The following is a 57,671-nucleotide window of genomic DNA, read 5'->3' as shown; positions in this document are numbered from 1 at the left end:
CTCGGGGAGGGCCCTCGCCCGTAGCTCCCTCAGTACGGCGGAAAGCCTGGCGAGGTCGGATGGGTCATCCGTCGTGATGCCGCGTATGGTCGTCTCGAGATACGACACCTCGCTCCGGTCCTCCATGGTAGCCACCACAAATGCTCCGCCAGTGCCAGCAGGACGTCCAGTAATACGAACGATCTGGATCGTGACGTTAGGAAGTTCACTGAGAGCCAGCAGGTGCTTCAACTGCTCTCTCATCACCTCGGGCGAACCCACCTTGTAGTTGAGAACCGCCTCGCTCAACAGCGCGACCAGTTCCGTTGGGGGCGGGCTGTCCCTGGTAAGGATGCTCTGACGAGCCATGCGTGCCTCCACGGCATCGTCAGCGCCCAGGAACGCGCGCGCGTAAGCCTCGTTCTGGAGCAGGCCGGGAACGATCGTGTGCTCCCAGGAGGTCAGCTCTACTGCCTCTGCTTCGATCTGTGGCCAGTCGAACCAGATCGGCACCGGGTGGCCGTCCTTATTCAGGTCCTCCCACAGGCTGATGAGCGAGCCGCCTGCCTCCAGGTAGTCATCGGTGATCTCCACGTACGTGCGCGTGGCGCGCTTCTTCCCGGCCTCGATCCGGCTCGCCTGCGCAGGGCTGACCTTCGTCAGATGCGCGATCGTCTCCTGCTTGACCCCCTTGGCCTCCCTCATGCGGCGCATCTGCCGACCGAACGCTACGAGCGCGGGGGACTCGCGGGGGCGTTGACGACGTGCGGCCATGATCACTTTCTCCTCTCGGCAACTTGCTGCCTCAGCACCTGCCTTGCCACTCCGAGCCACCCTGCGGCAGCAAGCAAATCCTAGGCCGGAATGTAGCTCAATGTGTGCTGTAGACAACAGAACGTGAGAGGAGACACTCCCGTGGATGTTGCAGCACATGGGGAGATCGTGATCAAGCGGCAACTGGAGGCCGTGGCCGAGGTACGCAAGTTCATCCGGCTCACGCTCGGCGACTGGGGAGTGGACGACTACACGCCCTGCCTGGTGGCAAGCGAGCTGGTCAGCAACGCGATTCGGCACGCGTGCACCGCCGACGACGACGTGACCGTACGGCTCGGACGTCTCGATGATGGAGCGCTCTGGATAGAGGTACAGGACGCCACCACCGAGATGCCGCGCATCGTGGATGCGGCCCTGAGCAGCGAGTCCGGCCGTGGCCTGTTCGTGGTCGAGCAACTCACCCGCTACTGGGGCGTCCGACCCCTGGCCAACGCGGCCGGCAAGGTGCTCTTCGCCGTCCTCAGTCCGTGAGGCCGAGCACCAGGACAGACAAACCCAGCCCTCCGGGCCATCGCGTCCCACGGTGACTCGATCGTGCCGGGGCCCATGGCCCGGAGGCGGACTGAACTCCGAGACGCAATCCCCATCCACCGCTTTCTAAGGCTGCGTGTTGATTAGATCAACCAGTGCTATGGTGTTCTCGCGCGATGAAGAGTCCTCAGCATCGCGCGTACGGGGAGCCCGCGTGAACCCCAACGGGAAATCAGCGGCGGCCACCATCGGCCGCGTCTCGCCGCACATTCGGCTTGCCGATCAGTCGCTCGACGGCGTTCCGCTCCTTGTGAAGGCAGCTGCGCGCCTGCTAGATGGACGGTTGTTGCTTCCGGGTTTTTCACGGTTGACGGCCTGATCCATCTAGCGCAAGGTCCGCTCGGCTGGTCTAGTAGGAGCCTTCAGTCGGGACGTGACACGAACCTCAGGAGTTCAAGGCATGGCGACAGATGCCGTCGATGGATCGGTTCCGGCAGCAGGCGGGGGTGGGCAGCGCGTCCTCGACCTCCTGGACAAGGCGATCGACATCCAGACCCCGCTGGTGCGCAAGAACATCACCCGGGCCCGCCAGCGGAACCCGGACGCGACACCCGCACAGGTCATCCGCAACTTGGAGCGGATGTACGTCAGCGCCTTGGCCGGGACGGGTGCCGCAGTTGGAGGAACCGCGGCCGCGCCCGGCGTCGGCACGGGAGTCGCACTGGCACTGTCGGCGGGCGAGGCCTTCTCATCTCTTGAGCTGAGCGCCCTCTTCGCGCTCTCGATCGCCGAAGTCCACGGAGTCCCCATCGACGAGATCGAGCGCCGCCGAACGATCGTGATGGGAATCATGCTCGGCGGGAGCGGCTCCGCCACCATCACCAACGCCGCCGGGCGTACGGGGCAACACTGGGGACGCCAGGTGGTCGCCAAGGTGCCCATCCAGACGTTGCGTCAGATCAACAAGGTCTTGGGGAGGAACTTCATCACGAAGTACGGGACCAAGCAGGGGATCATCGTTCTCGGCCGTGTGGCACCGTTCGGTATCGGTGCCGTGATCGGTGGCGGCGCCAACGCCGCCGTCGCTTCCCTGACCGTGAGGGCCGGTCGTCGCGCATTCGGCCCACCCCCGACGTCGTGGCCTTCGATGACGCACAGCACACCGCAGGCGGCCGAGAACCTGGATGCCTGATGGTGCGCACGCGGTCAGGGTTTGCGGGCTACTCCGCCGAAGTCGTCGACTTCCGTGGGGCCGCCGACCTCTGTCGGGTCAGGACGCCAGGTGCTCACCGACACGACGCCGGGTTCCAGTAGTTCCATGCCCCTGAAGAAGCCTTCGAGCCGTTCCGGTGTGCGGTTGACGCGCGGGTTCTCACCGGTCTCGTTCCACTGCCGCACCATCTCGTTCATGGCCTCTGGATGGATGACATTGGTGTCGTCGTAGAGGATGAGATAGCTGCCTGAGGGGCACGCGTCGAGCAGTTGGCGGACGATGCCATACGCCTCGTCGTCATCGGTGATGTGGCCGAGGACCCCCATCAGCATGAGGGCGACGGGCTTGGTGAAGTCCAGCGTCCGTGCGGCCTCCGCGAGGATCTTCGCGGGGTCGCGCAGGTCGGCGTCGATGTAGTCGGTGGCGCCGGCGGGGGTGCTGGTGAGCAGGGCGCGGGCGTGTGCCAGAACGAGGGGGTCGTGGTCGACGTAGACGATCCGGGAGTCCGGGGCCACCGCCTGGGCGATCTCGTGGGTGTTGCCGGCCGTCGGCAGGCCGGTGCCGACGTCCAGGAACTGGCGGACCCCGGCCTCGCCCGCCACGTGAGTCACCGCGCGGACGAGGAAGGCGCGGGCTGCCCGGGCGATCTCCACGATATGGGGGTTCAGCGCGGCGATCTGGTCGCCGACCGCACGGTCGATCGCGTAGTTGTCCTTGCCGCCGAGCCAGTAGTTCCACACCCGGGCGGACTGCGGGACCGTCGAGTCGACACCGGGAGCGGGAACGTCATCGGTCACGGAAGCCCCTTGGATCGCGATGGACATCGATCCACAATTTAGCCCGAGTTGCGTTAGCCGAGTTGGGTTAGTCCGAGTTGCGGCCAAGGGGACGGGCCGTCGCCGGATCGCCGGCGACGGCCGATGCGCAGTCCGGTCGGGTGATCAGGTGCCGTTCGGCGCGGACAGCGTGGCGTTGATGCCGGTGATCCGGGCGTACTGGTCGAAGTCGATGGTGGCCTTGAAGCCGGGCCCGGTGAGGATGAGCTGCGTGTAGTCGGGGTTGAACTGCGAGCCGAGTCCCCGGCGCTGGGCGTAGCTGTGCACCGCGCGCCGATGATCGGACAGCCGGAGGCCGGCGAGCCCCTGCTGGATGACGCGCATGACGCGTGCCGGTTCGGGCGGGGGCAGCTGGAAGTCCGGGTGTTCGATGAGGAACGCGGCGCGGGTGCCGCCGCCGACCTCGCCGTTGTAGGAGGTCCAGCCGCCCGATATGACCTTGGCGGCATCGGTGAGGAACGCGGTGGCCATGGCCGCCTCGGTGGGTGCGCCGGGCAGCGCGTCGAACGGAACCTCCGCGGAGGCGAGTTCGGTGATGCCATACCGCTGCCCGAAATCACGCACCGTCGCCGACAGCGCGGTCACCGGCTCCGGATATCCGGACGGGTTGGCCCAGGCCCACAGCCACGATCGCGGACCGGGGGCCGCGCTGCCGAGCAGGTGGAAGCGGGTGCAGGTGAGGGGACGGCTACCGGTGAAGTCGAAGCGCTGCTGCTGCAGGTCGACGTTCCAGCTGTGGTCGCCGAGAACCTCTTCGAGGTGCAGCTGGTGCTCGAACGAAAGGAACGCCGCATCGTCGAGGACGTTCGCCAAGGTGAGTGATTCCGACATCTGGGGCAGCGTAGTGGATGTTCAGCGGCGTCGGCGGCCTCGTTCGTACGACGCGTGGACGGTGCCCGCTGCTCTCAGGACGCTGTTCCGGCGTCTCCCGTCCCAGCGCAGGTGAGGTAGCCCGTCAGCATGGCCACCACCTCGTTCTCGAAGCGGTCGATGTCGTCGGCGGCTCCGTGCGCGAAGAACCGGTGAACGAGCGACTCGATGGCGTTGACCACGAGCCGCGCCGCCATCGCGGTGTCGGCCACCCGTACGGCCGGGTCGGCGGACAGCATCCCGGCGACCGTGTCGATGGCCTGCTCCTCGGCCCTGCGCAGCATGTCGAGGAGTTCGGGCGGCCGCGGCGCCTCCTCGAAGAGCACCCGATGCAGCGCGGGGTCGTCGCGATGGTTGTCGATCGCGGCACGGACGAACAACCGCAGCCGCTCCTCCAGCCCGTCCGGCAGGCCGTCCCGCAGCTGCCGGACGATCGAGGCGATGCCGTCCCGGGCGTGCGCGGTCACCAGCTCGGCCAGGATGGCGTCCTTGTTGGGGAAGTACTGGTAGAGCGAGCCGATGGAGTGCCCGGCGGCCTCGGCGATGCGGTTCGTCGTCCCGGCCGCGTAGCCGTGCTCGGCGAAAACGCGAGCAGCGGCGTCCAGGATCCGCTCCCGCGTCTTGACGGCGCGCTGCTGCGTGGGGCTCTTCCTGGGCCGGAGCCGTTGCGACGCCACCCCTGCGACCTCCCTGCCGATCTGGGCGAAAGCGAGTAGTCAAAAGCTGAGCAATTACTCACAATTTAGGCCATGAGAACGATCCGCATCGAGACCACGCTGCCCACCGACGCCGAGAGGGTCTGGCGGGCGATGCAGCATCCCGCCTCGTTCACCTACGTCGTCCGCGGGCTCTTCGCCTTCCCGCCCCTGGCCGGCCGCACCGAGCCGGTCCGCGACGGCGAGACGGGCATCGGCCGGCTGCGCCTGTTCCACCTGATCCCGCTGTGGCGGCACAGCATGCGGATCGACGTCGATGCCGGCGACCGTTCGCTGCACTCCCAGGAGCACGGCGGCGTACTCAAGACCTGGAACCACACCCTCCACGTGGAACCACTGAGCGAACGGCAGTGCCGCTACAGCGACACGGTCGAGTTCGACGCCGGACGCTTCGACGCGATGACCGCCGCCTTCGCCACTTGGTTCTACCGTCACCGCCAGCGCCGCTGGCACAAACTCGTCCATACGCACCTGCTGCCGGAAGGCCCGCGCTACACGCACTCGCCCCCTTCGTGACCGGGACTGCGGCGGGCCCGTGCAAAGGCCGGTTCTGAGGGTGCTGCGGTCACCTCACAGCCCGGGTGGCAGGAGGGCGGCGTCGAAAATGGCGGCCACGTCTCCGTCCCGGCGCCCTACCGCCCCTATGGCGGCGCATCACCTGAGAAAGCCGGCCGCCGACGCTCAACTCGGCCCGCCATCGGTGGCAGGCTACGGCCATGGGACGACTTGAGGATCGGTGGAGCCGTCGGATGCGGGAACGGCCGCCGACTCCGGCGGAGGTGGCGGAGGCGGCCAGGCGGGAGCAGGAGCGTCTCGCGGAGGAGCTCGCTCCGATCACGGTGTCGACCCTGTCCACCGCGTCCAGGCCGTACGAGCAGCACGACGTCATCTACGGCGAACCCTGCGACGACGCGGGCGCGGCGATGGTCAGTCTGAAGCTGGCCGCGCGGACGGCCGGGTGCGACGCGGTGCTCGGTGTCGGATTCGGCTCGGCCGAGTTCCGGGTAGGACAGCCGGTCGTGCTGAACGGCGTACCGCACGGGCAGTCCAGGTACCGGCTCTTCGCGTACGGAACGGCCATCAGATGGCTCCCTGAGTAACACCCCGCCGACTCCCACCCCGCCGGACACCCAGGCCGCCTCCTGCTGAAGGCGATGGTCGTCCTCGCCGGTCCAACGTCCGCCCTTGCTCGTTCCATGCCAGGTTGCTTCGACCTGCTCGGACATCGAGGATGAGCCAGTGATCCCGATCTACACCACCGATGGCGTTCCGCTCGCGAACTCGGGCCCGATCGAAGAGGCCTGGCCGGTCTGGATCGACTCCGACTCGATCGGTCCTGGTCTTGACCAGCTGGCGCACCTCGCACGGCAACGGAACGCGCATGCCATCGTGGCATTGAAGATCACCACCTACTGGCTCAGCGGCGGGAATGTGCAGGACTACATCCCTCGTGCGCGCCACGTGCTGTTCGGCACGGCCGTTACCCTCGGCGAGCCGTAACCCCAGGGACGCAGCGTTGCGGGTACGCCGCGGAGACCGTCTTCCGCCCCCCGGGAACGGCCATCCGTATGGCCGCGCGGAGGGCGGCGGAACGGGTCTTCACGCCGGGCGACGCCATGGTGCACGGTCAACACAAGATCGCCCGCCGGGTTTGAAGTATGGGGTCAAGTGGCTTCGCTGGTGGCGTGGGCGTAGCGGGTGGAGAGGGTCTGGAGGAGGGCGACCAGTTCGGGTGGGTCGGTGACGGTGAAGTCCTCGTTGAGGAGGCCCAGGTGTACGGCGAGGGCTTCGAGGGTGTCGGCTCCGGTGTGGAGGATGCAGGTTTCCTCGTCCAGGGCTTCGACCGTTCCGACGGCCGGGTTGATGTGGGCCGTGACCCTGGCGGCGGGTGCGTGGACGGTGACTGTGGCACGGTGCCGCCAGGCGGCGGCGGAGACGCCTCGCATGACGCGCGTGACGACGTCCTCGGGCGGTTCGCGTGGGGTGAAGCGGGGGCCGGTGGGGACGCGCGGGGTGAGGCGGTCGACGCGGAACGTTCGCCAGCCGGAACGGTCGACGTCCCACGCCACCAGGTACCAGCGGCGACCCCAGGACACCAGGCGGTGGGGTTCGACGGTACGGATGCTCTCGCTGCCGTTGTGGCCTTGGTAGTCGAAGCGCAGGCGTTCGTGGTCGCGGCAGGCGGCGGTGATGACGGTCAGGGTCTCGGCCGTGACCTGGGGGCCGGGACGGTCCGGCGGTACGGGCACCGTGTAGCTCTGCAAGGCGTTGACGCGGCGGCGCAGGCGGTCCGGTAGGACCTGTTCCAGCTTCGCCAGGGCCCGTACGGAGGTCTCCTCTACCCCGGCGATCGTCCCGTTGGCGGCGGTGCGCAGGCCGATGGCGACGGCTACGGCTTCCTCGTCGTCCAGGAGAAGGGGTGGGAGCCGGGTGCCTGCGCCTAGGCGGTAGCCGCCGGTCGAGCCGCGGTTCGCGTGTACGGGGTAGCCCAGGGCGCGGAGCCGTTCGACGTCGTTGCGTACGGTCCGGGTGCTGACCTCCAGGCGGGCGGCCAGTTCCGTACCGGGCCACTCGCGCGGGGTCTGGAGCAGGGACAGCAGGCGCAGGAGGCGTGCCGAAGTTTCCAACATTCTCCGATTGTGGCCGCTCATTAGGAACGAGGTATTCCTAATGGCCTCCTAGAGTTCCTTTCATGAGCAACGAGACCAAGAGCACCGAGATCAAGCCCTTCCGCATCGACGTCCCGCAGGCCGAGCTCGACGACCTGACCGGCCGCCTGGCCCGTACCCGCTGGGCCGACGAGCTGCCGGCCGGCGAGGTCACCGACGGGATCCAGAAGGGCCCGGTCCCGCCGGGCTGGGAGTACGGGGTTCCGGTGTCGTTCGTCCAGGACCTGGTGGCGCGCTGGAGCGAGTCCTATGACTGGCGCGCCTGGGAGGCGAAGATCAACGCCTTCCCGCAGTTCACCACCGAGATCGACGGGCAGCTGATCCACTTCCTGCACGTCCGGTCGGCCGAGCCGGGCGCCACGCCGCTGATCCTCACGCACGGATGGCCCAACACGTTCGTCGAGTACCTGGACCTGATCGGGCCGCTGACCGACCCCCGTGCGCACGGCGGGGACGCGGCGGACGCGTTCCACGTGGTGATCCCGTCGCTGCCGGGCTTCGGGTTCTCGGGCCCCACCCGTACCAAGGGCTGGGACGCCGCCCGTACCGCCGACGCGTGGGCGGAGCTGATGAGCCGGCTCGGGTACGAGACGTTCGGCGCGCACGGCAACGACGCGGGCGCGATCGTCAGCCCGGAGCTGGGACGGCGGCACGGCGACCGGATCACCGGCGTGCACGTCAACCAGATCTTCTCGTTCCCGTCGGGCGACCCGGCCGAGTTCGAGGGGATGAGCCCGGAGGACATGCAGTACCTGCAGTTCCTGCAGGGCTTCGTCGAGCACGCCATCCACGACAAGGCCCAGCAGGCGCAGCCGCAGACGCTCGCGCACGCGCTGGCCGACTCCCCGTCCGGGCAGCTCGCCTGGATCGGCCAGCTCCTCGGCACCGCCGTGGACCCCGACATCGTGCTGACCAACGCCACGATCTACTGGCTCACCAACAGCGCCGCGTCCTCGGCCAGGTTCTACTACGAGAACCACCACGCCGAGCAGGACACCGTTCCGACGACGTTCCCGCTCGGGCTGGCCTCGTTCGCGTTCGACTTCCGGCCGCTGCGCCGGTTCGCCGAGCGGGACCACAAGAACATCGTGTCGTGGAACGAGTACGACCGCGGCAGCCACTGGGCCGCCCACGACGCCCCCGACCTGCTCGTCGACGACATCCGAGGCTTCTTCCGCCGCTTCCGCTGACACCCCGCCCAGCCCGTTGACTCGTGGCGTGTTCGCCCTCGGCTTGCCGTGATCCGGCGAACACGCCACGAGTCAACCCGTGAGGTCAGGGGGTCAGGGGGCCAGGGGCAGCTTTTGGAAGAAGTCGCGGACGTCGTCGATGAGCAGGTCCGGCTGTTCCATCGCCAGGAAGTGGCCGCCCTTGCCCAGCTCGGTCCAGCGGACGACGTTGTGGTCGCGTTCCGCCCAGGGGCGGATGGTCACGTCGTGGGCGGAGACGAGCACGGCGGTCGGGACGGTCCCGCGCTCCGGCACCCAGCCGCCGGAGTCCCCGCCCCAATCGCCGGAGTCCGTGCCCGCCTCGCCGGAGTCCGTGCCCGCCTCGGAGTCGGCGCTCCAGTCGCCGGAGTCCCCGCTCGCGCCGGAGTCGGCGCTCCAGTCGGCGGAGCCGGAATCATCGGAGTCCGTCCAGGCGTTCGCGGAGATCTCCTCGTAGTAGATCTGCGCCGCCGACCCGGCCGTCCCGGTCAGCCAGTACAGCGAGACGTCGGTCAGCATGCGGTCGCGGTCGATGCTGTCCTCGGGCAGGCCGTCCTCCGGCATGGAGAGCTCCTTGAACTTCTCCATGATCCAGGCGAGCTGGCCGGTCGGCGAGTCGTGCAGCCCGTACGTCACCGTCTGCGGGCGCTTGGAGTTGCACTGCAGGTAGCCGTCGTTGAAGTTCTGCATCGCCTGCCAGGCCTTCCGCTCGGCCTCGCTGAGGCCGTCCATCTCGCCTTCGGCCCCGATCGGGAACGTGAGCAGCGCGTTGACGTGGAGGCCGGCGACATGGTCCGGGTCCTGCTTGACCATCTCGGGGCCGACCCACGCGCCGGTGTCGTACCCCTGGATCCCGTACCGCCCGTACCCGAGCCGGGACATCAGCTGGACGAGGACCCCGGCCATGCGGGCCGCGCCCATCCCGGGGCCCGCCAGCGGGGTCGAGAAGCCGAAGCCGGGCAGCGACGGGATCACCAGGTGGAAGTCCGCGCTGAGCGGGCCGATGACGTCCAGGAAGTCCGTGACGTTGCCCGGCCAGCCGTGCAGCAGGATCAGCGGCATCGCGTCGGGCGCGGCCGACCGCACGTGCAGGAAGTGGACGTTCTGCTCGTCGATCGTGGTGGTGAACTGCGGGTACTCGTTGAGCGCCGCTTCGTGGACCCGCCAGTCGTAGCCGGTACGCCAGTACTCGGCGAGCTCCTTCAGGTAGTCCAGCGGTACGCCGCGGCTCCAGCCGACGCCGGGCAGCTCGTCCGGCCAGCGCGTGTTGGCCAGCCGCGCGTGGAGGTCGTCCAGCTGGGCCTGCGGGATGTCGATACGGAAGGGACGGATCGTATCCGCCGTGAGCGTGCCTGCCATGTGGGTGCCTGCCATGTGGGTGCCTGCCATGAAGGTGTCTGCCATGCACGTGACGCTAGGACGGTCTTAGGACAGGTCTATTCCTAAGCTTCTGGCAATGTTGGCGGCATGCTGGAAACCTCCGCGCGACTGCTCAAGCTGCTCTCGCTCCTGCAGACCCACCGCGGCTGGTCCGGGGCCGAGCTGGCAGAGCGGCTGGACGTGACGACTCGTACCGTACGCAGGGACATCGAGCGGCTGCGCGAACTCGGTTACCCGGTACACGCCGTCCAGGGGACGTCCGGCTACCAGCTCGGAGCCGGTACGTCGCTCCCGCCCCTCCTGCTCGACGACGACGAGGCGGTGGCCGTGGCGGTCGGGCTCCGTACATCGGCAGGCGGTTCGGTGGCCGGGATCGAGGAGACGTCGCTGCGGGCGCTCACCAAGCTCGAACAGGTCCTGCCGTCCCGGCTCCGGCACCGCGTGAACACGCTGAACGCGGCGACCGTACGGGTCGGCGGCGGCGGCCCGGCCGTCGACCCAGACGCCCTGATGGCGATCGCCGAGGCCTGCCGCCGTAACGAGCGGCTGCGGTTCGACTACACGAGCCCGCGCGACGGCGGTACGACCCGTACGACCGAGCCGCACAGCCTGGTCAGCTTCGGCCGGCACTGGTACCTGGTCGCCTGGGACATCGACCGCGACGACTGGCGCACCTTCCGGGTGGACCGCCTGACGCCCCGTACGCCGACGGGCCCGCGCTTCGTACCGAGGGGTTCTGCCGCCGTCGCGGGGTGACCGGAAGCGGCCCGGGGCGTTCCGGGCGAAGGTGGGGAAGCCCTGGCCAGAGGGACGGGCGGTCGGCGCGGTCCCGCGAAGGCGGCCACGGCCGGGACGAGCCGGGCATAGGGTCCCGCTTCATGATCAGCCATCGGACGCGGCAGGGGCTCTGGCTGGGCACGGTCGCGGCGTGCGCCGTCCCGCCGCTGTACGGCTGGGCCGCGGGGCTGTTCGGGGGTAGCGGGTACATATTCGACATCGGGGTCTCGGCGGGAACCTGCCCTGGATGGGAGCTGCGCTCGCGCGTGTGGTGGGTGCCAGGGCTCCGCACGTTGCTGGCATATCCCCTACTGGTGGCTGCCCCGGCGTTCGCGGTGTGGGCGATCACATTCCGGCGGGCCGGGACCGAGACCAGGACGGGTCGCACCGCCGGCTGGGCTCTGCTGCTGTTCCTGATGTTCACCGCACTGTTCCCGCCGCTGGCCATGGCGTACGACCTCGGCCTCGGCGGGGATTGCCGCGGGTTGTGGGGCGTGTTCGGCCAGGTGACGCTCGCCTGGGACCTCGCCTGGCTCGTCCCCCCGACGCTGCTGCTGGCCGCCCTGTGGAAGCCGGTGTACGGACGGGTCCTGGCGAGCGCGGCCGTGATCGCGGGCCTGATGGCCGTGCTGGACGCCGATGCCTGGACGGACAGGACCATCGCCAGCGACCGGAAGGCGTGCGCGAGGATGCAGGTGGCGCAGCCGTCCGACACGGAGACACCGGTGCAGGCCATCTCCCGGATGCCATGGCATGCCCGAAGGCTGGCGTTCCTGTGCAGCGCGCGCGGGCACGAGCCCTCCCCGTACAAACGGCCGGGCGATATGTATCCAGTTCCGGGCCCTCAAGGTAGGAACGAAGGGAAGGAGCGCAGCGACGGATACCTCCTCGGGCTCGGCCTCGAGATGTGCCGGAGAGGCAGCGGGCCGACCCGGGACAGTAGCCCTGACGAGCTCTCCGTGTGGCAAGGCCCCCAAGGGCGAGTGCCCATCAACGGGGCCTACATGCCGGTGGCCTACCTCTGCCCGGACGCGATCGGCCGGTTCGTTCCGCGGCTTGCGAGCTCGGAGCACCGACTCCGGGAGCAGCGGCGCCGGGACGTCCTGGAGTACGAGAAGGAGCGAGCGCGCAGGGACGTCACCTGCAAGGCCCGCAAGTATCCCGGCCCTCAGCCTCTGCACGAGGGCACCAAGAGCGTGTCCACCAGCGAGGGTGGTGGCTTCTTCGTGACGGGAAGTACACCGGGGACGGGATCCCCGGACGGCACGTTCCAGACCATGCTCGCGGCGATCAAGGACGGGCTGGTCTCGGCGAACGGCGGCGGGGCCGCGGTGTCCACCGCCGAGAACACCGGCATCTGCGTGACCGTCCGCGCGTACGCCAAGGCACCGCCGGTCGCGCTCAAGGGATGGGACCGCGTGGCCGAAGTGGGATTCGACGTGGCGGACGAGAAGCTGAGGATCTACGGCGTAGAAGGCGATAGGGGCCCGTCCGTCCCGGCCGTCAAGGGCTCCGGGCCGTACCGGATGCGTGTCCACGGCCGTGGACACGACGACGACGAGCGGTACCTCATCGTCTACTTCCCGGGCGCCTCCAAGGAGCACAAGGTCTACAGCAAGCCCAGCAGGCCCTGAGTAACCGGCAATACCGGTCGTACCGGCCCATCGCGTCCGGCCCGTCGCGTCCGGCCCGGCTCGTTGGCATGTGCGAGGGCGGCAAGCGAGACTGCCGTGAGGGTTACCCGCTGGAGGGCGACTACTCGGCTGTGGCTGGGAAGGCCTCCAGGTGGACCTCAAGGTGGAACAGGCGTCGAGTGAGGGAGACATCGGGTGGAGAGCAAGCCGGTCGTGGTCGGTACGGACGGGTCGGAGCATGCCGGGCGGGCGGTGGCGTGGGCGGCCGATGAGGCGGCGCTGCGGGGGTTGCCGTTGCGGATCGTCCATTCCGTCGACATGCCGGGGCGGATGACGCAGGACATGGAGGTGGTCCTGTCCGAGGCCGGGCAGGGCGTGCTGGACGAGGCGCGCCGGGAGGTGCTCGCGCGGCAGCCGTCCGTCCAGGTGACGACGGAGGTGCTGAGCGGGGCGATGTCGCAGGCGCTGCGGGAGCAGGCCGGGGACGCGTTCGAGATCGTGCTGGGGCATCGGGGGCGCGGCGGGTTCCGCGGGTTGCTGCTGGGGTCGACGGCCCGGCGGGTGGCGGGGCGCGTGGCCGGGCCGGTGGTGATCGTACGGGGACGGGTCGAGGCGGTGTTCGGGGAGATCGTCGCGGGTGTGGATCCGTTCGAGGACGAGCCGGGGGCGCTGGAGTACGCGTTCGAGGCCGCGGTCGCGCGGAAGGCGGCGATCCGGGCGATCCACGCGTTCCAGATCGCGGACACGCTGCTGCCGCTGACGCCGACCGTGTCCACCGAGGAGGTCGCGAGCCTGGCGAGGGAGGAGCTGGCGAAGGCGGTCGCGCCGTGGCGGGAGAAGTTCCCGCAGGTGACGGTCACCGAGCAGGTCATCCAGGCGCATCCGGTGGAGGCGCTGGTGAACGAGTCGGAGACCGCCGATCTGCTGGTGCTGGGCGCGCACGGGCACACGGCCCTGGGCGGCTGGCTGGTCGGCTCGACCACGCATGGCGCGTTCGAGCACGCGCACTGCCCGATCGTCGCGGTACGGCCGCGCGTCTGAGGGATCACCCGGAAATCACCCGGTGAGGATGGTGCCGGGTAGGCGGGAGGACCGGTGTCCTTGCTGGCATGACAGAACCCGTGGCCGGCACGACGGAATCCGTGCCCGAGGCCGTCGCCCCTGAAGAACGCGATCCGCGGGTGGTGCGGCGGCCGCTGGGATTCGCCGGGCTGGCGATCGCCCTGCTGTTCGTTTGCCTGTCCTTCACGCCGTCACTGCTGCCCCGCGCCTGGGTCGTCCAGGGGGCGATCAGCGGGCTCACGGCCGCGATCGGGTACGGCCTGGGCGCCGGGGCCGGATCGCTGATCGCGAAGATCGCGCGGTGGGAGCCGGCGCCCCGGATCCGCAAGATCGGCTGGCGGGTGCTGATCGTCGGCGGCGCGGTGGCGTTCGTGCTGTTCGACTGGCTCGGCGCCGTCTGGCAGCGCGACCTGCGGCGCCAGATGGGCCTCCATGCCCATCTGGCGCGGGACGGGGTGCTGATCCTGGTCGTCACCGTCCTGGTGTTCGCGCTGGTCCTGCTGGTGGCGCGGTCGATCCGGCTGGGCACCCGGAAGATCAACCATGTGCTCGCGCGCTTCGTGCCGAAGCCGGTCGCGTACGTCGGGGCCGTCGTGGTCACGGTGTTCATCCTGGTCGGGTTCGTGCAGGGGTTCCTGCTCAAGGCGCTCATCAACGTCGCCAACGAGACGGCGCATCTGGCGAACGGCGGGACGAGCGAGGGCATCACGCAGCCGCGGACGGCCAACCTCTCGGGCGCCCCGCAGTCGTACGTTCCGTGGCACACGCTCGGGGTGAAGGGCCGCGACTTCGTCGGGCAGGCCAACACCGCCGAAGAGATCACCAAGTTCACCGGCCGTCCCGCCAAGGAACCGGTCCGGGTCTACGTGGGGCTGGAGTCGGCCGACACCAGCGAGGAGCAGGCGGACCTGGCCGTACGCGAACTGGAACGGACGGGGGCGTTCGAGCGGGAGGTCCTGGTCATCGTCGGGACGACCGGGTCGGGCTGGATCGGCGAGGTCGTACCGGACTCGCTGGAGCACATGTACGGCGGCGACTCGGCCGTCGTGGCGGTCCAGTACTCCTACCTGCCGAGCTGGATCTCGTTCCTCGTGGACAAGACCAAGGCCACCTCCGCGTCGGAGGACCTGGTGACGGCGATCCACGAGCGGTGGTCCAAGCTGCCGGCCGACGATCGGCCCAAGCTGGCGCTGTTCGGGGAGAGCCTCGGCTCGTACGGGACGGAGACGGCGTTCGACGAGCTGACCAACCTGACGTCCCGTACCGACGGGGCACTGCTGGTGGGCCCGCCGTTCGACAACCCGATCTGGAAGCAGGTCACCTCAGGCCGCGACAGCGGCAGCCCGGTCTGGCGGCCGGTCGTCGAGAACGGCCGGACGGTGCGCTTCAGCCAGGATCCCAAGGAGCTGCGCGCGCTCGGCGCCGAGTGGGGCTTCCCCAGGGTCGTGTACCTGCAGAACGCGTCGGACCCGATCACCTGGTGGGATCCCACGCTGATCGTGCGTTCGCCGGACTGGCTGGACGATCCGCGCGGCTCGGACGTGTCCCGGCACATGCAGTGGTACCCGTTCATCAGCTTCTGGCAGGTGACGGCCGACCTGGCGTTCTCGACGTCCGTACCGGACGGGCACGGGCACAGCTTCGGGACCAACATCGTGGACGGATGGGCCGCGCTGCTGGAGCCGAAGGGATGGACCGACCAGGACACGGCCAGGCTCAAGGAGCACCTGGAGGGACGCACTACCGGCTAGCGCCGCCGCACGTCAGGCCGGCACCGCACGTCAGGTCGGCACCGCACTTCAGGTCGGCACCGCACTTCAGGCCAGCGCGGCCGCACGTCAGGCGAGCGCCGCCGCGAAGACGAAGCCGATGCCGTTCAGCGACCAGTGCAGGCCCATCGGCGCGAGCAGGCTGCCGGACCGCCGGCGCAGCTCGCAGAAGATCATCCCGCCGAGCGCGGTCACGGCGACGACGGCGGCCACCGAGATCAGGGTGGCCGCCGGGCCGCCGCCCACGATCGCCTCGACGGCGGCGTTCCGGGACGCCAGGCCCATCGACGGGAGCACGTGCCAGATGCCGAACGCGACCGAGGAGAGGGCGATGGCCCGGGGCAGCCCGAAGCGGCGTGCGAGCATCGCGTACAGCACGCCTCGGAAGGCCGTCTCCTCCAGCAGAACGGTGCCCACCGGGATGTGCAGGAGGACGTTCCAGAGCACCGACGGCAGTTCGGAACCGCCCGCGCGCTCGTCGGCGAAGGCGGTACGGGTGAGCGGGATCAGGGCCGCGATCGTGTAGACGGCGAGGACGAGGCCCGCCGCCGCGCCGGCCCAGCGGAGCCCGCGCCCCAGGGTCTCCCGGCCGAGCCCGAGATCGTTCCAGGAACAGCCGTCCCGGCAGGCGAGGAGGAGCAGCAGCCCGGCCCCGATGACGCCGGTGGCGACGTACAACTCCGGGGCGAGCCGGTTGTTCAACAGATTGGTCGCGACCAGAACAGCCACGACGGCGGCGAGCGGAACGATCCGGCCCGCTGCTTTCGGCTGTGGTGAGGTCACGGTCCGCGATATTCCGCTTCTTCCGCAGGTCGGAGCGCGACAAGGCTACCCCGCGAAGGCCCGGCATCCAGATTCTGGCCACTTTTGGCACTGTGTTCTTTTCTGGTGCATTAAATGCTTTCAAATCCTGGCCATGCGGGGAGACCATCCACATATGGTGCCCGCGACGGAACCCACCGGTGCCGCTCGGCCGGAGACCGTTCTCCGGCGAGCGGCCGATGTGCAAGTCGCCCGTCCTCCCAGCGCCATCGAACGGACCGCCCTGATCCAGGCCCTGGTGGCGGCACGTACGGCCCGGGTCGTGCTCATCGCCGCACCGGGCGGATTCGGCAAGTCGACGCTGGTCGCGCGGTGGCAGGGCGACCCCGCCGAGACCCGGCCGTTCGCCTGGATCGGCCTGGACGAGGCGCACGACGATCCGGTCTCGCTGTGGACCTCGATCCTGCTGGCGCTCAACTCCGTGGTCGCCGACTCGATGGGCGACGACCTGGTCCGGCTGCTGCGGATGCGCGGCCCGGAGATCCAGGACCTGCTCGTCCCGCACCTGCTGAACCGGCTCCGCACGCTGCGGACGCCGGTCGTCCTGGTGCTGGAGGACTACCACGCCATCAGCGACCCGGCGTGCCATCGGCAACTGGAGTCGCTGATCGCCAAGCTGCCGGGGACGCTGCAACTCGTCATCGTCACGCGCGCCGACCCGCCGCTGCCGCTGGCCCGCTACCGGGCGTCCGGCGAGATGCTCGAACTGCGGATGCGGCAGCTGCGGCTGTCGCGTACCGAGGCCGGCCTGCTGGTACGGCAGGTGGCGGGGATCGATCTCGCCGAGGCCGACCTCGCCGCGCTCGTCGAGCACACCGAGGGATGGCCGGCCGCCGTGTCGCTGGCCGCGCTGTCGATGCGGGAGAGCCCCGATCCGGCGGCGTCGATGCGCGACTTCACCGGGACCAACCGGTACGTCGCCGACTACCTGGCCGAGGAGGTGTTCGGTCCGCTGCCGGAGGGCCTGCGCGGATTCCTCGTCCGTACCTCGATCCTCGACCGGTTCACCGCCCCGCTGTGCGGCGCGGTCGCCGGTACGGCCGCCGCCGAGGCGATCCTCGGCAAGCTGGACCGGGCCAACCTGTTCCTGGTCCCGATGGACGACAACCGGCGCTGGTACCGCTATCACCGGCTGTTCGCCGAGGCGCTGCGCGACGAGCTGACCCGTACCGAGCCCGGCCTGATCCCGGAGCTGCACCGGCGCGCGAGCGTCTGGTACGAGCAGGAGGACATGGCGGGCGAGGCGGTCGCGCACGCGCTGGACGCGGGCGACGTCGACCGCGCGGTCGCCGTCGTCTCCCGGCACTGGTTCGGCCGCGTCCTGGCGGGCGAGGCGGCGACCGTCCGCGGCTGGCTGGCCGCGATCGGTACCGGCCGGATGCACTCCGATCCGGTGGCGGCCATCTGCGCCGCGTGGACGGCCGCGGCCTCCGGCGACCGCCAGGGCATGCGGTACTGGCTGGGCGAGGTCGAGCGGATGCCCGACGACCGCCCGCTGCCGGACGGCATCGGCTCGCTGCGGTCGGCCGTGGCGCTGATCCAGGGCACCTTCGGGTACGACGGCGTCGTGCCGATGGTCAAGGCCGCCCTCACCGCCGCCGAACTCGAGCAGGAGCCGACCTCGGAGTGGTACGCGCTGGCCCGCTTCGGCCTGGGCTTCAGCCGCTACCTCGCCGGAGAGGCCGCGGCGGCCGTCCAGCCGCTGGAGGAGGCCGTCCAGGCCGAGGGCACCCGGACCGTCATCCGCGTCCTCAGCCTCGCGCTCCTCTCGCTGGCCGTGGCCGAGCTCGGCCGTACCGAGCAGGCCGCCGAGCTGGCCCGTGCCGCCCGCGAGATGATGGACGAGCAGGACCTGGCCGGCCGGGTCGAGACCGGGCTGGTCTACACGGCCAACGGCATGGCGCTGGCCGGCCTGCGGCGGTACCCCGAGGCCGCCGGCGAGCTGGAGTACGCGCTGCACCTGTGCCGCAAGCTGCCCGGCATGTCGCCATGGCCGGTGATGCTCAACCTCACCGCGCTCGCGGAGATCTCGCTCGGCCGCGGCGAGCAGCACAAGGCCACCGTGCTCCTGGACGAGGCCGCCATGCTGCTCGACGGGGTCTCGGGCGACGGCGGGCTGCTGCAGGCGCGGCTCGGCTCGCTGCAGCGGCGGCTGGCCGGCGCCGCGCGGACCTCGCTGGCCGAGCCGCTCACCGAGCGCGAGGAGGCCGTGCTGCGGCTGCTGCGCGGCCGCCTGTCGCTCCGCGAGATCGGCACGCAGCTGTACGTCTCGGTCAACACGGTCAAAAGCCATACGCGTGCGATCTACCGCAAGCTCGACGTGGCCTCCCGCAACGAGGCGATCCGCCGAGCCCGCGAACTAGGCCTCCTCTAACCCCGCCGCCCTGCCCCCGCCCGCCCTGCACGTTGACTCGTGGCGTGTTCGCTTGCGAGCCGTTCCGTAGAGGCGAACACGCCACGAGTCAACCGGCGGGGCGGATCACCTGGTGAGGGTGAGGTGGGCTCCGCCGACGCGGTCGTACGGTCGGTGCCCAGCCACATAAGGCCGCATAGCCGGATAAGGCCGCATTTAGGTATATGGGAGGAAGCACCTATGACCGGTGGGGGCAGCAAGCGGGTGTTTCGCCAGCAGGGGTTCCGCAAGCAGGTGTTCCGCAAGTCGGTGTACGTGGCCATGCTCGGGTCCTTGGTGTTGCCGGCGGCCGCCGCGTGTTCCGACCAAGGGGACGAGGGCGGCGGCGCGAAACCCGCGGCCGCACCGGGAACGGCGAACCAGGCCGGGTACGAGGAGCTGGTCCGCAAGGTGCTGCCGACGGTGGTGCAGATCCATGCCGGGGACAGCATGGGCTCGGGCGTGGTGTTCGACGACAAGGGCGCCATCGTGACCAACGCCCATGTCATCGGCGACGCGAAGAAGTTCGAGGTCATGCTGCCCAGCGGCGGTGAACCCCTGGACGCGACGCTGGTGGGATCGTTCCCGGCCGCCGATCTCGCGGTCATCCGGGTCACCGACCCCTCGGCCGTACGCCCGGCCACGTTCGGCGACTCGGGCAAGCTGCGGGTGGGGCAGCGGGTGCTGGCGATGGGCAACCCGCTCGGCTACTCCGGCAGCGTCACGGAGGGGATCGTCTCCGGGCTCGGCCGTACGATCAGCCACCCCGGCGAGGGCGGCGGCCCCGCCAAGACGATCGTCAACGCCGTCCAGACGAGCGCGCCGATCAACCCGGGCAACAGCGGCGGGGCCCTGGTCGACATGGCCGGGCAGATCATCGGGATCCCGACGATGGGCGCGGTCGACCCGACGGTGGGCGCGTCCGCGAACGGGCTGGGCTTCGCCATCCCGAGCAACACCGCCAAGGACTTCGCCCAGCAGATCATCGCGTCCGGGAAGGTGACCCAGACCCGGCGCGCGACGCTCGGGATCCGCGGCCAGACCGTGGTGGCTCCGAACGGGCAGCCCGCCGGGATGGGGGTGGCCCTGCTGGAACGCGGCAGTCCTGCCGCCAAGGCCGGGATCCAGGAGGGCGACATCATCACCGCGATCAACGGGACGCCGACGCCCACCACGGTCGCGATGGCCGACGCGCTCGCCGAGCTCAAGCCCGGCGACGAGGTCTCGGTGAGCGTCACCCGCCCCGGCGGCGCCAAGGGGACCGTCTCGGTACGCCTGGGCGAACTGCCCGGCGACTGATCCGGCGCCACGCCACCGAGCGGGCACTGCCGGCCGGGCGCTGCCGGGCGGGCTCTGCCAGTCGGGCGCCACCGGTCGGCAGCCCCCAGCCGGGCGCTGCCAGGCTCGCCGTCTCACCCGGGTGAGGCGAGGGGGGCGGGTGATGCGGTCTCACCCCCTCGTCCGCAACAACTGGGGCACCCGATCGGAAGTGAGGAATCACCATGAGCACTCTTGTGGCCATCTCCTACCCGGACGTCGACACCGCCAAGAAGGTCCGGGAACGACTGATCGAACTGGAGCGCACGAACCTGATCACGATCGCCGACGCGGCGGTCGCGGAGCAGCGCAAGGACGGCAAGATCAAGCTGCATCAGATGGTCAGCACCACCGGCCGGGGCGCGGTCTGGGGCACGCTGTGGGGCGGGCTGATCGGGATGCTGTTCCTCTCGCCGCTGCTCGGCGCGGCCGTCGGCGCGGCCGCGGGCGCGGCCAGCGGTGCCAGCGCCGACATCGGGGTCAACGACCACTTCATGCGCGACGTGGGCGCCAAGCTCCAGCCGGGTGGCGCCGCGCTGTTCCTGCTCGTCATGCAGAGCACGCCGGACAAGGTCATCGCCGAGGTCGCCCAGTACGGCGGGGAGATCCTGCAGACCTCGCTGAGCGCCGCCGCCGAGGACGACCTGCGCGAGGCCGTCGAAGCCGCTCAGGCCGCCCACAAGGACGACTGACCGCGAGGGCGCCACCGCCGCCGGGCGGATCGCTTTCGTTCAGCGGGACTCCGGCGGCGTCCCGCTCCCGGAGGCTGCACACTCAGCGGTCATGGGAGTCCAGAGAAGCGAGTGGTCCGACCGGCAGCAGATCCATGACGTCGTCCTGCGGTACTGCCGCGGGATCGACCGCCTGGACTTCGGCCTCGTACGGTCGGCGTACCACCCCGATGCCATCGACCATCACACCGGCTTCTCGGGCGGCGTGGACGACTACCTCGCCTGGGTCGAGCCGCTGCTGCGCGCCCGGCTCGGCGGGACGATGCACATCGTCGGCAACCACCTGGTCGAACTGCGCGGCGACACCGCGATCAGCGAGACCTACGGGCAGTCGGTGCACTGGGGTGAGCCGTACGACGATGCCCGGGTCAACTTCACGACGGGCGTCCGCTTCGTCGACCACATGGCCTGGCGGGACGGCCGCTGGGCCATCGCCGAGCGCTGGGCCGTACGGGAGTGGACGCGCTCGGACGCCGGACGGTTCAAGCGCAAGGAGGCCGACGGCCCGTCCGGCAGCAGAACCGACGAGGACCCGCTGATCCGGCTCCAGCACAAGCTCGGGATCGGACACGGGCCCGGACTCGAACCCGGGCTTGGACACCAACACGCCGGACGCGATCACGTCGGACACGAACATGCCGGACACGAAGCACACGGAACGGAGGCCGGCGCATGAAGGTCGGTATCAGCTCGCCCATCCTGGCCCTGGCCGGCAAGCGCCCGGCCTGGGAGGCCGAGGCGGGGACCGCGGAGATCGTCCAGGTGGCCCGGACGGCCGACCGGCTCGGCTTCGAGTTCATGACGTGCCCCGACCATGTGGCCGTCCCGCCGGGGCTGCCGCGCGGTGAACGCTTCTACGACCCGCTGGCGACGTTCTCGTTTCTGGCCGGGCAGACACGGCGGCTCCGCTTCCTGCCCTACGTCCTGGTGCTGCCGTTCTACCACCCGCTGGAGATCGCCAAGCGGTACGGGACGCTCGACAGCCTCAGCGGCGGCCGGCTGATCCTCGCCTTCGGGGTGGGCAACCTGAAGGAGGAGTTCGACATGCTCGGTGCCCCCTTCGAGGATCGCGGCCCGCGTGCCGACGACGCCTTGAAGGCCTTGCGCGCCGCCTTGTCGGACCGTGTGGTCTCGTACGACGGCCCGTACTACTCGTTCGAGAACATGGTGATCGACCCGCGCGCCGTACAGCAGCGCGTACCCCTGTGGATCGGCGGCCACAGTGAACGTGCCCTCCGGCGTGCGGTCACCCTCGGCGACGGCTGGTCGCCGGCGCCGCAGTCGTTCCGCGGCCCCACTCCCGAGCTGATGCGCCAGATGCTCGACCAGCACGACCTGCCGGACGGCTTCGACGTCGTGTTCACGCCCGGCGGGCTCGTGGACGCCCTCACCGAGCCCGACCGCGTCGCCGAGGTCATCGGGACGGCGAAGGAAGCGGGCGCGACCCAGATCAACCTGGCGGTCAAGCACCAGTCGCTCCCCCAGTACCTGGACCAGCTCCAGGCGTTCGCCGAGGTCGCCGGCCTCGACATCGAGCCCCACCACCCCGGTTGACTCGTGGCGTGTTCGCCTATGTGTGGCGGTGGAAAGGCGAACACGCCACGAGTCAACGGGGCGGGGCGGAGGTGGTGCGGCCACCGGGGGTGTGGCCGTACTGCTTGCTGTACGCGGCGATGAACGCCGACGGGCTGGCGTAGCCGACCTGGTGGGCGACCTTGGTGACCGGCAGGGATCCGAGCAGGACGCGAGCCGCGCGCAGGCGGAGCAGGGTGCGCCAACGCGTGTAGGACATGCCGAACTCGCGGGCGAAGTCGCGCTGCAGGGTCTTGGGACTGATGAGGAGTCGTTCGGCCCACTCCTCGAGCCGGGTGGCGTCGCCCGGGTCCCGGGAGAGGGCGCGGGCGACGGTCATCGCGTAGCCCGCACCGGATCCCGGGACCTGCTGGCCGGCTTCCTGGGGTGCGGAATCCTGAGGACCTGCGGGGACGGGCCGCAGGCCGTCCATGATGCGGCGGCGTGCGGCCAGGGCCGCCGTGACGTCGCAGCCCGGACGGCCGATCATCTCGATGAGGGAGGCCGCCTCGGCGTCGACGGACACCGGGCCGGCGCGCAGGTCCGACAGCGCGGCCGGGACCTCGCGCAGGCAGATCCGGTAGACGGTCTGCCGGTCGCTCGCGCGGACCTCGTGGAGCATCGCGCGCTGCGCCCAGAACGCCTCGCGCGGCCCGGTGAACTCGACGGCCGAGCCGTTCACCGTCGCGAGCACACCGTCGGGCGTCCAGTAGAGCTGGTGCAGGAAGTCCTGGCGGCTCTCACCGAACGACAGCCCCGCAGCCGACCGGTACTTGAGCACGAAGATGCCGTCCGGCTTGCCGAGGCCGTAGCCGTACTCGTCGCATTGCGCGGGACCGTCTCCGAGATCCCCCACGCCGGCCGCCCGGACCGTTCCAACGTCGCCGATGCCTCTGGTCCCTCTGGTCCCTCTGGTCCCTCTGATTCCGCTGGTTCCGCCAGTTCCTTTGGCTCCGCCGACGCCGCCGGTTCCGCTGGCCGCGTTGACCGCGTTGATGCCGCTGGTCGTGCTGGCCGCGCTGTTCCCCCTGGTCCCGGGGACATGTCCTCTGGGCGACACAGGTTGTCCTCTCACCGATATGGCCGCGAGTCAGGTAAGGCTAACCTAAGTGAGTCGTCCGGCGACGTCAGGGCGGTGTTTCGCCCTCTCCGTTTATCTCAGCGCCGAGCACCTCAGCGCCGTGTATCTCAGCCCCTTGTACCTAAGTTCCGCGTACCAAAAGGAAAGCCCTCATGTCCCCTCGTAAGCACTGGATGCCGGCCGTGGCCATGGCCGCCGCCCTCGTCCTCGCGGCCGGTTGCGGATCCGGTACGGACGGGTCCGGCGGCTCCGCCAAGACCCGGACGTTCGCCGCCGACAACGGCTCCATCACCATCCCCGCCGACCCCGAGCGCGTCGTCGCGACCGGGTACGCCGTGCCGGTGCTGATCGAGGCGGACGCCGCGCTGGTCGGCATCTCCAGCTGGAAGCGCGGGCTGCCGGTGATGACCGCCGAGGACCGCGCCACCTACGACCAGCTGGACAAGATCGCCGGTGAGACCGCCGCCGAGACCAACTACGAGGCGATCGCCAAGGCCAAGCCCGACCTCATCGTCATCGGGGTGCCCAAGCCCGTCCTCGGCGACCTGGACATGAACCGGCTCAAGTCGATCGCGCCCGTCGTGGCGATCGGCCCCAGCCTGCCGTCCGCCTGGCGCGACCTGTCCCGCCGCCAGTCCGACGCCGCCGGGCGGCTCGCGAACTTCGAGACCCGCAAGGCCACGTACGAGAAGAAGGCCGCCGAGGTCAAGGGCAAGTACGAGGACGCGCTCGCCGGGTTGAAGTTCGGGCACGTGGGCGGGTACGGCGAGGCGTCGTCCGGAACGTTCCAGCGCGAGTTCCCCGGGTCCTGGGGCACCAACATCGCCACCGACGCCGGCGTGACCTACTACGGCGAGGTCAAGAAGAAGGCCGGCGGTTCCGGGGACGTGTCCGAGACGCCGTCCATCGAGGAGCTTCCCGAGAGCCTCGGCGAGGCCGACGTCATCACCTACACGCTGCAGCCCGACGGCACGCCCGGCGAGTCCGTGAAGTACGTCCTGGACTCGAAGCTGTGGAAGAACCTGCCCGCGGTGAAGGCCGGCAAGGCCTACGGCCTCCGCTACACCGAGGCCGCCACGTACGCCTCGGCCATCAAGACCCTGGAAGCCCTCGACCAGGCGCTCGCGCCGCTGCTCGCCCAGTGAAGCGCGACGACCCGCGGGGCAAGGTCCGGGAGCAGCACCGGAACGGCACCGGCCTCGATCGCATCCCGTACCCCATCTGCATCCGTACCCCGAAGATCGTGCGGCGCGAGGAGGTCACGCCGCGGATGCTGCGGCTGACCCTCGGCGGTCCGGAGCTCGACGGCACGCACACGTACCAGGCCGACGACCATGTCCGGATCGTGTTCCCGGACCCGGACGGCACCCGCCGGCTGCCGATCCCCAACGACCGGCAGATGCTCGACTGGCCGAGCCCGTTCCCGACGACGCGCAAGTACACGATCCGCCGGTACGACGCCGCCGCGCGCGAACTCGATCTCGACTTCGTCCTGCACAAGGGCGGGCTCGCCTCCGAGTGGGCGGCCGGCGCGGAGATCGGCGAAGAGGTCGCGATCGCGGGTCCGCCCGGAGCCAAGACGTTCCCGCACACCTACGACCACTACGTTTTCGCGGTCGACGCCACGGCACTGCCCGCCGCCGGGCGCTGGCTGGACGAGTCGCCCGAGGACGTCTCGGCCACGGTCGTCATCGACGGCGACGATGCCTACCCGCTCGCGCATCGCGACGGAGTACGGATCGTCCGCGGCGACCTCGCGGAGACCGTGCAGGGACTGCGCCCGGCGGAGGGACGGACGTTCCTGTTCGCCGCCGGCGAGGCCGACGCGCTCAAGCCGCTGCGGTCATGGAGCAAGGGCCGGATGGACGCCCTGTTCACCGGCTACTGGAAGCGCGGGGTCGTCGAGTTTGAGGATTGACGTGACCCGCCGGGTCGCGATCCTGCTGGCGTCGGTCCTGGTCCTGGCGGCCCTGGCCGGCGCCAGCGTGTGCGTCGGGGCGAACGCCGTCCCGCCGCACGCGATCTGGGACGCCTTCACCTCCTACGCCGGCACCGACGAGCATGTGATCGTCCGCGACATCCGGGGGCCGCGGACGCTCATCGCGATCTGCGTGGGCGCCGCGCTCGGCACCGCCGGGACGCTGATCCAGACGCTGACCCGCAACCCGCTCGCCGAGCCCGGCGTCCTCGGCGTCACCGCGGGCGCCGGCTTCGCCATCATCATCGGCACGGTGGCGGGCGTGGCCGCGTCGCAGTCCGTCCGGCTCGGGCTCGCGCTGGCCGGCGCGGTGCTCGCGGCGGTGCTCGTGTACGGCGTCGGCCGGACCCATCCGCTGCGGCTGATCCTGGCCGGGGTCGCACTGACCTATGTGCTGTCGGGCCTGTCCCTCGCGCTGCGCCTGGTCTTCCCGGACGTCCTCGACCGGTACCGGTTCTGGGCGGTCGGGGCGCTGGCCGGGCGCGAGCAGATGCCGCTCGGCCTGCCGCTGGCGGCCATCGTCCTCGCGCTGATCGGAGCCGTCATCGTGACCCGCCCGCTGGGCAGCCTGGCCCTCGGCGAGAACGTCGCGCACGCGCTCGGCGCCCGCGTCGGCCAGATCCGGATCGCGGTGCTCGTCCTGGTCACCGTGCTCGCCGGCGCCGCGACCGCGATCGCCGGGCCGATCCTGTTCGTGGGGCTGATGGTCCCGCACCTGGCGCGGCGGCTCGCCACCGGCTCGGTCCCCTGGCTGATGGCCTACACGATGGTGTTCGGCCCGATCCTGCTCGTGGCCTCCGACATCGGCTCGCGCGTCCTGCTGCCGACCGGCGAGGTCCCGGTGGCCATCGTGACCGCGTTCATCGGCGCTCCCGTGCTGATCTGGGCGGTCCGGCGCTACGGGACGGTGTCGCTGTGAAGGGTGCCGCTGCGAACGGTGTCGACGCGGACGGTGTCGACGCGAACGATGTCGCGACGAACGCCGTCGTGCTTCGCGCGGGCCCGTTCTCGGCCCAGATCGAACGCCGCCTGCTCGTCTCGTCCCTCATCCTCACGGCCGTCATCCTCGTACTCGCCGTCGCGGCCCTGTGCCGCGGCGACTCCTGGGACTCTCCCGGCGAGGTCCTGGCCGCGCTCGCCGGTTACGGGGACTCCGTCCTGGTCGTACGCGAGTGGCGGCTGCCCCGGGTGGCCGCCGCGATCGTCTTCGGCGCGTCGCTCGGCGCGGCCGGGGCGATCTTCCAGAACCTCACCCGCAACGCGCTCGGCAGCCCGGACGTCATCGGCCTGGACGCCGGCGCGTACACCGGGGTACTGATCGCGATCACGGTGTTCGGCGGGACGGCGGCCGGGCTGGCGCTGGGCTCCCTCGCGGGCGGCCTGCTGGCCGCGGCGGCCATCTACCTGCTCTCGCTGCGCCAGGGCCTCAGCGGGATCCGGCTCATCGTCATCGGCATCGCCGCCAACGCGATGCTCACGGCGCTGAACTCGTGGATCGTCCTGCGCGCCGAACTGGACGTGGCGATCGCCGCGACCGGATGGAGCGCGGGCTCGCTGAACGGCCTGGACTGGAACGAGCTGCGGCTCCCGTTCCTCATCATCGGCGCGCTGGCGGTGCTGCTCGCCTTCCTGTCCCGGGCCATGCACCAGTCCGCCCTGGGGGACGAGGTGGCCGCCACCTCCGGCGTGCATCTCGGCCGCTTCCGGCTGCTGATCGTCCTGGCCGGGGTCGGCTGCACCGCCGCCGTCACCTCGGCGGCCGGGCCGATCGTGTTCGTGGCGCTCGCCGCGCCGCAGATCGGCCGCCGGCTCGCGGGCGCTGCCGGGGTACCGCCGCTGCCCGCCGCGCTGACCGGCGCGCTGCTGCTCCTGGCCGCGGACCTGGCCGCCCAGACCGTGCTGGCCCCCGTCCAGCTCCCGGTCGGCGTCGTGACCACGGCCATCGGCGGCACCTACCTCATCTGGCTGCTCGTCAAGGAAGTGCGAGCCAAGGAAATGCGAGCCTAGGAAATGCGAGCCTAGGAAATGCGAGCCTAGGAAATGCGATCCAAGGAAATGCGGTGACCGGGAAAGAGCGCCTGACCGCCCGCGACATCACCCTCGCCTACGGCGACCGGGTGGTGTCGGCGGGCCTGGCCCTCGACGTCCCCGACGGCGCGTTCACCGCCATCGTCGGCGCCAACGCGTGCGGCAAGTCGACACTTCTGCGCGCCTTCGCCCGGCTGCTCGCCCCGTCGTCGGGCGAGGTGGCCCTCGACGGGCGCGAGGTGTCGCGCTACAAGCCGAAGGTCTTCGCCCGCGAGGTCGGCTTCCTGCCGCAGGGCCTGGTCACGCCCGACAACATCGCCGTACGGCAGCTGGTCGCCCGGGGCCGATACCCGCACCAGTCGCTGCTGTCGACCTGGTCGCCGGACGACGAGCGCGCGGTGAAGTCCGCGATGGAGGCGGCGGGCGTCACCGGCCTGTCCGAGCGTCCCGTCGAGGACCTTTCCGGAGGCCAGCGGCAGCGCGTGTGGGTCGCGATGGTGCTGGCCCAGGAGACGTCGTACCTGCTGCTGGACGAGCCCACGACGTTCCTCGACATCACGCACCAGTACCAGCTGCTGGCGCTGCTCGCCCGGCTGCGCGACGAGGGCCGGACGATCATCACCGTGCTGCACGACATCAACCAGGCCTGCCGCTTCGCCGACCACCTCGTGGCCATGCGCGACGGCGCGGTCATCGCCGAGGGGCCGCCCGGCGACATCGTGGACGCCGCCCTCATCAAGGAGGTCTTCGATCTCCCGTGCATCGTCGTCCCGGATCCCGTCACGGGCACGCCGATGGTCGTCCCCACCATGGACGCCTGAACGCCCTCAGGCACGGGCGGCGGAACTCACGCCGTACTCGCAGCGGAAGTCGCGGCGGAACTCGCGGCATGATTCGCGGCATGACTCGCGGCCTGCCTCATCGGAGCAGGCCCGCGAGGAAGTCGGTCATGGCCAGGCGCAGCTCGTTCAGGGTGGGATCGGTGCCGGCGCCCGCGAGGGCGTAGAACATCAGGCCCTCCCCGAAGGCCACCACCTGGCGGCCGTGGCGTTCGGGATCGGGCGAGCCCGCCCTGGCCATCAGCGCGACGGCGGGCTCCAGGAACCGCCGCCCGCTCTCGTCGTACATCCTCCGCAGCTCCGGACGGCGGGTGGCCTCCAGCGCCAGCTCGTAGCGTGCCAGCGTGCGCCGGCGGTCCTGGGTGATCTGCGCGTGCAGCAGGCCCGCCAGCAGGTCGGCGAGGGCCTTTCCCTCACCCGGTCCCGGCGGCACGCCGACGATCTGGAACTGCCGTTCCTCCAGCTCGTTCATGCGTTCCAGGGTCAGCTCGAGGAGCGCCGCGCGGGTCCGCGCCACGTTGGACGCCGATCCCGGCGGGAGCGCGGCGGCGTCGTCCACCGCCCGGTGGGTCAGCCCGCGCATCCCGCGCTCGGCCAGCAGCGTGATGGCGGTCTCGGCGACAAGCTCGGCACGCGGCGATCTCATGACCGGGATACTACTGGCGTAGTGAGTCACTATGCCTGTAGTGTCCAACTACGGATGTAGTGCGCTGGAGAATGCGCTGAAGGACGGGGAGTGCGGCGATGACGAAGGCGATCGTGATCGGCGGCGGGATCGGTGGGCTGACCGCGGCGGCGGCGCTCAGGCGGCGGGGCTGGACGGTCCGCGTCCTTGAACGGGCCGCGACCCTGGAGCCGGTCGGCTCGGGCCTGGCGATGGCGCCCAACGCGCTGCGGGCACTCGACACCCTCGGCATCGGCGACCAGGTGCGCAAGCTCGCCGCCTTCGCCGGCGACGGCGGCCTGCGGAGCCCCGGCGGCGGGTGGCTCAGCCGTACCAGCGCCGAGGCCGCCGCGGAGCGCTTCGGCGACCCGACGGTGGTCATGACGCGAGCCACGCTGGTCGATCTGCTCCAGGACTGCCTGGAGCCCGATGATCTACGGCTCGGCGTCACCGTCACGTCGGTGTCCCCGGACGACGGCACGGTCACCACCTCGCACGGCGACGAGAGCGCCGACCTTGTCGTGGCCGCCGACGGCATCGGGTCGCGCGTACGGGCCGCCCTGTTCCCCGGCCACCCCGAGCCGCGCTACACCGGCCTGACCGCCTGGCGGCTGCTGACCTCCGCCCCGGCGGGGATCCACCCGTTCAGCGAGACCTGGGGGCGCGGCCTGGTGTTCGGCGTCAACCCCATCGCCGACGACCAGGTCTACTGCTACGCCACCGCTCCCGCACCCGCCGGAGCGAGCGCCCCCGACGAGAAGCGGGAGCTGCGGAAGCTGTTCGGCTCCTGGCACGAGCCCATCCCGGAACTGATCGCCGGAGCCGATCCGGAGCGGATCCTGCGCAATGACATCTTCTTCATGCCGCGCCCGCTCCCCGCGTTCCATCGCGGCCGGGTCGTCCTGCTCGGGGACGCCGCCCACCCCATGACGCCCAACCTCGGCCAGGGGGCCTGCCAGGCGATCGAGGACGCCGTCGTCCTGGCCCACGAGGTCACCGGGGGCGGCGGGGCCGACGCGTACAGCGAAGCGCGGCTGGACCGGACGGCGCGGATCATGAGCAACTCCCACCGGCTCTCCCGCCTCACCCGGCTGAGCAATCCGGTCCAGACCGGCGCGCGGAACGCCGCCATGTGGGCGGCCGGACGGCTCGGCCCGAACCTCGTGCTGCGCCAGGCCGCCGCCGTGTTCGACTGGCATCCCCCGGAGTGATTCAGGAGCGGGCTACCAGCAGGTCTCTCAGAGCGCGCGGAGATCGATGGCGCGGGCGATCGCGTGGTAGCCCGCGTCGTTGGGGTGCAGGCCGTCCTCGAAGACGTAGGCGGGACGGGACCTGTCGGGGTCGGGGGTATCGGCCATGGCCTTGTCCGCGTCCAGGACGGTGTCGTACTCACCGCTCGTACGGATCCAGTGGTTGACGGCGTCGCGAAGCTTCTCGACGTCCGCCGTCCAACCGGGGAAGAGGGCGCCCTTCAGCGGCAGGATCGTCACGCCCGTGGCCTTGATCCCGTGATCGTGGGCGGCCCTGATGAGCCGCCGGTGACCGTCGATGACCTGCCGCGCGGTCGGCGCCGCGGCCTGGGGGAGGCAGGGATCGCCGGGGCTGTGGCGGATGTCGTTGGCGCCGAGATGCACGATGACGGACCGTACGCCGGGACGGTCCAGGACGTCGCGCTCGAACCGGCTCAGGGCCTTGTCGCCGTAGCACGGGGAGTCGTTGAGCAGCCGGTTGCCGCCGATGCCGGCGTTCACGACGGCGGCCGGGTCGCCCGTCGCGGCGAGGCGTTCGGCCAGGATGTCGGGCAGCCGCGAGTCGGCTCCGGGCGTGGCGCCGACACCGTCGATGAGCGAGTCACCGAAGGCCACCACGGTGCCCTTGCCGCGATCGCCGGCCACGTCCACGCCCGCCAGGTAGTAGACGGCGTCGGTCGACTGCTCGTACGCGCCGGACCCGATGTCGGCCAGGTGGTCGCCCGCGGCGCGGTAGGCCGTCTGTGTCGTGAAGCGATGGAACGTGGCGGGCCCGGTCGCCTCCGCGAAGCGCAGGGTGATGACCAGCTTCTCCAGCGGTGACGTGGGCAGCGCGACGGAATCGCCGACGAGTTCCGCGCCGGGCCGTACGGCAGTGGAAGGGGCGCCTCCGAACGTCACCTTCCGTACCGTCTCGGGCCATGCCTTCGCCCCGCCGGCGGAACGGGCGATCGTGGCACCGGCGATCTTCAGCGGCTTGGTCCCGTACAGGTTGGACAGCCGGATCCGGACTTTGTCCCCTGGCTCGCTCACCCGGACGACCTGGCGCAGCGACTGGTTCTTGAATCCCTCCATCGACCAGTTGACGCCGTTGTCCTCACTGCCGGCGAGGGGCTTGTGCATGGCCGCGCCCCAGGTCTGGTTCCATTGCGCGCCCTTGGAAGCTGCCAACGAGGCTGAACGGGCGGGTTCCGTAGCGGATGCGCTGTGGAACAGCCCTGCGACCAGAGCCATGCCGGCGAGACCGGCCAAAGGGGCGGCGGTCCTGCGAACGGGAGTCGTAATGTTCATGCCTTGAATCCCATCGCTGCGGCCCCCTCGTCCACATCACGGTGGCCCACCAACCTGGAGGTATGGCTAGCCCTACCTCCGCCGGGGTCGGTTAGCGTACGCCTGTGCCCACCGACCGACCGCGTTCCCCCTTTGAGGCGGTCAGACGACGCCGGTTCCTCCTCAGCGGGTGGCCATGGCGAGCGGCCGGTTACTTCATAACGGGCACGCTGGTATCCGTACCGCTGGCATCGCTCTGCCTGCTGTGGGCCCTTGCGGTGGCGCGGTCCCCTGTCCTCATCGGGTTGAGTGTCGTCGCGTTCATCGCGCTAGGACCGCTGCTCGCGCTCCCTCTGGCGGACCTGGAACGGGGTCGTCTGCGCATGGTGGACGGCCGGGCGCTGCGTTCAGGCCACAGAGCAGCGAGCAAAAGGTGGTCGAAGGCGCGCTATACGGAGGCCGCCACGTGGCGCGAATTCGGCTACGCGTGCCTGTTCATCGCGGTGACGCCCGTACTGGCCACCATGCTGGCCCTGGCACTCTTCTGGATGCTCACCGCACTGGTGAGCCCGTTCATCTTGCTGGGCGACACCGGGCATGTGGCCTTGGGCATGAGCAATGTCAGTACGTCTGGGGACGCCCTCCCGTACGCATTGGCGGCGGGTGTGCTCTTGGTGGCCATCCCCTACCTGATGGCGCTACTGGCCGGGCTGCACGCGCTGACCGTACGGACGCTCCTCGGGCCCGGCTCCAGCGAGCATCTGCGCGCCGAACTGGTGGAAGTGGCACGTTCGCGGGCGCGGTTGGTGGACGCGTTCCAGACCGAACGCCGCCGCATCGAACGCGACCTGCACGACGGCGCGCAGCAGAGCCTCATCGGCCTGACCCTGCAGATCGGTCTCGCCCGCCTCGACGTACCGCCGGGTTCGGCGGCGGCGGAACGGATCGGCGCGGCACACCACCAGGCCAAGCGGCTCATGGTCGAGCTACGGGAGCTGATTCACGGCATCCATCCCCAGGTCCTGACCGACCGGGGGCTCCCGGCCGCGCTGGGCGAACTCGCCGACCGATCCGCTTTCCCGGTGACGATCGACGCCGAGCTACCCGTACGGCCGCCCGGCAGCGTGGAGACGACGGCCTACTTCGTGGTCGCCGAGGCGCTCGCCAACGCCGCCAAGCACAGTGGCGGCACCAGGGCGGCCGTGACCGTGCGCCTGGACGACGGGCTCCTCGCGGTGCAGGTCGAGGACGACGGGAACGGTGGCGCGGACCCGGAGCGCGGAACGGGCCTGACCGGGCTCGCGGACCGGGTGGCCGTGATCGACGGCAGAATGTTCCTGTCGAGTCCGTCCGGAGGACCGACGCTGCTACGCGTGGAGCTCTCGTGCGACCCGATCGATCCGACCCGCCCGTCCGGGTAGTCCTGGCCGAGGACGGCGTACTCCTGCGCGAGGGGCTGTCCAGCCTGCTCACCCGCTTCGGGTTCGAGGTCGCCGCCGCCGTGGACGACGCCGACGCGCTCCGCTCCGCCGTCGCCGAGCACGAGCCGGACCTGGTCATCACCGATATCCGGATGCCGCCCGAGCACAGCGACGAGGGGCTGCGCGCCGCCGTGGACCTGCGCCGCGAGCGGCCCGGGCTCGCGGTGGTGGCGCTGAGCCAGTACGTGGAGGCGAGCTACGCGGCCGAGCTGCTCGACTCCGGCGGCGGGCGCCGGGTCGGCTACCTCCTCAAGGACCGGATCGTCGACATCGAGGACTTCGTCGCCGCGCTCCACCAGGTGCTGGCCGGCGGCACGGTGGTGGATCCGCAGGTCGTGCGGCAGCTGCTCGGCCGGCGCCGGGACCCGCTGGCCGGGCTGTCGGAGCGGGAGCACGAGGTGCTCGGCCTGATCGCCGAGGGCCACTCCAACGGCGCCATCGCCAGGCGGCTGGTCATCTCCGAGGCGACCGTGGGCAAGCATGTCGGGAGCATCCTGACCAAGCTCGACCTGCCGCAGGCCGAGGACACCCACCGCCGGGTCCTCGCCGTGCTCGCCTATCTGCGCTCCGGCGCGGACGCGTAGGGCGTCCACTTCCGGACCGCGGTTCTGGTTCGCAGTGCCACCTGCGGAAATCCTGCCTTGTTACTGTTTCGGCGTGCTGATTGGCCGAGGCCGCGAACGGGATCGCATCTCCGGGCTGCTCGCGGACGCCCGGCTCGGGCTGAGCAGGACGGTGGTGGTCAGGGGCGAGGCGGGCATCGGCAAGACCGCGCTGCTCGACCATGTCGCGGCGGAGGCCGGGGACATGCGGCTCGTACGGGCCACCGGCATCGAATCCGAGACCGAACTGCCGTTCAGCGGGCTGCATCTGATGCTCTACCCGTACGCCGACCGCTTCGACGCGCTGCCGGAGCAGCAGGCGGCCGCGCTGAAGTCGGCGTTCGGGCTCACCCGCGCGCCGGTCAACGACCGCTTCCTGATCGGCGCGGCCACCCTCACGCTGCTGTCCGAGCTGGCCGGCGACCGGCCGCTGCTGTGCCTCGTCGACGACGCGCAGTGGCTCGACCCGGCCTCCCGCGACGCGCTGTTCTTCGCCGCCCGGCGGCTGAGCGCCGACCCGATCTCCATGATCTTCGCGGTCCGGGACGCGGCCCGCCCGTTCCCCGTCCCCGGCCTCGACGTCCTGCGGCTGGACGGCCTGGACCGTACCCGCGCGCAGGCTCTGGTGGACGCGCACGCGCCCGGCCTGACCGTTCCGGTACGGGAACGGCTGCTGGACGAGGCGGGCGGCAACCCGCTCGCCCTCATCGAGCTGGCCGGTGTCCTCGCATCGCAGCCGGCGCAGCATCCGGTCGGGCCGCTGCCGGTGAGCGGGCGGATCCAGGAGACGTTCCGCCTCCAGCTCGGCGGGCTGCCGAAGGCGACCCGCCTGCTGCTCCTGGTGGTGGCGGCGGACGGCACCGCCGATCTCGGCATCGTGCTGCGCGCCGCCGACTCCCTGGGGCTCGGCGCGGCCGATCTGGGTCCCGCCGAGGAGGCGCGGCTGGTGGTGCTCAACGGCGACGAGGTGCGGTTCCGGCATCCGCTCATCCGCGCCGTCACGTACCAGAACGCCACGCATCACCAGCGGATCGCCGTACACGACGCCCTGGCCAGAACCCTGACCGGTGACGCGCACGCCGACCGCCGCGCCTGGCACCTGGCCGCGGCGGCCACCGGCCCGGACGAGAAGGTCGCGGCCGAACTGGAGCAGGCCGCGCACCGCGCCGGGCAGCGCGGCGGAACGGCAGCCGTCGCCGCCGCGTACGAGCGCGCCGCGCGGCTCAGCACCGAGCAGGAGGGGAAGGCCCGGCGGATCGTGCACGCGGCGCGGGCGGCCTACGATGCGGGCCAGCCGGACCGGGCGACCCGGCTCGCCGCCGAGGCTGCGTCCCTGACCAGGGAGAACGGCGTCGTCGCCGAGGCCACCTACATCCGCGCGCAGGTCGCCTACGAGCGCACGTCACCCGCCGCCGACGCCGCCCTCGCGCTGGAGGGTGCGGCGCTCATCACCGGAAGCGATCCCGAGCAGGCCGTCTCGATGCTGACCGAGGCCGTCTGGGCGGCCCGCGACGCCTGCGCGCACGATCTCGTCCGGCGCAGCGTCGAGGAGCTGGAAAAGGTACGGCTGCCGGCGGGATCGCCACAGGCCCCGGTCACCGCGGGCCTGATCGCGTACGGGCGGATGGTCGACGGCGCGCCCGAGGCCGTCCCGCCGATGCGCGCGCTGCTCGAGTCCGCGCTGGCAGGCGACGTCCCGGAGTTCGTGGAGCGCCTCATCGCCGGGTTCATGGGGCTTCTGGTGGCCGACGACGAGGCCGCGACCGCACTGCTGGAGACGCTGGCCGGCGAGGCGCGGGCGCAGGGCGCGCTGGGCTGGCTCCCGTACGTGCTGGAACCCCTCGCGATCGGACGGATCCTCCTCGGCGATCTACGCGGCGCCGAGTCGGCCGTCACCGAAGGCATGTCGCTGGCCGCCGACATCGGCATGGACATGCAGGTCAGCGTGCTGAAGTGCATCGCCGTCCGGCTGGAGTCCGACGCGGAACGCAGCCGCTCGCTGGCACCCGAAGCGCTGGAGCTGGCCGAGCTGCACCCGACCAACGCCGCGCTGGCGTCCTGGGGCCTGGGCCTGCTCGACCTCGCCACCGGCCAGGCCGAGACCGCCCTCGAACGCCTCGACGCGGTCTGCAGCGGGCCCGCCCGGCACGATCTGCTGATCCGCGCCGTACCGGATCAGGTGGAAGCCGCCGTACGAGCCGGACGCCCGGACGCCGCCCGCGCCCATCTGCCCGCCTTCGAGGCATGGGCCGAGGCCACATCGTCCCCCGCCCTCCTGACGCGCTGCCGGGCACTCCTGGCCGAGGGAGACGAGGCGGACGAGCTCTACCGCTCCGCACTGGACCTGCACGGTGACCGCGCCTACGACGCCGCGCGGACCCGGCTCCTCTACGGCGAATGGCTGCGCCGCCGGCGCCGCCGTACCGAGGCCCGCACCGAACTCGCCGCCGCCCAGGACGCCTTCGCCAGGATCGGCGCCGAACACTGGGCCGAACGCTCCCGTACCGAACTGGAGGTCCTCGGCGACCGCCCGACCGCGCGCGCCCAGGACACCGACCCCCTCAAGCGGCTGACCCCGCAGGAATTGCAGGTCGTACGGCTCGCCGCCGCCGGACTCAGCAACCGGGAGATCGGCGCGCAGCTGTACCTGAGCCCCCGGACGGTCGGCCACCACCTCTACAAGGCGTACCCGAAGATCGGCGTCACCCGGCGCATGGAACTGGCCCAGCTCGTATCGGTCACCTGACTTACCCCGCCAGTCCGCACGCCCGCGGAACCTCCTCCGCAAGCCCCTGACCCTGCTCGTACCGCCCTCGGACCAGCACCGTTCAAGGCCCGTATCCTGACCGATGCGGGCCCCGTCCCCCCAGGCCTAGTTTCGAGGTCACAAGCCTCAGAGGTCACAGGCCTTCAAGGGACGGAGAAAGCCATGCTTCTCGAGAACAAGACCGCGGTCATCTACGGCGGCGGCGGCGCGATCGGCGGCGCCATGGCACGCGGCTTCGCCGCCGAGGGCGCCCGCGTCTTCCTGGCCGGCCGCACGCCCGCGACGCTCGACACCGTCGCCGACGACATCCGGCAGGCCGGCGGCCTCGCCGAGACCGCCTGGGTGGACGCCCTCGACGAGGACGCCGTCAACGGCTATGTCGACACGGTGGCGGCGACCGCGGGCGGCATCGACATCTCGGTCAACCTCATCTCGCACGACGCGCTCTTCATGCCGCTGATCGAGATGCCGATCGGGGACTTCTCCCGCGCCATGGAGAAGGTGGCCCGGACGTTCCTGCTCACCACGCAGGCCGCCGCCCGCCACATGATCAAGCAGGGCTCCGGCGTGATCCTGCACTTCGGCGGCTCCGACAGCACCGCCCACATGCCCGGCCTCGGGACCGTCCAGGTCGGCTGCGACATGGTCGAGGCGATGCGCCGCCAGTGGGCCTGCGAGCTCGGCCAGCACTCGATCCGCGTCCTGTCGATCCGTACCGGCGGCATCCCGGAGTCCATAGGGGACATGCCGCAGATGGAGCCCATCAAGCAGCAGATGGTGGACGCCACCCTTCTCAAGCGCGCCGCGACCCTCGCCGACGTCGGCCGCGTCGCCGCGTTCCTGGCCTCCGACCACGCCGCCAGCCTGACCTCCACCCAGGTCAACATCTCCGCCGGAGCCATGGTCGACTGACCCTCCCGGCCGAGTGACCCTCCTGGCCGACTGACGCTGGATCCCCGACCGAGCGACCAGCGCCGCCCGAAGAGCCGCCCGAGAAAGGTGCCGCCCGATGACCAGCGCAGACTTCGACAAGGCCGTGGACGCCAAGGTCCCCGACCATTACCGCCCCATCGTCGCGGCCCTTCGCGACCTCGTCCGCGAATGCGCACCCGAGGCCGGGGAGACGGCGATGTACGGATCGCCCGCATGGAAGGGCAAGAAGGGCCTGGCCATCATCAGCGTGAGCAAGACGCACCTGACGTTCGCGTTCGACCGCGGCGCCGACTTCACCGACGCGCACGGGCTGCTGGCCGGCGCGGGCAAGAAGACCAGGCACGTCAAGCTGAAGTCCCTGGACACCCTGAACGAGGACGCTCTGCGCGACTACATCGCCCAAGCCGCCGCCCTCGACGCCGAGTGACACGGACACCTGACGGCGGCCCCTCGCAGGAGTGACGAGGGGCCGCCGCGCGGCGTCAGGTACGCCGGGTGGCGCTGCGGGCCATGCCGGTGAGGGTGTCCAGGGCCAGGAAGGCCAGCAGGCTGATGCCCAGCACGGGGAGGGACCAGCCGATGGCCGCGACGACCACGATGAGAAAAAGCAGCGCGGGGACTGGCAGTTGCCGCAGCGCGCCGCGTGCGGGCGGACGGCCGGCGATCGCTCTGGACGAGTCGCGCGTGGGGCGGCGCTGCCACCACATGCGGTAGCCCCACAGGAGGACGGTCAGCAGGCCGAGCGCGAGGAAGGCCAGCGCGAGCTGGTTCGCGATCCCGAAGAGCTTGCCCATGTGCAGCTGGATGCCCAGCGAGCTGAGCTTGGCCATCGGCGGATGCTCGGACCAGCCGACCCGGTCGGTGACCTTCATCGCGGCGGCATCGACGGCCACCTTGTCCTTGCGCACCGGCCAGACGTCGTCGACCTGCGTGACCGTCCAGGCGGTCCCGGGCTTCTCCGGCGGGCCCAGCTCGACAGGGCCATTCAGTCCGGCCGTACGGGCCGCCGCGAGGACGTGGTCGATATGCGTGGCCGGATCGCCGGCGGAACCGCCCGTACCGTGATGGTGTGCCCCGCTCGACGGTACGCCGGTGTCGAGTTCCGGCGGGGTCGAACGAACGCCCGCCTGGAGCTTGTCGAACCGGGCGCCGGCATGGTTCGTCCAGGTCAGGCCGGTGGCGCTGAGGAGCAGCAGGCCGGCGGCCAGCCACACACCCAGCGCGGCGTGGCGGCCGCGCGTACGGCGGACGCCGCGTGCGGAGCGGTCGTGCCACAGTGCCCGGTGCGCCCGTGCGGTACCGCGATAGTGCCGGCGGCGGCCGAACCACATGACCACCCCGCCGAGCACGATCACCCACAGCCAGCTCGCGGCCAGCTCCGAGTACAGGCTCCCGGCCTCGCCCAGATGCAGGCTGCGGTGCAGCTCGCTCAGCCAGGTCGTGACCGGTGTCGAGCCGGAGTCGGTGGTCAGCGCGCCGGTCACCTCGCCGCTGTACGGGTCGACGTACACCGTTCGCTGCTTGGGCTTCAGCTCCGGCACCGACAGCACGATCCGCGTGGTGTCCTCCGCCGTCGCGGGTGAGATGACCGAGCTGACGCTGCCTTCCGGGTGAGCGGTACGGGCCGCCCGTACCTGCTCGGCCAGTGGACGGGGCGTGCCGGCGACCCGTTCGACGCGCAGCTCGTCGCCGTAGACGAGCCGGTCGAGCTGCGGTGTGAACGCGTAGGCCAGCCCGGTCAGCAGCGCCAGGATCAGGAACGGGGCGACCAGAACGCCCGCGTAGAAATGCAACCTGGTGATCAGCGGCCACGGACCGCGCCCTGAGCGCCTGCCATCAGGGGCCGGAACGGTCTTCTCGGACGGTTGATCGGCAATGGTCGACATGGACACCCACCAGCGGGAGCGGAATGGCGGATCCGGCCATTCGTCATGGCCGGTCGATTCGCTGCAACAGATCGCCGAAAGATTAAGAGCGGCTTCTGGTGGGGTCCTATCGGAATCCGATAAGTGGATCATGGAAAGGTGTCGGCGAACCACACGTTCGGGGGCACTCCGGCTGCTCAGACGCGACGGCCGGGCACCCCGTCCCGGGTACACCCGACCCGCGAACGGGCGATCTCGCCCTAGCCAGGATCACAGCCGGGCGCCGCGTTCGAGTGGTGTCCGTCCCAGCGCTTCAGCCGCGCGCAGCCCTCAAACGCGTGCAGCCCTTCAAACGCGTGCAGCCCTTCAAACGCGTACAGGAAGGGAGACCAATCCCCGGACGATCGAGCCGGTGGGGTGGTGGCGCAGATCCGTGGCGGGGACGGCGAGGGCGAGATCGGGGAAGCGGTCCAGCAGCCCGCCGATCGCGATCTGCCCTTCGAGCCGGGCCAGCGGGGCGCCCAGGCAGAAGTGCAGGCCGTGCCCGAACGCGACGTGGCGGTTGGGCGTACGGGTGACGTCCAGGTCGTCCGGGCCGTCGAACGCGCCGGGGTCGCGGCCGGCGGCGCCCAGCGAGACGTGTATCCAGGCGCCCTTGGGGATCGGGGTCCCGGCGATCTCCATGTCCTCCAGGGCGATGCGCTGGCTCGCCCGCTCGACCGGGCCGTCGTACCGCAGCAGTTCCTCGATCGCGGCCGGGAGCAGTTCGGGCCGCTTGCGGAGGAGTTCGAGCTGGTCAGGGGCCTGGAGCAGGGCCAGAACACCGTTGCCGATGAGGTTGACCGTGGTCTCGTGCCCGGCGACGAGCAGCAGCGCGATGGTGTTCAGCAGCTCGGTTTCGGTCAGCGCGGCCTCGGTCAGCGCGGCGGCACCGTCGCGGGCGTCGATCAGGCCGCTGATCAGGTCGTCCTGGGGACGGGCGCGGCGCTCGGCGAAGACGCCGGTCAGGTAGTGGTGGAACGCGAGGGCGGCGTCGCGGCGGCGCTCGCGAGCTTCGGCGGTACGGGCCGGGACGGTCAGCACGGCGGTCCACTCGCGGAAGCGGTCGCGGTCCGACGCGGGCACGCCGAGCAGCTCGCAGATGACCTGGATCGGCAGCGGCACGGCGAACGCCTCGATGAGGTCGGCCTCGCCGGCGGCGGCGAGCTTGTCGAGCAGCGCGGCGGTGATCTCCTCGACGCGGGGCCGCAGCGCCTCGACCCGGCGGCCGGTGAACGCCTTGGCGACCAGCCCGCGCAGGCGGGTGTGGTCGGGCGGGTCCATGCCGAGCATGGTGCCGCCGAAGAACATGTCGCCGTCCACGGGCACGCTGCTGTGCGCGCTGTCCTTGGACAGGCGGGGATCGCTGAGCGCGGCCCGCCCGTGCTCGTGGTCGACGACCAGGAAGGCCGTGGTGCCGCGCGGGAAGTCGATCGGATGGACCGGCCCCTTGGCCCGCAGTTCGGCGTACGCGGCGTACGGATCCTCGGTGAACGTCCGGTCGAACACGAACTCGTGCGGGAGCATCAGACCACCCTTCCCACGCCGCCGAGGAAGCCCGGCCTGCTCATGTCCGGCTCGAACGGGTCGCCATCGGGCCGCCAGTCGGCGACCTGGACCAGGCCGGATCCGACCAGCTCGGTGCCGTCGAAGAAGGCCATGACCTCCTCCGGACCCCGGGGGATGATGTCGCGGGCACCGGTCCTGCCGTACGCGGAACGCACCTGGGTCTCGATCTCCTGGGTGACCCTGCCGCGATGGCCGTGCGAGATGACCAGGTGGCTACCGGGGACGAGCGGCGCCCGAAGCGTCGACACGATCTCGGCGGGACGCGCCTCGTCCGGGATGAAGTGCAGGATGGCCAGGAGTAGCACGGCCACCGGCTGGTCGAAGTCGATCCTGGCCTTGACCTCGGGATGGTCGAGGATGCCCTGCGGTTCGAGCAGGTCGGCCTGGACGACCGTGGTCAGCGGGTTGTCGGCCAGCAGCGCGCGGGCATGCACCAGCACGATCGGGTCATTGTCGACATAGATGACCTGGGCGTCGGAAGCGGCGCGCTGGGCCACCTCGTGCGTGTTCTCCTGAGTCGGCAGGCCGGAGCCGATGTCGAGGAACTGCCGTACGCCCCGTTCGGCCAGCATCGTCACGGCCCGGGAGAGCAGCCTGCGGTTGGCGCGGGTGAACTCCAGCACGTTCGGCATGGCCGCCACCACCTGGTCGGCGGCCCTTCGATCGGCGGCGAAGTTGTCCTTGCCGCCGAGATAGTAGTCGTACATCCGGGCCACGCTCGGGGTCTCCGGATCGATCACCCATGCCGGATGGGGTTCGTCGCGCACTGGGTCGACCTCCCTGACTGGGCATCCGATCGCCCGATTGTAGGGGCGAATCCCCGCACCTTTACGTTGATCGACAATCCTCTCCGTTGATCGGCGATCCTCCATTGCGCACCTTCATTGGAAACCGTCGCCTACTGCAATCGAATGACCACACCATGCAATGACCGCACTTGCGATGACCACACTTTGCGCTGACTGCACCGCGCTGACTGCACCGCGCTGACTACACCGCGCTGACTACACCAGGCACTGACCGCACCAGGCGATCGGCATGATCGATCCGTTCACCCAACGCGGGAAGCCCCGACCGCCGAGGCAATCTCTGTTCCAAGAACGCGCTCATCGGACAGCGCGGATCGCCTCTCCGCCCGGCGCTGTGGCGTGCGGGGCGGATGGTGCGGCCCCGCTTCCCTGCCTGCCGCCCGTTTAGGACGCGTTTTGGGAGGTAGATGGCTCTATGTCGGTTTTGCGACCCGGATGCACGGGGCCATCACGCCTACGCACCGCCACGGCTCGCTGTGAGGGAGGTGAGCACGATCCTGACGTTTGTGCTGGCACCGCTCGCGGTGCTGCTCCTGCTGATGCTCATGGAACGGCTCGAAACGGCGCTGCTCGCACCATCGCGCCCGAAGCGGCCGAGACGGCCCCAGCACGCGCGCTCCGCGCGCCAGGACGCCGGGCGCTCCGCGCGCGAGAACGCCGGGCAGCGCTCAGGCTGAGCACCGCGCCGACCCCGAGCCCGGCCCCGAACCCGGCTCGGCGGGAGGCTCGGCGGAACGTTCGGCCCGGCTTGGCTCAGCGGAACGATCAGCGGCCCGGTAAGGCATGATCCATCCCATGAGCCTGCCGATCCTGCTGACCGTCGACGACGATCCATCGGTGTCCCGCGCCGTCGCCCGTGACCTGCGGCGCCGGTACGGGCGCGACTACCGCGTGATGCGGGCCGACTCGGGCGCCGACGCGCTGGAGGCGCTGCGGGAGATCAAGCTGCGCGGCGAGACGGTGGCCGCGATCCTGGCCGACTACCGGATGCCGCAGATGAACGGCATCGAGTTCCTCGAGCAGGCGATGGACCTGTTCCCGCACGCCCGCCGCGCCCTGCTGACCGCGTACGCCGACACCGAGGCCGCGATCCAGGCGATCAACGTGGTGGACGTCGACCACTACCTGCTCAAGCCGTGGGACCCGCCGGAGGAGAAGCTCTACCCGGTGGTGGACGCCCTGGTGGAGACCTGGCGCGCGGTCGGCGACCGGCCGGTGGAGGAGGTCAAGGTCGTCGGGCACCGCTGGTCGGAGCCGTCGTACCGGGTCCGCGACTTCCTGGCCCGCAACGCCGTCCCGTACCGCTGGTACTCGGTGGACGAGCCCGAGGGCCGGCGGCTGCTGGAGGCGGCGGCGGCCGGTCCGGACGACATCCCGGTGGTGATCACGCCGGGCGGGCAGGCGCTGAGCCGGCCGACCGGGGCCGAGATCGCCGCGGCGGCGGGCCTGTCGACGCATCCGGCGGAGGAGTTCTACGACCTGATCGTGGTCGGCGGCGGCCCGGCCGGACTGGGCGCCGCCGTGTACGGGGCGTCCGAGGGTCTGCGGACCGTCCTGGTGGAGAAGAAGGCCACCGGCGGGCAGGCCGGGCAAAGCTCCCGGATCGAGAACTACCTCGGCTTCCCGGACGGGGTGTCGGGCGCCCAGCTCACCGACCGGGCCCGGCGGCAGGCGCGCAAGTTCGGCGCCGAGGTGCTCACGGCGCGCGGCGTGGTGGCGCTGGAGACTCGGGGCTCGGCGCGGGTCGTCCGGTTCGAGGACGGCTCGGAGATCACCGCGCACTCGGTCATCCTGGCCACCGGCGTGATGTACCGGGCACTGGAGGCGCAGGGCTGCGCCGAGCTGACCGGCCGCGGGATCTACTACGGCTCGGCGTCGACCGAGGCGCAGGCCTGTGAGGACGAGCACGTCTACATCGTCGGCGGCGCCAACTCGGCCGGGCAGGCGGCGGTGTTCTTCTCCAAGCACGCCCGCTCGGTGACGCTGCTCGTCCGGGGCAAGGACCTCGCGCAGTCGATGTCGCACTACCTGATCGAGCAGATCAACGGCATCGGCAACATCGACGTACGCCTCGGTACCAGCGTGGTGGAGGCGCAGGGCGGCGAGCATCTGGAGCGGCTGACGCTGTCGGACGGCGTCAGCGGGACCACCGAGGTCGTACCGGCCGGGCACGTGTTCGTGTTCATCGGCGCGGCACCGCACACCGAATGGCTCGCCGGCACAGTGGCACGGGACCCGCACGGCTTCGTCTGCACCGGCCCCGACCTGCTGGACGAGGGACGCCGCCCGGTCGGCTGGGATCTGGACCGGGATCCGTACTACCTGGAGTCGTCCATCCCGGGCGTGTTCGTCGCCGGGGACGTACGGGCCCAGTCCGTCAAACGGGTCGCTTCGGCGGTCGGCGAGGGTGCCATGGCCGTGACCCTGGTGCACAGATACCTGGAGGAACGGTGACCACAGAGTCTCCCAACGCAGAGTCCTCGAACGCTGAGTCCGTGAATATTGAGTCCGTGACCACTGAGTCCCTTAATAAAGAGTCCCTCAGCACGGAGCCCCTGACGACCGAGGAACTGCGGACGCTGTTCCTGTTCGAACGGCTGACCCCCGAACAGCTGGACTGGATCGCCGCGCACGGCCGGGTCGAGACGATCTCGAAGGGCACCGCGATCTTCCGGGAGGGCGAGCCCGCGTCCTGCTTCTACGTCCTGTTGTCCGGAACGCTGCGGATGACCCGGGCCGTACGCGGCGAGGAAGTGGAGCTGAACCGCACCGGCCAGCGCGGCGTGTACTGCGGCGCGATCCAGTTCTTCGTGGACGGGGAGGAGGACCAGCGGTACGGGGCCTCCGCGTACGCGGTCACCGACTCCTCGTTCTTCCTGCTGCCGGCCGACGAGTTCGCCGAACGGTTCCGCGCCTGGTTCCCGATGCCCACCCATCTGCTGGAGGGGATGCTGCTGGGCAGCCGCAACACCCAGCTGGTGATCGGCCAGCGGGAACGGCTGCTCGCCCTGGGCGCGCTGTCGGCCGGGCTCAACCACGAGCTGAACAACCCGGCGGCGGCGGCCGTACGGGCGACGGCGTCGCTGCGCGAGCGGGTCGCCGGGATGCGGCACAAGCTGGCGGCGCTGGCCCGGCACGACATCGAGCCCGGCCTGCTGGAGAAGCTGATCGACGTGCAGGAACGGCTGGTCAAGCGGGTCGCGGACGTCCCGAGGATGTCGGCGATGCAGGTGGCCGACCGGGAGGACGAGCTGACCGACTGGCTGGACGACCACGACGTCGCGGACGGCTGGGACCTGGCCCCGATCCTGGTCCCGGCCGGGATCGCGGTCGCCGATCTGGACGAGGTCAACGACGCGGTCGGCGAGGAGTTCCTGAGCGCGGCGCTGCGCTGGCTCGGGTACGCGCTGGAGACCGAGACGCTGATGGGTGAGATCGAGGACGCCACCTCGCGGATCTCCAACCTGCTGGGGGCGGCCAAGCAGTACTCCCAGATGGACCGCGCGGCGTTCCAGTGGATCGACGTGCACGAGGGCCTGGACTCCACCCTCGTCATGCTGGCCGGCAAGATCGGCCCTGACATCCAGGTGGTCAAGGACTACGACCGGACGCTGCCGACCATCCCCGCGTACGCGGGCGAGCTCAACCAGGTGTGGACCAACCTGATCGACAACGCCGTCGCCGCGATGGACGGCCCGGATTCTTCCGCCACGGGCACCCTCACCGTGACCACCCGCGCGGTCGAGGACCGGCTGCTGGTGGAGATCCGCGACACCGGCGGCGGCATCCCGGTCGAGAACCAGGAGCGCATCTTCGAGCCGTTCTTCACCACCAAGCCGGTCGGCGACGGCACCGGCCTCGGCCTGGACATCGCGTACCGGATGGTGGTGAACCGGCACCACGGCGTCCTGCGGGTGGAGTCCGAGCCCGGCGACACCCGTTTCCAGGTCCTGCTCCCCCTGACCGAACGCCCCGAACCCTGACCAGTGTTTCAAAGACCCGGCACAGGTACTCGCCTGGCGGCTCGTACCTGACCGGTTCTTGTGCGAGCGCGGCATCGCTTCGCGATCTGCCCGGATGAGGCTCGCCTTCGGCTTCGCCTCCCCGGCCAGGTAACGCGCTCGCGCGGTGGCTGAGGCCACTTTGAGACAGGCCCTGGCCCTCAGCCCGCGCCCTTACCGGACACCGCACGGAAAGCGGGCGGGAACGGGGCGGAGGCGTGCGCTCAAGCGGATCCCTGGTGGGCGTACGGGTCGGCCGACTCCAGCGCCAGCCGCCGGATCCCCTCCAGGTCGGTGTCGGTGTACTCGGCCGGCAGCTCGATGGCCAGCCCCTGGAAGACCGCGCGGATCTCGTCCGGCGTGGGCTCCTCGCCCAGCGGGAGGCCCTTGACGTCGGCCAGCCGGAGCCGCTTGGCCTGCTGGAAGCTGACGTGCAGCTCCGACTCCCAGCACAGGTAGCTCGGCGTCCCGCTGGAGACCACGAGGGCGGGGAAGTCGGGCCCGCGCTGGGTGAAGATGATGCAGCTGGTGGACAGCTCGTAGCGCAGCAGCGAGTAGCTGGACGACAGCCGGACGTCGATGTCGAGCAGCTCGTACCGCTGCTGGTGCCAGCACGCGGCCAGGATGGTCGCGTACAGCTCGCGCCGGGTCTCCCGTACGGTCCAGGACCGTTCGGGGCTGTCGGTACTCGCGGCCATCCGCCGGTGCAGCCCGACGAACTCCTCGCACAGCGACGGGTCCATCGGGTCCAGGATCTCCAGCCGGAAGTCGAGCCGGCGGCGGTGCGGCCGCGCCGACCGGACGCACTCGGGCAGCGTGACCGCACGGATGTACGCGCCGGTCGCGCCGCGGAAGACCCAGCGCCCGGTCTCCCGCCGCGCCTCCTCCAGGACCCGGTTGGCCTCCGCGCCGCTGACCACGCGCACCTCGGGACGCCGCTGGAACTCGTGGGTCAGGGTGTCCAGCCGCCGGTGCGTCTCGCCGACCGAGTCCAGTACCGCCTGGCCCTGGGTGTCGCCGCGGAGCCGTTCCCTGAGCAGCACGATGGCGACCACCGCGAGCGTCGCCATCGTGGCGCTCTGCACGATCTTCGTCGAGGCCACGCCGGTGATGTCGAGGGAGAGGATGACGATGGCCAGGACCACCGCGACCATGACGTCGACATTGGCTCCAGCCCAGACCAATACCTTCTTCATCTGCCACCCTTTGGAGCGCCCGCCCGCCAAGACCGTTCGATCCTAGGCAACGCGGGCGCCTCCACTTATGGGATCAGATAAACGGGCGCAGGGATCGCCACCGTCCCGTTCCGGTCAGGACAGGGTCAGGCCGGACACCCCACCGGAGATGATCACGAGGTAGCGGTCCTCGGCCGTGCCGTAGCCGCTGGTCTGATCGATGAGGCCGTTGCCGACGGCTCCGAACGAGCGGTCGTCGACGGCCACCTTGGTCAGGCCCTTCGCGGCCTCGATCCGTACCGGAACACCCTCGGGACGGGTGATGCGGAGATCGTCGGCCGAGGCGAACCGGACCGTACGGGTCCCGCTCGGGCGGCCGAGCGTGATCGACACGTGCGCCACCCCGGCGTGGAAGGCCAGCGAACGCAGGTCAACGCCGGTGAAGTCGGCGTCCACGTGGGCGGCGCCGCCGTGGACGTCCACCGACCATGGGACGCCGGAGTCGAGCCGCATGCCGCTGGGCGAGGGCCGGCGCAGGAGGCGCGAGCCGAGCGGGTACTCGACATGCGTCTTGCCGTCCACCGACCAGACCGTCGGCAGCGGGTCGTCGAAGTCGGCCTCCAGCAGATTCCCGAGGCCGTCGCGGGCGGTGAGACCGAGCCGGGCGACCCCGTTGTCGAAGCTCAGCCGGGCGATACCGGGCTTGTCTGGCATCGGGACGACGACATGCGCATTCCGTACACCCTCGGACGTGACGTTCATGCTGTGCTCTTTCACGCCGTGCTCCTTCACGCTGTGCTCCTTCATCTCGGGCTCAGGCATCTCGGGCTCAGTCATTTTTGGGTTCCTGCATTTTTGGGCTCGTTCAGAACGAGGTGCGGATGCTGTGCAGGGCATCGGCGAGTGCGGCGGGCTCGGAGCCGCGCCACGCGACGAAGCCGTCGGGCCGTACGAGCAGCGCCTGGCCGTCCGGAACGGTGCCGTGGGCAGGCGCGGAGTCGATGCCGAGGTCGAGCGCCGCCTTCTCCCAGCCCGCGCCGTCGCCGACCACGACGAAGCCGCGGCCGTAGCGGTCGAGCGTGGAACGGCCGCCGCCCAGATCGGCATGCGGTGCCCGGCTGCCGGGACGCCCGTCGAGGTCTGCGGGGAGCATCGGTGTGGTGTCCTCGTCCGCGCCGATGACGGCGGCCGAGTCGTACCGGTATCCCATCGAGACGGCGCCGTAGTCGATGATCTCCGGCCCGTCCCCCGGCCCCATCCGGGCTCCGAAGCGGGCCATCGCCTGCTGCAACGTGACGGCGCCGGTGGGACGGCGTTCGGTGTCGTACGTGGCGAGCAGTCCGGGACGAGCGCGGCCGGCGAGGACCTCGGCGAGCTTCCAGGCCAGGTTGTGCGCATCCTGGATTCCGGCATTGGCGCCGAGTCCGCCGGTGGGCGGCCACGCGTGCGCGGCGTCACCGACGAGGAACACTCGGCCCTGGCTGTAGCGGCGGGCGATGTGCGCGCCGATCGGAAAGCCGAGGACCTTGAGCGCAGTGCCCGGGACCTGCGGCCGCAGCGTGACCGCCACCTCCGGAAGGCCCGCCGCGGCACGCACCATGCCGGCGACCCGCTCGTCGGTGAAGTCCTCGACGGACTCACGGGACGGGTCGTACCCGGTCCCGAAGACCCAGCGCTTCCCGTCGGTGTCGTGCGCCATGATGATCGTGAACGGCTGGGGCCGTTCCAGGTAGGCCGTCCCCACCGAGCGCCCGCGCACGGCCGGGGTCAGGTCGGCGTCCACGATCGCGGTGATCGTGTGGAACAGCGTGCCGGGGCCGTCCAGCTCGATGCCGAGCGCGGTACGGATCGGGCTGTGGAAGCCGTCGGCGGCGATGAGGTAGTCCGCCCGGACCGTCGTCTCCCCGCCATCGAGCTGCGCCGTGACGCCGCCCTCGTCCTGCTCGAGGTCTTGCTCAAGGTCTTGCTCAAGGTCTTGCTCGAACGAGGTCAGCTCCGTGCCGAACCGCACGTCCACGCCCAGCTCGCGGGCCCGGTCACGCAGCAGGATCTCCAGCTTGTCCTGATCGATCGGGCCGAAGCTCGTGGGGCTCGCGGCCGAACCGTCCCCCTCGAACGGCTCGTCGGGCTCCTCGTACACCTCGTCGTTCAGCGTCTCCGCCTTGACCGGCGCCCACACGAAGTCGTCGCCGGCGAACGCGGCGGCGCGGATGGCGGGCTCCAGGCCGGACTGGCGGTAGATCTCCATGGTGCGCGGCGTGAGCCCGCGCGCCCGGGGATGGATGAGCAGGTCGGGGTGGCGCTCGACCACAGTGCAGGCGACGCCGTGCTCGGCCAGGAAGACCGCGCTGGACAGTCCGGTCACCCCACCGCCCACGATCAGTACCGGTGTCTGGATGGTCGTGCGTCCGCTCTGGTCGGTCGGGTGTTCGCTCTGGTCGGTCGGGCGTTCGCGACGTATGGTCATGCGTTCGCTCCTTCGTCGTCCGATGACCAGAGCCTCCGGCGTAAGGGGGGTCAGGCACGTCCGGCAAACGCCTTACACGGGTCCTCAGATGCACGGGGTCCTCAGATACATGGGTCCTCGGTTGCTGGGGTCCTCGATTACTGGGGTCCTCGGTTACTGGGGTCCTCAGACGGGTCGCGAAGCGGGATGATGGCGATCATGGAACGGGGCGGGTTCGTGGGGCGCGGGGCGCAGCTCGCGGTGATCGAGGAGGAACTGCGCGCGGCCGAGACCGGCGAGCCGAGGTTCGTGCTCGTCGCCGGTGACGGCGGTGTGGGCAAGACCCGGTTGATGTCCCAGGTGGCGGAGCAGCTCGCCGCTTCTGGTGTCCGGGTGCTGCGCGGCTCGTGCGTGGAGCTGGGCGAGGACGGGCCGCCGTTCGCCCCGTTCACCGGCATGCTCCGCGACCTCGGCGCCGACGCGCTCGGCCCTGGCGCGGGCGACCGGACGTCGATGTTCGAGACGTTCGCCGGCCTGCTCGAACGCCTCGGGACGGAACGGACGACGCTGCTGGTCATCGATGACCTGCAATGGGCGGGCGGCTCGACCCGCGACCTCGTCGGCTTCCTGGCGCGCGCGCTGCGTTCGACACGGGTCCTGGTCCTCATCGCCGTACGGACCGACGCCCTGGACGCCCGCCACCCCCTGCGGCCGTTCCTTGCCGAACTGGGACGGCTGCCGCACGTTCAGCGCATGGACCTGCCCCGTTTCGATCGTGCGGAGACGGCGGAACTGATAGCGGCCGTCCTGGAGGAACGTCCTTCCGAGGCGTTGACGGACCGCGTCTTCGGCAGCTCCTCCGGTAACGCGCTCTTCGCCGAGGAACTCGTACGGACGCAGGGCAACGAGCTGCCCGAGTCTCTCCGTGACCTTCTCCTACGGCGGTTCACCGATCTGCCTGAGGCGTCCCAGGACGTTGTACGGGTGGCGTCCGCAGGTGGCCCGGTCGTCTCACACGAACTGCTGGCCAAGGTCGCTCACCTGTCCGAGGACGCTCAACTGTCGGAAAACAACCTGCTCGCTGCGCTCCGTACAGCCAGGGACGCGCAAGTCCTCGTCCCCCAGGGAGACGGCTATGCCTTCCGCCACGCGCTTCTGCGAGAGGCCATCGCCGGCGACCTTCTCCCAGCGGAACGAACCCGCCTGCACCGGCACTACGCAGAGGCGCTCAACGCTGACCCTGCCCTAACGCACCCTGACCGCTTCGCCTCCGAACTTGCGTTCCACTGGTACGAGGCAGGCGACGCGGCGCGCGCGCTGCCCGCCCTCCTGGCCGCAGCCGATGCAGCCGAATCCGTCTACGCCCACGCCGAAGAGTTCCGGATGCTCGTACGAGCCCTGAACCTCTGGCCCGAGGCAAGCCGACCAGTGTCCGAACGCAGGCCCCTGCTGGACAGAGCACTACGCGCCGGTGGCTGGGCAGGCCAGAACCTCCAGGTACTCGACCTCCTGGACCAGGCGCTCGTGGACGAGACGTCCCCGGACCGTACGGGGATGCTGCTCGCCCATCGCGGAATGGCCCTGCACAACCTGAACAGGGACGGCGCCTTCACCGCACTGGACGAAGCCCTGCACGCAGTGGCCGACGCCCAACCACTCGCCCGCGCCCGCGTACTGGACCTCACCGGCGCCGTCCTCATGCTCCGCGACCGCCCCCAGCAGGCCCACGACACCGCGCAGGAGGCCGCGCGCCTGGCCGCCGAGCTGGGCGAAGACAGCCTCACCGCCAACGCGACCACGACCACCGGAACGGCCCTCGCCCAACTCGGCCGCCGCGACGAGGCCCACGCCGCGTTCGACAGGGCCGAGGAGATCGCGTCCCGGCGGAACGACGTCGTACGGCTGGCCCGCGTCCACCTCAACCGCGCCGACCTCCTCGGCGACACGGGCTTGCACGCTGAAGCCATCGCGACCGCCCGTACCGGCCTGGAGGCCTCCCGCTCCGCAGGCCTCTCCCGTACCCTCGGCGCCCTGATCGGCCTGCGCCTGGCCACATCCCTGGCCTCCACCGGCCGCTGGGACGAGGCCGAGACCGCCATCACCGACGCACTGCGCCTGGACCCCGCACCGGGCTTCGCCGTCCGCCTCTACGCACTACGCGGTGAGCTGGCCCTGGCGCGCGGCGACGTCCAGATAGCGCGAGACCACCTGGCACTAGCCCGTACGCCGCCCCGTCTAGAGGCGGCCCTAGCCCTACACGACCGCCGCTGGGACGACGCCCACCAGACCATCACCAAAGCCCTGGAGAGCCCGGCAGCCCCCACCCAAACGTGGCCGCTCCTCCTGCTAGGCGCCAGAGCCGAAACCCAACTCCGCCGCACCGAATCGCCCCTCCTCGAACGTTCGGCCGCACTCCCCACCGACACACCACTCACCGCCGCGTACGCCGCCCATTTCCTAGCCGAGACAGGCCACGGCCCTTGGCCGGACGCCGTTGCCGCTTGGGACGAGGTAGGCGACCCGTACGCAGCGTCCCAAGCCCGCCTGCGCGCAGCCGAAACAGCAGCGGCCGAAGGAGACCGGGACGCGGCCACAGGACTCCTCCGTACAGCCACAGAACAAGCCGAACTCCTAGGCGTACACCCGCTGCGCGAAGAAATCGCCGTACTGGCCCAGGCCGCCCGCATCAACCTCACCGGCACCAAACACGCCCACGACACCAGCACCAGCACCAACACCAGTGGCCTGACAGAACGCGAAACCGAAGTCCTGCGCCTCATCACCGCCGGCAATTCCAACCGCCAGATCGCCGAGCAGCTCTTCATCAGCCCCAAGACCGCCAGCGTCCACGTCTCCCGCATCCTGGCCAAACTCAACGTCACCAGCCGAGGCGAAGCCGCAGCCGCAGCCCACCGCCAAGGCCTCTTCACCGACCCCGGCTAGCCCGACCGGCCCCACCCGTCCGACCGGCTCCCGCCCTGGCCCGGACGATTCATCCACAGCCTGTGGATAACTATCCCGTCCGAGGGAGCCGGACAGATGTCGCGCCACGCGCGAGCGCACCGAGGCTTCGCCCGCACGACAACTGAGGGCGAGGGGGGCTTTCGGCGGCGATCGCGACCCCCGTGACACGCGAAGGACGCGCCAATGGACCAAGCGCGGGACGACAGCGCGCTACACAGTCCGGTAATGCGTGATCAGCCGTCGATCCTCGAGTACATGCAACGCGAAGCCCGGAGGAGCCTCGTAGTCGATGACATCCTCAGCCTCCCAGGGCAGCCTCAGTGTGGAGACGACCCCGGGCGACACCAGAAGGGGCCGGCCAGCGAACGTGGTGGCCCCCGCCGTGTGGGCGTGTCCGCACAGGACGGCCACGACCTGCGGATACCGCTCGATCAACGCCGCCAGCCGCTCCTCACCGGCCTGCCGGATCTCGTCCACGTACGGGATCCCGAGGGTGACCGGCGGATGATGGAAGCACACGAACGCCGGAACGCCGGGATCCTCCGCGAGCAGCCGATCGAGCCAGGCGAGCGTCGCATCGCCGAGAAAGCCGTGGTCTTTGCCGGGAACGGTGGAATCGCACATCGCGAACACCGCGCCCGCCACCCGATGCACCCGGTCGATCGGTCCGCCGTCCGGCCTCTCGTCCAGCAGGACCTCCCGGTACGGACCCCGGACATCGTGGTTGCCGGGGCACATCAGCACCGGATGCGGGGACGCCAGCACTTCGCGGGCGTGCTCGTACTCAGCGGAAGTGCCGTTGTCAGCGATGTCCCCGGTGATCAGGACGGCGTCGAGCGGCAGCGCGTTCAGCCGGGCCATCACCCGCCGGGCACGCTCGGCACGGCGCTCGCCGCCGTCGAAGTGGGTATCACTGAGCTGCGCGAAGACGGTCATACCGCGAATCTAGAGGGCGCTGCCATCGAGGGGACTGTCATCTAGGGGACTGTCATCTAGGGGACTGTCATCAAGGGACGCTGCCACCTTGCGACACCGGCCCCCGCCACCCGGACGCCACCACCCAGATGCCGTCGGCCGAATACCACCAGTCGGATACCGCCATCAGTGTCCACAGGCTGTGGATAACCATCACCTCCTGACGAGGCGACTCGTCCGGGGGAACCACCAGTTGCGGTCGCCGAGGAGTTCCATCGTCGCGGGCACCAGAACCATCCGGATCAGGGTCGCGTCGAGGAATACGGCGGCGGCCATGCCGATCCCGAGGGTTCGCAGGGCGCGGTCGTCGAAGGTGCCGAACGCGGCGAACACGCAGATCATGATCGCGGCGGCCGCCGTGATGACACGTGCCGTCCGTGCCACGCCCGCGGCGACCGCAGCGGAATTGTCACCGGTCCTCGCGTACTCCTCCCGGATCCGGGAGAGCAGGAAGATCTCGTAGTCCATCGACAGCCCGAAGGTCAGGACGAACAACATCATCGGTACCCACGCGTCGATCGGCCCGCCGGCGCCCCCGCCCAGCACGTCCTGCTGAAACACGTCCCACTGGAACACCGCGACCACCACACCGTAGGCGGCACCGATCGACAGCAGATTCACCGCGACCGCCTTCATCGGCACCACCAGGCTGCGGAACGTCCGCACCAGGAGCAGGAACGAAGCCAGCAGCACCGCGCCGATCATCCAGGGCAGCCGCTCGGCCGCATGCTCCGCGAAGTCGACTCCGGCAGCCGTGTGGCCGGTCACCAGAACGGGCGCCGGCAGATCCGCGCGCAGGGTTCGGATGAGATCGCCGGTGGCCTCGTCCTGAGGACCCGTCGCCGGTACGACCAGCGCCGAACGCTCGTCGAGGGAGACGGTCCGGGCCACACCAGGCGTCCGGCGGGCCTGTGCCAGAGCGCCGTCAAGGGGCCGGGCCGAGGCAAGCAGGAGTGGAGATTCGGCGCCGGGCCCGAAACCCGCCTTGAGTAGTTCATGCGCGCGCCGGGTGGTGTCACCGACCGGCCGGTTGCTCGCGTCCGACCAGCCCAGCCGCAGGTCCATGGCGGGCAGCGCGAGGACGAGCAGCACACCCATCGCCGCCAGGCCGGTCGTCCAGGGACGCCGCTGCACGACACGGCTCCACCGGTACGACAGGGGCGTCCCTCCGGTCCGGCGCGGCAGGCCGTACCGGTCGATCCGGCTGCCGATACCGGCCAGTGACGCCGGCAGCAGGGTGAGCGCGGCGAGCATCACGGCGAACACTCCGCAGCCGGCCGCCAGCGCGAGGCCCGCACCGAGCGAAGCGCCGAGGAACAGGATTCCCGCGCCGGTCACGATGACCGTGATGCCCGCCACCAGGACCGAACGTCCGGCAGTGGTCATCGCCGTGACGACCGCGGCGGTGATCGCGTCCCGGCCGACCGGGACGCTGCCGGCCAGTCCGCTGCCGGCCGGGACGCTGTCCACCGGTCTGCTATCCGCGGACCCGCCGTCCGCCAGCTCCGCCAGGCGGGAACGGAAGCGCGTGACGACAAGGAGCGCATAGTCGATGCCAACGCCCAGTCCGAGCATGATCGTAAGGAAGACGGCGAAGTCGGGAACCGGGACGAGGTTCTGCAGGAGCAGCAGCAGGCAGACGCCGCAGATGACGCCGAGCACACCCACGGCCAGGGGAAGCACCATGGCGATCAGCGAGCGGAACGCCACCAGCAGGATGACCGCGGCGGCGAGCAGGCCCAGGCCCTCGGCCAGCCCGCCGGGCGCCGAATCGGCGAAGTCGTCGCCGGACAACTCGACCGTGACACCATCGCGCCTGGGTTCCTCCGCCAGCCGGGCGACCGGCGCCGCCTCGCCGTAGGAGACGTCGATGGCGGCGACCGTGCCGTCAGGTGCCAGGCGCGGCGGCGAGGCGGTCACGCCGGGAAGCGCATCCGCGCGAGAGCGCAGCTCGTCGGCGGCCTGCCTTAACTGCGGACCCGGCCCGCCCAGGACGATCGTGCCGGGCGGGCCGGTGGCCCGGTCGCCGAGGAGTTCGGCCGCCTGGGCGCTCTCCGAACCGGGAAGCGCGAGTTCGTCGTCGGCGGGTCCGGCCGCCACCGCTGCGCCCGCCACCAACGCCACCGTTGCCATCAGCCAGAGAAGCGTTACCAGCACCGGACGCCGCGCGCAGAACAATGCGAGTCGACTCATGCCGTCAGACGCTAGGAACCGGGCCCGGCCCCGCACATCCGCCAGGTGCGGACGATCCTCTACACCGTCTACACGAGTCTCTACACCAAGCTCTGCACCAGCGGCGGTGCGGGTCTCTGCACATCTCTACATCAGCGGCGGTACGGGCGGACGCTCAGCCGCTATGGCCAGGGCGGACCAGGCCCGTCTCGTACGCGATCACCACGAGCTGGGCCCGGTCGTGCACATCCAGCTTGGCCATCATCCGATTGACATGGGTCTTGACCGTGGCCGGGCTCATCGACAGCAGCGTTCCGATCCGCTCGTTGGGACATCCCTCCGCGACCTTGGCCAGTACCTCCCGTTCGCGGCGGGTCAGCGGCGCCAGCCGCCCGTCGTCGAGTCCGCCGCTGACCGGACGGGTGGCGAACTCCTCGATCAGGCGCCTGGTGACACCTGGCGACAGCAGCGCGTCACCGCGGGCGGCGACCCGTACCGCGTGCCGGATCTCGGCCGGCTCGGCGTCCTTGACCAGGAACCCGCTCGCGCCCGCGCGCAGCGCCTCGTACAGGTACTCGTCGAGGTCGAAGGTGGTGACGATCAGTACCCGGGCCGCCGTGCCTATCCGCCGGGTGGCGGTCAGGCCGTCCATTCCGGGCATCCGGATGTCCATCAGCACCACGTCCGGCCGCATCTCGGCCGCCATCCGGACCGCCTCGTGACCGTCCGCCGCTTCCCCGACCGGCGCGATGTCCGGTTCGGACTCCAGCAGCGCCCGCAGCCCGGCCCGTACCAGCGGCTGGTCGTCGGCCAGCAGGACCCTGATCACGCCGGCAGCCAGGCGACGACCTGGAACCCGCCCGCGGGGCGGTCACCGAGATCGAGCCGACCGCCGACCGCCGCGACCCGCTCCCGCATCCCGGTCAGCCCGTGACCCGGCGGCTCCTGGCAGCCTCGTCCGTCGTCCTCGATCCGCACGAGCACGCCTCCCGTTTCGTAGCGCAGGGTGACCGCGGCGCGGGTGGCCGCCGCATGCCGGACGGTGTTGGTCAGCGCCTCCTGCACCACCCGGTACACCGTCAAGTCGACCGCGGGCGGCAACGCACGCCTGACCCCGACGGTGTCGAACGCGACCGGCAGTCCCGCCGAACCGGCCAGCTCTCGCAGTTGGCCCGCCCCCGGTGGAGAGGCACGTCCGGCGTCCTCGCGCAGCACGCTGAGCACGCCCTTCATCTCCACCAGCGCCTCCCGGCTCGCCGTACGGACGACGTCCAGCGCCACCCGCGCCTCCTCCGGGCCGCCCGCGCGTTCGACCGCGTCGGCCGCGACTCCGGCGTGCAACGCGATGAGCGACACGGTGTGCGAGGTGACGTCGTGCAGCTCGCGAGCGATCTTGAACCGTTCCTCCTGGGCCCGGCGCAGCGCCTCCTCCTCACGGCCGCGTTCCGCCTCCGCCATGCGCTTCTCCACCTCGGCCGTATAGGCACGCCGGGCGCGGGAGATCTCGGCGAGCTGGCCAAGCCCGACCACTCCGAGGGTCCATATGGCCAGGCCCGCAAGGTTGCCGGGCTCCGGGGCGAACGCGGTACCGGCCGCCGGTGCCAGCACCAGCGCCCCGTAGCCGACCCATCCGGCGGTGCGCCGCCCGTTCGAGATCGTCACGAACGCCGCCACCAGGGCCGGCGCCGCCCACAGCGAGTAGGCGTACCCACGTGCGAAGAACACGGCCGTCGCCCCCAGCGCGATGGCCAGCGCGATCTCGGGTCGCCGGTCGAGCCACCACAGGCCCCCGGCCATCGCCGCCATGAGCCCGTAAGCGAGCACATCCAAGGGGCGCGCATCCGGCTGATTGCCATAGGCAAGGATCGTGGTCGTCACGACCCCTGCCAACATGCTCGTCACCAGGACGACTCTGCTCACACCGGCACGCTAACCGGCCACCGTTCCGGACTGCATCCACCTCTTGGGGTATTCGCCTACCGCCGACGCGGTACAGGTCGCGGCCACCGTTCCGGAGAACCGCGCCGGTGGCGCCGCGAGGAAGGCCTTCTCTAGATGATCGCTGCGACCGAGGCGGTCGAGCTCCCGGAAGGCCAGAGCTCCCAGAAGGCCAAGTTCCCGGACGGCCAGACCTCCTGGACGGTCAGGCCTCCTGGACGGCCAGACCTCCTGGACGGCCAGACCTCCTGGACGGTCAGACCTCCTGGACGGTCAGAGCCCCTGGAAGGACAAGCCTGCCGGAAGCTCAGGCATCCGGGAAGCCGAGTTGGTCGGCCAGGTCGAGGAGATCCTCGGCGTACAGGTCGAAGCGATCCGAGGGCGTCGGCGGATCTCCAACGGGCCGGGCGACGTAGGCGGTGCGCAAGCCGAGTTTCTGCGCTCCGCGCAGATCGAAGGCGTGGGCGGCGACCATCAGCAGGCGCTCCGGCGGCGCCCCGGACACGGCGACAGCAAGTTCGTAGACGGTCGGGGCCGGCTTGTAGGTCCGCGCATCCTCCGCGGAAAGCGCCTG

At 70.6% G+C, this 57,671-nt stretch carries 51 protein-coding genes and 1 pseudogene (2 of these 52 only partly in view); 31 read left to right on the top strand and 21 right to left on the bottom strand.

All coding sequences use genetic code 11. From position 1 onward, the window contains the following. Positions 1–753: the 5' portion of a helix-turn-helix domain-containing protein gene (locus tag ACH34Q_RS32965; protein ID WP_395987031.1), read on the bottom strand. It extends 48 nt beyond the left edge of the window; only the first 753 of its 801 coding nucleotides appear in the window; it begins with the start codon at positions 751–753; the stop codon falls past the left edge of the window. 141 nt (positions 754–894) lie between these two features. Between ACH34Q_RS32965 and ACH34Q_RS32960 the strand changes: the two genes are divergently transcribed. From ACH34Q_RS32960 to ACH34Q_RS32950, 3 genes are all read left to right on the top strand, one after another. Next, positions 895–1,284 (top strand): ATP-binding protein, encoded by a 390-nt coding sequence (locus ACH34Q_RS32960; protein ID WP_395987030.1) that lies wholly within the window; start codon positions 895–897, stop codon positions 1,282–1,284. 214 nt (positions 1,285–1,498) lie between these two features. Further along, the gene (locus ACH34Q_RS32955; RefSeq protein WP_395987029.1) at positions 1,499–1,663 is read left to right on the top strand and encodes a hypothetical protein; all 165 of its coding nucleotides are present in this window, start codon (positions 1,499–1,501) and stop codon (positions 1,661–1,663) included. Positions 1,664–1,846: 183 nt separating this feature from the next. Further along, positions 1,847–2,476 carry a hypothetical protein gene (locus tag ACH34Q_RS32950; protein ID WP_395987028.1) on the top strand — a complete coding sequence of 210 codons (630 nt, stop codon included), beginning with the start codon at positions 1,847–1,849 and terminating at the stop codon, positions 2,474–2,476. Between the two features lie 14 nt (positions 2,477–2,490). Here ACH34Q_RS32950 and ACH34Q_RS32945 read toward each other — a convergent pair whose 3' ends face one another. The 3 genes from ACH34Q_RS32945 to ACH34Q_RS32935 form a co-directional block, all read right to left on the bottom strand. After that, positions 2,491–3,294 carry an SAM-dependent methyltransferase gene (locus ACH34Q_RS32945; protein ID WP_395987027.1) on the bottom strand — a complete coding sequence of 268 codons (804 nt, stop codon included), beginning with the start codon at positions 3,292–3,294 and terminating at the stop codon, positions 2,491–2,493. A 144-nt stretch (positions 3,295–3,438) separates the two neighbouring features. After that, on the bottom strand, positions 3,439–4,164 hold the full coding sequence (locus tag ACH34Q_RS32940) for a DUF6882 domain-containing protein (protein WP_395987026.1): 726 nt from the start codon (positions 4,162–4,164) through the stop codon (positions 3,439–3,441). Between the two features lie 74 nt (positions 4,165–4,238). Beyond that, positions 4,239–4,880 carry a TetR/AcrR family transcriptional regulator gene (locus ACH34Q_RS32935; protein ID WP_395987025.1) on the bottom strand — a complete coding sequence of 214 codons (642 nt, stop codon included), beginning with the start codon at positions 4,878–4,880 and terminating at the stop codon, positions 4,239–4,241. A 72-nt stretch (positions 4,881–4,952) separates the two neighbouring features. Between ACH34Q_RS32935 and ACH34Q_RS32930 the strand changes: the two genes are divergently transcribed. The 3 genes from ACH34Q_RS32930 (at position 4,953) to ACH34Q_RS32920 (ending at position 6,419) form a co-directional block, all read left to right on the top strand. Continuing rightward, positions 4,953–5,435 carry a hypothetical protein gene (locus ACH34Q_RS32930; protein ID WP_395987024.1) on the top strand — a complete coding sequence of 161 codons (483 nt, stop codon included), beginning with the start codon at positions 4,953–4,955 and terminating at the stop codon, positions 5,433–5,435. A 233-nt stretch (positions 5,436–5,668) separates the two neighbouring features. After that, a complete protein-coding gene (locus ACH34Q_RS32925) occupies positions 5,669–6,019 on the top strand; it encodes a hypothetical protein (RefSeq protein ID WP_395987023.1) in 351 nt (116 codons plus the stop codon). Positions 6,020–6,158: 139 nt separating this feature from the next. Next, entirely contained in the window at positions 6,159–6,419 is a 261-nt protein-coding gene (locus ACH34Q_RS32920; protein ID WP_395987022.1) for a hypothetical protein, read from the top strand. Positions 6,420–6,583: 164 nt separating this feature from the next. On the opposite strand, the gene ACH34Q_RS32915 is transcribed toward ACH34Q_RS32920, so the two are convergent. Then, positions 6,584–7,549 (bottom strand): helix-turn-helix transcriptional regulator, encoded by a 966-nt coding sequence (locus ACH34Q_RS32915; RefSeq protein ID WP_395987021.1) that lies wholly within the window; start codon positions 7,547–7,549, stop codon positions 6,584–6,586. Between the two features lie 62 nt (positions 7,550–7,611). Here ACH34Q_RS32915 and ACH34Q_RS32910 point away from each other — a divergent pair, with 62 nt between their 5' ends. After that, complete coding sequence (locus ACH34Q_RS32910; RefSeq protein WP_395987020.1) at positions 7,612–8,778, top strand: epoxide hydrolase family protein; 1,167 nt, start codon at positions 7,612–7,614, stop codon at positions 8,776–8,778. Between the two features lie 93 nt (positions 8,779–8,871). Here ACH34Q_RS32910 and ACH34Q_RS32905 read toward each other — a convergent pair whose 3' ends face one another. Beyond that, the gene (locus ACH34Q_RS32905) at positions 8,872–10,155 is read right to left on the bottom strand and encodes an epoxide hydrolase family protein (protein ID WP_395987069.1); all 1,284 of its coding nucleotides are present in this window, start codon (positions 10,153–10,155) and stop codon (positions 8,872–8,874) included. 108 nt (positions 10,156–10,263) lie between these two features. Between ACH34Q_RS32905 and ACH34Q_RS32900 the strand changes: the two are divergent. From ACH34Q_RS32900 to ACH34Q_RS32885, 4 genes and pseudogenes are all read left to right on the top strand, one after another. Continuing rightward, positions 10,264–10,908, top strand: a pseudogene (locus tag ACH34Q_RS32900) (helix-turn-helix transcriptional regulator); the annotation flags it as partial. 146 nt (positions 10,909–11,054) lie between these two features. Continuing rightward, complete coding sequence (locus ACH34Q_RS32895) at positions 11,055–12,587, top strand: hypothetical protein (RefSeq protein ID WP_395987019.1); 1,533 nt, start codon at positions 11,055–11,057, stop codon at positions 12,585–12,587. A 195-nt stretch (positions 12,588–12,782) separates the two neighbouring features. Next, positions 12,783–13,628 carry a universal stress protein gene (locus ACH34Q_RS32890; RefSeq protein ID WP_395987018.1) on the top strand — a complete coding sequence of 282 codons (846 nt, stop codon included), beginning with the start codon at positions 12,783–12,785 and terminating at the stop codon, positions 13,626–13,628. Positions 13,629–13,696: 68 nt separating this feature from the next. After that, complete coding sequence (locus tag ACH34Q_RS32885) at positions 13,697–15,400, top strand: alpha/beta hydrolase (RefSeq protein WP_395987017.1); 1,704 nt, start codon at positions 13,697–13,699, stop codon at positions 15,398–15,400. 87 nt (positions 15,401–15,487) lie between these two features. Here ACH34Q_RS32885 and ACH34Q_RS32880 read toward each other — a convergent pair whose 3' ends face one another. Further along, positions 15,488–16,201: a lysostaphin resistance A-like protein gene (locus ACH34Q_RS32880; RefSeq protein WP_395987016.1), complete on the bottom strand. Its 714-nt coding sequence runs from the start codon at positions 16,199–16,201 to the stop codon at positions 15,488–15,490. A 154-nt stretch (positions 16,202–16,355) separates the two neighbouring features. Here ACH34Q_RS32880 and ACH34Q_RS32875 point away from each other — a divergent pair, with 154 nt between their 5' ends. The 5 genes from ACH34Q_RS32875 (at position 16,356) to ACH34Q_RS32855 (ending at position 22,234) form a co-directional block, all read left to right on the top strand. Then, positions 16,356–18,614 (top strand): LuxR C-terminal-related transcriptional regulator, encoded by a 2,259-nt coding sequence (locus ACH34Q_RS32875; protein WP_395987015.1) that lies wholly within the window; start codon positions 16,356–16,358, stop codon positions 18,612–18,614. A gap of 219 nt (positions 18,615–18,833) precedes the next feature. After that, positions 18,834–19,931 (top strand): S1C family serine protease, encoded by a 1,098-nt coding sequence (locus ACH34Q_RS32870; protein WP_395987014.1) that lies wholly within the window; start codon positions 18,834–18,836, stop codon positions 19,929–19,931. A gap of 203 nt (positions 19,932–20,134) precedes the next feature. Continuing rightward, a complete protein-coding gene (locus tag ACH34Q_RS32865) occupies positions 20,135–20,641 on the top strand; it encodes a DUF1269 domain-containing protein (protein WP_395987013.1) in 507 nt (168 codons plus the stop codon). A gap of 91 nt (positions 20,642–20,732) precedes the next feature. Next, on the top strand, positions 20,733–21,356 hold the full coding sequence (locus ACH34Q_RS32860; RefSeq protein ID WP_395987012.1) for a nuclear transport factor 2 family protein: 624 nt from the start codon (positions 20,733–20,735) through the stop codon (positions 21,354–21,356). Beyond that, positions 21,353–22,234, top strand: coding sequence for an LLM class F420-dependent oxidoreductase (locus ACH34Q_RS32855; protein WP_395987011.1), 882 nt, complete (start codon positions 21,353–21,355; stop codon positions 22,232–22,234). The genes ACH34Q_RS32860 and ACH34Q_RS32855 overlap by 4 nt, the downstream gene beginning before the upstream one ends. Before the next feature lie 52 nt (positions 22,235–22,286). Here the strand turns inward: ACH34Q_RS32855 and ACH34Q_RS32850 are convergent, their stop codons facing one another. Then, entirely contained in the window at positions 22,287–23,108 is an 822-nt protein-coding gene (locus ACH34Q_RS32850) for a helix-turn-helix transcriptional regulator (protein WP_395987010.1), read from the bottom strand. Positions 23,109–23,485: 377 nt separating this feature from the next. Here ACH34Q_RS32850 and ACH34Q_RS32845 point away from each other — a divergent pair, with 377 nt between their 5' ends. From ACH34Q_RS32845 to ACH34Q_RS32825, 5 genes are read left to right on the top strand one after another with little or no spacing between them, the layout of a single operon-like run. Continuing rightward, on the top strand, positions 23,486–24,478 hold the full coding sequence (locus ACH34Q_RS32845) for an ABC transporter substrate-binding protein (RefSeq protein WP_395987009.1): 993 nt from the start codon (positions 23,486–23,488) through the stop codon (positions 24,476–24,478). Continuing rightward, the gene (locus tag ACH34Q_RS32840; protein WP_395987008.1) at positions 24,475–25,251 is read left to right on the top strand and encodes a siderophore-interacting protein; all 777 of its coding nucleotides are present in this window, start codon (positions 24,475–24,477) and stop codon (positions 25,249–25,251) included. The genes ACH34Q_RS32845 and ACH34Q_RS32840 overlap by 4 nt, the downstream gene beginning before the upstream one ends. 1 nt (position 25,252) lies before the next feature. Further along, entirely contained in the window at positions 25,253–26,230 is a 978-nt protein-coding gene (locus ACH34Q_RS32835; RefSeq protein ID WP_395987007.1) for a FecCD family ABC transporter permease, read from the top strand. Beyond that, positions 26,227–27,318: a FecCD family ABC transporter permease gene (locus ACH34Q_RS32830; RefSeq protein WP_395987006.1), complete on the top strand. Its 1,092-nt coding sequence runs from the start codon at positions 26,227–26,229 to the stop codon at positions 27,316–27,318. The genes ACH34Q_RS32835 and ACH34Q_RS32830 overlap by 4 nt, the downstream gene beginning before the upstream one ends. A gap of 53 nt (positions 27,319–27,371) precedes the next feature. Next, positions 27,372–28,160 (top strand): ABC transporter ATP-binding protein, encoded by a 789-nt coding sequence (locus tag ACH34Q_RS32825; RefSeq protein ID WP_395987005.1) that lies wholly within the window; start codon positions 27,372–27,374, stop codon positions 28,158–28,160. 97 nt (positions 28,161–28,257) lie between these two features. Here the strand turns inward: ACH34Q_RS32825 and ACH34Q_RS32820 are convergent, their stop codons facing one another. Then, positions 28,258–28,824: a TetR/AcrR family transcriptional regulator gene (locus tag ACH34Q_RS32820; RefSeq protein ID WP_395987004.1), complete on the bottom strand. Its 567-nt coding sequence runs from the start codon at positions 28,822–28,824 to the stop codon at positions 28,258–28,260. A 98-nt stretch (positions 28,825–28,922) separates the two neighbouring features. Here ACH34Q_RS32820 and ACH34Q_RS32815 point away from each other — a divergent pair, with 98 nt between their 5' ends. Further along, the gene (locus ACH34Q_RS32815; protein ID WP_395987003.1) at positions 28,923–30,053 is read left to right on the top strand and encodes an FAD-dependent monooxygenase; all 1,131 of its coding nucleotides are present in this window, start codon (positions 28,923–28,925) and stop codon (positions 30,051–30,053) included. 27 nt (positions 30,054–30,080) lie between these two features. On the opposite strand, the gene ACH34Q_RS32810 is transcribed toward ACH34Q_RS32815, so the two are convergent. After that, positions 30,081–31,262: an SGNH/GDSL hydrolase family protein gene (locus tag ACH34Q_RS32810; RefSeq protein ID WP_395987002.1), complete on the bottom strand. Its 1,182-nt coding sequence runs from the start codon at positions 31,260–31,262 to the stop codon at positions 30,081–30,083. A 224-nt stretch (positions 31,263–31,486) separates the two neighbouring features. Between ACH34Q_RS32810 and ACH34Q_RS32805 the strand changes: the two genes are divergently transcribed. From ACH34Q_RS32805 to ACH34Q_RS32785, 5 genes are all read left to right on the top strand, one after another. Then, complete coding sequence (locus ACH34Q_RS32805; protein ID WP_395987001.1) at positions 31,487–32,782, top strand: sensor histidine kinase; 1,296 nt, start codon at positions 31,487–31,489, stop codon at positions 32,780–32,782. Then, complete coding sequence (locus tag ACH34Q_RS32800) at positions 32,746–33,426, top strand: response regulator (protein ID WP_395987000.1); 681 nt, start codon at positions 32,746–32,748, stop codon at positions 33,424–33,426. The genes ACH34Q_RS32805 and ACH34Q_RS32800 overlap by 37 nt, the downstream gene beginning before the upstream one ends. A gap of 73 nt (positions 33,427–33,499) precedes the next feature. Further along, positions 33,500–36,190 carry an AAA family ATPase gene (locus ACH34Q_RS32795; protein WP_395986999.1) on the top strand — a complete coding sequence of 897 codons (2,691 nt, stop codon included), beginning with the start codon at positions 33,500–33,502 and terminating at the stop codon, positions 36,188–36,190. A 183-nt stretch (positions 36,191–36,373) separates the two neighbouring features. Continuing rightward, complete coding sequence (locus ACH34Q_RS32790) at positions 36,374–37,123, top strand: SDR family NAD(P)-dependent oxidoreductase (protein ID WP_395986998.1); 750 nt, start codon at positions 36,374–36,376, stop codon at positions 37,121–37,123. Between the two features lie 97 nt (positions 37,124–37,220). Beyond that, positions 37,221–37,571: a DUF1801 domain-containing protein gene (locus tag ACH34Q_RS32785; RefSeq protein WP_395986997.1), complete on the top strand. Its 351-nt coding sequence runs from the start codon at positions 37,221–37,223 to the stop codon at positions 37,569–37,571. A 55-nt stretch (positions 37,572–37,626) separates the two neighbouring features. Here ACH34Q_RS32785 and ACH34Q_RS32780 read toward each other — a convergent pair whose 3' ends face one another. The 3 genes from ACH34Q_RS32780 to ACH34Q_RS32770 form a co-directional block, all read right to left on the bottom strand. Continuing rightward, complete coding sequence (locus ACH34Q_RS32780; protein ID WP_395986996.1) at positions 37,627–39,030, bottom strand: PepSY-associated TM helix domain-containing protein; 1,404 nt, start codon at positions 39,028–39,030, stop codon at positions 37,627–37,629. Between the two features lie 345 nt (positions 39,031–39,375). After that, positions 39,376–40,575, bottom strand: a complete 1,200-nt coding sequence (locus ACH34Q_RS32775) for a cytochrome P450 (RefSeq protein ID WP_395986995.1) — start codon at positions 40,573–40,575, stop codon at positions 39,376–39,378. Continuing rightward, complete coding sequence (locus tag ACH34Q_RS32770) at positions 40,575–41,384, bottom strand: SAM-dependent methyltransferase (protein ID WP_395986994.1); 810 nt, start codon at positions 41,382–41,384, stop codon at positions 40,575–40,577. Before ACH34Q_RS32770 ends, ACH34Q_RS32775 begins: the two co-directional genes overlap by 1 nt. Positions 41,385–41,911: 527 nt before the next feature. Here ACH34Q_RS32770 and ACH34Q_RS32765 point away from each other — a divergent pair. The 3 genes from ACH34Q_RS32765 to ACH34Q_RS32755 all read left to right on the top strand — a co-directional run bounded on the left by ACH34Q_RS32765 (position 41,912) and on the right by ACH34Q_RS32755 (position 45,409). Continuing rightward, the gene (locus ACH34Q_RS32765; RefSeq protein WP_395986993.1) at positions 41,912–42,103 is read left to right on the top strand and encodes a hypothetical protein; all 192 of its coding nucleotides are present in this window, start codon (positions 41,912–41,914) and stop codon (positions 42,101–42,103) included. A 118-nt stretch (positions 42,104–42,221) separates the two neighbouring features. Beyond that, positions 42,222–43,880, top strand: a complete 1,659-nt coding sequence (locus ACH34Q_RS32760; RefSeq protein ID WP_395986992.1) for an FAD-dependent oxidoreductase — start codon at positions 42,222–42,224, stop codon at positions 43,878–43,880. A 56-nt stretch (positions 43,881–43,936) separates the two neighbouring features. Beyond that, complete coding sequence (locus ACH34Q_RS32755; protein WP_395986991.1) at positions 43,937–45,409, top strand: ATP-binding protein; 1,473 nt, start codon at positions 43,937–43,939, stop codon at positions 45,407–45,409. Between the two features lie 242 nt (positions 45,410–45,651). Here ACH34Q_RS32755 and ACH34Q_RS32750 read toward each other — a convergent pair whose 3' ends face one another. The 3 genes from ACH34Q_RS32750 to ACH34Q_RS32740 form a co-directional block, all read right to left on the bottom strand. Next, entirely contained in the window at positions 45,652–46,623 is a 972-nt protein-coding gene (locus ACH34Q_RS32750; RefSeq protein ID WP_395986990.1) for a hypothetical protein, read from the bottom strand. Between the two features lie 114 nt (positions 46,624–46,737). Then, a complete protein-coding gene (locus ACH34Q_RS32745) occupies positions 46,738–47,439 on the bottom strand; it encodes a hypothetical protein (protein WP_395986989.1) in 702 nt (233 codons plus the stop codon). 28 nt (positions 47,440–47,467) lie between these two features. Beyond that, on the bottom strand, positions 47,468–49,069 hold the full coding sequence (locus tag ACH34Q_RS32740; protein ID WP_395986988.1) for an FAD-dependent oxidoreductase: 1,602 nt from the start codon (positions 49,067–49,069) through the stop codon (positions 47,468–47,470). A 198-nt stretch (positions 49,070–49,267) separates the two neighbouring features. Between ACH34Q_RS32740 and ACH34Q_RS32735 the strand changes: the two genes are divergently transcribed. Then, positions 49,268–51,991 carry an AAA family ATPase gene (locus ACH34Q_RS32735; RefSeq protein ID WP_395986987.1) on the top strand — a complete coding sequence of 908 codons (2,724 nt, stop codon included), beginning with the start codon at positions 49,268–49,270 and terminating at the stop codon, positions 51,989–51,991. A gap of 231 nt (positions 51,992–52,222) precedes the next feature. Here ACH34Q_RS32735 and ACH34Q_RS32730 read toward each other — a convergent pair whose 3' ends face one another. The 5 genes from ACH34Q_RS32730 to ACH34Q_RS32710 all read right to left on the bottom strand — a co-directional run. Beyond that, a complete protein-coding gene (locus tag ACH34Q_RS32730) occupies positions 52,223–52,948 on the bottom strand; it encodes a phosphodiesterase (RefSeq protein ID WP_395986986.1) in 726 nt (241 codons plus the stop codon). A 192-nt stretch (positions 52,949–53,140) separates the two neighbouring features. Further along, positions 53,141–55,180: an MMPL family transporter gene (locus ACH34Q_RS32725; RefSeq protein WP_395986985.1), complete on the bottom strand. Its 2,040-nt coding sequence runs from the start codon at positions 55,178–55,180 to the stop codon at positions 53,141–53,143. A gap of 154 nt (positions 55,181–55,334) precedes the next feature. Next, positions 55,335–55,988, bottom strand: coding sequence for a response regulator (locus ACH34Q_RS32720; protein WP_395986984.1), 654 nt, complete (start codon positions 55,986–55,988; stop codon positions 55,335–55,337). After that, positions 55,985–57,079: a sensor histidine kinase gene (locus tag ACH34Q_RS32715; RefSeq protein ID WP_395986983.1), complete on the bottom strand. Its 1,095-nt coding sequence runs from the start codon at positions 57,077–57,079 to the stop codon at positions 55,985–55,987. The genes ACH34Q_RS32720 and ACH34Q_RS32715 overlap by 4 nt, the downstream gene beginning before the upstream one ends. Positions 57,080–57,404: 325 nt before the next feature. Continuing rightward, positions 57,405–57,671 carry the 3' end of a haloacid dehalogenase type II gene (locus ACH34Q_RS32710; RefSeq protein WP_395987068.1) on the bottom strand. Its footprint extends 474 nt past the window's final position, so only the last 267 of its 741 coding nucleotides appear in the window; the start codon falls outside the window, past its right edge; it ends in the stop codon at positions 57,405–57,407.

This window comes from Actinomadura sp. 9N407 (assembly GCF_044326315.1).
Taxonomy (GTDB): domain Bacteria; phylum Actinomycetota; class Actinomycetes; order Streptosporangiales; family Streptosporangiaceae; genus Spirillospora.
This window is presented reverse-complemented; position numbering and strand designations above follow the sequence as displayed.

Coding starts and splice junctions, on each gene's coding strand:
- ACH34Q_RS32735 (WP_395986987.1), top strand. CDS start 49,268: ATGGAACGGGGCGGGTTCGTGGGGCGCGGGGCGCAGCTCGCGGTGATC.
- ACH34Q_RS32750 (WP_395986990.1), bottom strand. CDS start 46,623: ATGAAGAAGGTATTGGTCTGGGCTGGAGCCAATGTCGACGTCATGGTC.
- ACH34Q_RS32855 (WP_395987011.1), top strand. CDS start 21,353: ATGAAGGTCGGTATCAGCTCGCCCATCCTGGCCCTGGCCGGCAAGCGC.
- ACH34Q_RS32885 (WP_395987017.1), top strand. CDS start 13,697: ATGACAGAACCCGTGGCCGGCACGACGGAATCCGTGCCCGAGGCCGTC.
- ACH34Q_RS32925 (WP_395987023.1), top strand. CDS start 5,669: ATGCGGGAACGGCCGCCGACTCCGGCGGAGGTGGCGGAGGCGGCCAGG.
- ACH34Q_RS32875 (WP_395987015.1), top strand. CDS start 16,356: ATGGTGCCCGCGACGGAACCCACCGGTGCCGCTCGGCCGGAGACCGTT.
- ACH34Q_RS32865 (WP_395987013.1), top strand. CDS start 20,135: ATGAGCACTCTTGTGGCCATCTCCTACCCGGACGTCGACACCGCCAAG.
- ACH34Q_RS32775 (WP_395986995.1), bottom strand. CDS start 40,575: ATGCTCCCGCACGAGTTCGTGTTCGACCGGACGTTCACCGAGGATCCG.
- ACH34Q_RS32790 (WP_395986998.1), top strand. CDS start 36,374: ATGCTTCTCGAGAACAAGACCGCGGTCATCTACGGCGGCGGCGGCGCG.
- ACH34Q_RS32760 (WP_395986992.1), top strand. CDS start 42,222: ATGAGCCTGCCGATCCTGCTGACCGTCGACGACGATCCATCGGTGTCC.
- ACH34Q_RS32845 (WP_395987009.1), top strand. CDS start 23,486: ATGTCCCCTCGTAAGCACTGGATGCCGGCCGTGGCCATGGCCGCCGCC.
- ACH34Q_RS32895 (WP_395987019.1), top strand. CDS start 11,055: ATGATCAGCCATCGGACGCGGCAGGGGCTCTGGCTGGGCACGGTCGCG.
- ACH34Q_RS32820 (WP_395987004.1), bottom strand. CDS start 28,824: ATGAGATCGCCGCGTGCCGAGCTTGTCGCCGAGACCGCCATCACGCTG.
- ACH34Q_RS32940 (WP_395987026.1), bottom strand. CDS start 4,164: ATGTCGGAATCACTCACCTTGGCGAACGTCCTCGACGATGCGGCGTTC.
- ACH34Q_RS32870 (WP_395987014.1), top strand. CDS start 18,834: ATGACCGGTGGGGGCAGCAAGCGGGTGTTTCGCCAGCAGGGGTTCCGC.
- ACH34Q_RS32785 (WP_395986997.1), top strand. CDS start 37,221: ATGACCAGCGCAGACTTCGACAAGGCCGTGGACGCCAAGGTCCCCGAC.
- ACH34Q_RS32915 (WP_395987021.1), bottom strand. CDS start 7,549: ATGTTGGAAACTTCGGCACGCCTCCTGCGCCTGCTGTCCCTGCTCCAG.
- ACH34Q_RS32930 (WP_395987024.1), top strand. CDS start 4,953: ATGAGAACGATCCGCATCGAGACCACGCTGCCCACCGACGCCGAGAGG.
- ACH34Q_RS32740 (WP_395986988.1), bottom strand. CDS start 49,069: ATGACCATACGTCGCGAACGCCCGACCGACCAGAGCGAACACCCGACC.
- ACH34Q_RS32860 (WP_395987012.1), top strand. CDS start 20,733: ATGGGAGTCCAGAGAAGCGAGTGGTCCGACCGGCAGCAGATCCATGAC.
- ACH34Q_RS32910 (WP_395987020.1), top strand. CDS start 7,612: ATGAGCAACGAGACCAAGAGCACCGAGATCAAGCCCTTCCGCATCGAC.
- ACH34Q_RS32725 (WP_395986985.1), bottom strand. CDS start 55,180: ATGAGTCGACTCGCATTGTTCTGCGCGCGGCGTCCGGTGCTGGTAACG.
- ACH34Q_RS32905 (WP_395987069.1), bottom strand. CDS start 10,155: ATGGCAGGCACGCTCACGGCGGATACGATCCGTCCCTTCCGTATCGAC.
- ACH34Q_RS32745 (WP_395986989.1), bottom strand. CDS start 47,439: ATGACTGAGCCCGAGATGCCTGAGCCCGAGATGAAGGAGCACAGCGTG.
- ACH34Q_RS32815 (WP_395987003.1), top strand. CDS start 28,923: ATGACGAAGGCGATCGTGATCGGCGGCGGGATCGGTGGGCTGACCGCG.
- ACH34Q_RS32730 (WP_395986986.1), bottom strand. CDS start 52,948: ATGACCGTCTTCGCGCAGCTCAGTGATACCCACTTCGACGGCGGCGAG.
- ACH34Q_RS32780 (WP_395986996.1), bottom strand. CDS start 39,030: ATGTCGACCATTGCCGATCAACCGTCCGAGAAGACCGTTCCGGCCCCT.